Origin of the sequence: Microcoleus sp. D3_18_C2 (genome assembly GCF_036702395.1) — a bacterium.
GTDB lineage: Bacteria > Cyanobacteriota > Cyanobacteriia > Cyanobacteriales > Microcoleaceae > Microcoleus.
Map to the genome: position 1 here is coordinate 49,795 of NZ_JAUBTG010000021.1, position 40,439 is coordinate 90,233.

The following is a 40,439-nucleotide window of genomic DNA, read 5'->3' on the forward strand; positions in this document are numbered from 1 at the left end:
TTCTTCCTCCCTCTGCGCCCTCTGTGTCCTCTGCGGTTCCATCATCTAAATCCCCCAAAAAAGCCCGCAGATATCCCAGTAAATTGTGCCGCAAAACAGACAGCGAGCGATCGAACTTATCGCGATCGCCCACCGCCGCCCAATCAATCAAACCCATAGCCAAATCAATCTCAGATTTCAGCATTTCCCCCTTGACAAACCTGGGGCGATTTGCTATTATTTCGGTGGGGAGGTATTGGGAATTTTTAATTTCTAAATTTCGACTAAGCGAATTTTGCAAAATCTCTAATTCGGCAGCCACAAAACCCGGATCGAAACAAGAAGAGTCAGCAGCTTCGTACAAACAAATCGATCGCACTAAAGCACCGCTATCGTGACCCGGACTTACCAACCGCAAAATTACTAAAAATTCATCTCCGGGATTGGCCGACGAACTCAACAAAACTCGATCGGCAAAATCAAATAAATCTCCCTGTCCGACCAACTCGCCGTTGACAAAAATTTGAGCATCTTCCGCCCACCAAGTCAAGCCCAGTAGCAACCGCAAACCAACCACAGGATAGCCGTGCAAATTGTCAGGAATTACAAATTGCTGACCCAAATACAAAACTTGCTTCCCCGACGGCCAAGTAATATGTCCTTTGCTGTTAAGTTCGACAACAGGACTGTTACAAATATTTACCGAAGAGACAGCAGAGTCAGAATCGCAGTACCTCCAACCAGACTGAACCTCCACTTGGCTGAGGCGGCGCAACTTTTCGACAGTGGCAGAAATATTGTTGCTAGCAGGTGACACAGAAGCGCTCATATTTCGCTAAAATAGGAATTGTGTATTAATCAAAAATCGGATTGAACTCACATCTTGCACTATTCTCAAGAACAGGCAAGATGCCTGTTCCACAAAGAGTGAATTTTCTTGTGGGGAGTAGGGGGTGGGCATCCTGCAGTCAGTAAAAGGCTTATTGACATTGGTGCAATATCTTATATCGAACCGCGAAGACGCGTTCGGCGAAGCCGTTCCCGAAGGGTAGGACGCGAAGAAATAAAGGTTTCAGAGGGTTTGAAGCTTCGATTAAGATATCGCTTTGATTTTACAGCAAATTCAGCAATTCCGGCGCGAATCAAAAATCTGAATTCAAGAATTAAACTTATGTCCAACGGTTACTACGGCCCATACCAAAGCCGATTATTAAATTTTATATCGAAACAGTCCCGCCAAGTCGCCGACAATTGCGATCGAACTTGGCGTCAAATTAAAGAAACAACTCTCACCGCCACCCAAATTCTGCTTTATCCAGCTTATTTGCTGGTGCAAAGTTCCCGAATGCTGGGCCGACAGTTGCGGGCATCAAGTCAAAAAATAGATTTACCGGAACTGCAAGAATTTGGCGGTGACGAAAATGCCGATTTGCCACAAAATTGGTATCAGGGGGAAGTTTCCGAAGAAAGTTCGATCGCCGAAATTTTGCACCTCGCCGAAAATTTACTAACCTCGTCGCAAACCGCGAAAACTTTAGCCAGCTTCCCGCTGTTAATAAATCAGGGAAATGCTGCTAGCGATTTACATCCGGCTATCAATTTTAGCGGACAAACCGCCAAGCATCAAACCACTTCCGTCTTAGAACACCCGCTGGCTAAAACTGAATTAAAACCCCAGCCGAAAGTTGAGGGAATTGCCAGTTTTATACCAGCCCGCACTTTAGTATTGGTGGGAAGAGAAAATCAGATATTAGATATTTTGACACCCGAACAGCAGGAAATGCTTGAAGGTTGCATAACTTGGGAAGTAGCCAACAGCGGGCCGGAACGACGGGAAATTACCCAAAAAGAATTAAAATTTAATCTCGGTTTGGAGTCAGCGGCGAAAAAAGCGCAGTTACCGCCGATGCGTCGTTTTTGGGAATTGATGGCCTGGCTTCAGACGAGTCCGGTTGCCCTCAAAAGAAATCAGTTTGGAGAATCAATCCTCGCAGTTAAAAAATCGATCGACCGCAATGCCATCCTAGTCCAAAAAGCCCGCGCGCAGATCGAAGCAAAAACCGCACAGCAGTCAATTGCGGCATCGAATTCGATCGACCACAATACCCCAAAACTAGAAACTAATTTTAACAGCAAGTTCGATCGACCCCCAACTCCTCTCTCCTTTGTTACATTACTCGATCGCGCCGCCGTCAACATCGAGGAATTAACCCTCCCGCCAGCGGCAAAAACAACCGCCGCACCCACGGAAGCCCCCGGAGTCAAAATTGACACATCCGGCACAGATGCCAATGTAGATTTTTCCGCCCGTGACATCCTCGAAAAATACGCTAGAAACATCGAACAAATGATTTGGTCGTCAGTAGACCACCTTTTGGGCAAAGAAACGGCAGCCAGTGATAATACGGAGAAATCAGTTGCAATTCAGTATTATTTGAAACAGCGACAAGAACAAGAAAACACCCAAAATAGCCCAGAGGTCGATCGACCGTGGCTCAACTGGCAAGACTTATTCGGGGAAGCAGCACCGCCGCATTTAATCGACGGCAGTTCCGAAACCGATGTAGCACAAACTAGCCCAAAAGTCAAGCAGGAAATAGCAGAAGTAGGAGAATTGCCCGAAGGTCGATCGATCGCAGTCTCAATATCCCCTTACCCCGAAGCACTTCACCGCCTGCTAGGGCAGCTAAAACAGAGCTTGCTCACAAAAAGCCCAAATACTCAACCCCAAACAGCATCTGATTTATCAGATTTAGCAGTTACTCAAAAAAATAGCTCTGCACTCGCAGCAGAATCAACCCCAGGGCGCGCGCCGGAAACCCAAGTGCCAAAAAACACCAACCCGAACACCGCACAAAACAACAAATCCCCAGCAGCAATCACCCCGCAAACCAGCAGATACACCGCCCCAACCCGCGCTGCTGCTGAACCAAAAAATCCCAGCGCAGGCGTCCCACCAGAGGGCGAATACTTAGAAACAAAAGCAGAATCGATGGGATACATTAAGCACCCCCTAGAACAAGTGCTCGAATGGCTCGATCGAGTTATGCTGCGGCTAGAAAACATCGCCGAGCAACTCTGGAATTGGGCAAAAATCAACTTGCCAAAAATCCTCAAAAGCAAAGATAAAATTGACTAATCTTTAGCTTATGATAAAAAAGTTGCGGCAACAGCAGCAAATCAGCTCAGTATTAGGCCATCTTTGGAGACTCCCACAGTGCTAACCCTCAAAATCGTAGTTAATGTAGTTGTTTTATTTTTTGTTTCCCTGTTCATATTTGGATTTTTGTCCAATGACCCAGCCCGGAACCCCAACCGCAGAGACATGGAATAAACAACTTATCTCGCCCGCAGAGTAGGGGCGCGTCACCGCAGCCCCTGCAACAGCCGACAAACCCGCAAAAATTAGTCGGACAAAACTTGACAATCCAAGCATCCAGGATACAAGCCCCCTGATTCATCAGTCCAGAAATAAAAAACCTGTATCCGATAAAGGAGCCCCCGAATTGATCCGTGGGGTAAATGCTTCAAATCTAAAATCTAAAATCTAAAATCTAAAATCGATTGACCTCGCACCGCCAGCGAGGTTATCTTGTGGCGGAAGCAAGTTCTGAAAGCAGCCCTATTCCGGCGCGCCAAAGCCACTGCAAATTTTAGATGTCAGATTAATCTCTAAACAGTTACCTTTTAGATGCAAAATTTTCAATAAATTGCACCCTATAAAATCTAAAATCTAAAATCTAAAATCTAAAATCGGATGACTTACCTGTAGTAACTATGCCCTATCCGGTACCGCCGCCAGAACCCCCTGGCATCATCTACATCGCAAAGCCAAAAAAAGTCGCCCTCACTGTCGCGGCCGGCGATGGAGACACCCTCCGCAACCCCGCAGAAATACCGGAACCAAGCCCAGACATCGTTCAGCCAGAACCCACACCAGCCCCAGCAGAACCCGCAGCCACACTCCTCGGCACCACTGCAGCCACCGATGGGCCTCCAGAAATCGCCGACCCCCTAGCGGAAGTCGAAAGCGGCCACGCAGTGGTGGGATTTCAGCGTCAGGCCCCTGTGGAAGAACCCGAAACTGCGGAAACTCCGAAAGATTCCTCGTTTACAGCTTACCAATTGGGTTCGGTAGAAAATGCCATTGCCATTCGGAATCGGGAACGAACCGCAGAGGCGCAGAGAAAACAGGAGAGAAATCTTGCCGGAAAGCAGGAAAGTTGGTATCAGGCCCAAGGCCGACAGTTAGAAGATAACTCTCCCCAACCTGCTGAAATTCCCGTTCCAGAACCCGCCCTAGAACCAGAACCCAGCGGGCAACAGCAGTTCGACATTCCCGCACCAGCAACCACCCCCGCACCCAGAACCCCCCCTGCGCCGACACCGAAACCTAAACCAGCCGCGCCGGGAGTCCGCACCGCCCCTTCTGGGCGGACGGTGCCTTTTCCCGTGACTCCAGCCGATACTATCGAAGTTAAGGCTGACAGCCAAGAATTCGACGACAAGCAGCAAATTGTGACGGCGGTTGGTAATGTCGTCGTGCGGTTCCGGCAAACTGTGATTGATGCCGATCGAGCGATTGTCAACTTAGTCACCCGCCAAGTGGTAGCATCCGGCAATGTCGCCTATACCCGCGGGCAACAAGTAGTGCGCGGCCAGCGGATGGAGTTCAATCTCGGCCTCAACAGCGGCGCAGTCGAACAAGCAAGAGGCGAAATATTCCTGCCCGCAGCAGGTAGCGAATTGACTCCCACACTGCCGACAGATATTAGTGCCGGGACGATTCTCGAACAGCCACTGAGCGATCGAATTACCAGCCAGCAGCCCCTGCGCGGAGTCAGATCCCCCGGCGCTGCTACAGTAACTCTCGGTGGGGGTGGACAGCTAGCAGCCCCCCAAGTGGTCGGCGCCGTCAACCGCATCCGCTTTGAAGCAGAACGCATCGAACTGCTGCCAGACGGCGCGAGGGTAGCAACCAACATTCGGCTTACTAACGACCCGTTTTCCCCCCCGGAATTTGAATACAGGGCCCGGACGGCGACGATTAGAAGGATTTCGCCCACGGCAGAGGAATTAGTCACAACGAAACCCCGCTTGGTGTTCGACAACCGAGTGAAAATACCCGTGTATCCCCGCAGGCAAGTGTTTGACAGCAGGCAGCAGAGCGGCCCGTGTTTGACCTTTGGCTACGACGGAGGCGAACGCGGCGGTTTGTATGCCGAGTGCGGTTTTGAGGTGTTGCAAAACGGGCCGGTGCGGCTGACTCTGACGCCCCAAATTTACCTGCAGCGTCTCGTGGCAGAGAACGGCGGCAATCCGTTTTCTCCCGACAGCTACGGGCTGAAAGCGAGGTTGGGCGCTAGTCTGGGCCCGCGTACCAGGCTGGACGGATCGGCAATATTTCTGAGTTTTGAAAATTTCCCGAACTTGCCGGAAGACAGCTTTCGGGGCAATTTGCGCCTGCGACAGTCGATCGGCACTCACACTCTGGCCGCAGAATACAGTTATCGCGATCGACTGTTTAACGGTTCTCTGGGCTTTCAAACCGTGCAGAGCAGCCTGGGGGCAGTCCTGACTTCCCCAGTCATCCCACTCGGAGGCACGGGCATCAATCTCAGCTACCAAGCTGGGTATCAATTTATCAATGCTGACACCGATCGACCAGACTTGCTCGAACCAGTGCGGGAAAACAACCGCATCGATCTGGGCCGTTCCCAAGTTAGCTTTGCCTTGAGTCGCGGCTTCAACTTGTGGGAGGGCGAACCGCTGCCCCGCACTCCCACCCAGGGTTTGAGGTATACGCGGACGCCGGTGGTTCCTTTCTTGCAACTAGCCTTGGGACTCCGGGGAGTTGGTACTTATTACAGCAGTGGCGATCGACAAAATTCCCTCGCCCCCAGCGTCGGCATTCAAGGGCAGTTCGGTCATTTCTCCCGCCCTTTCCTCGATTACACTGGGTTTAACGTGACTTATACCCAAGTGGGGCGCGACGGTGTATCGCCGTTTTTATTCGATCGCCTAGTAGATTTGAGAGTCCTGTCTTTTGGACTTGTCCAGCAAGTTTACGGAGGCTTTCGAGTTGGATTTCAAAGTGCTATTAATTTAGAAAGCGGGGAAACAATCAGTACGAATTACACTCTAGAATACAGCCGCCGCAGCTACGCAATCATTTTGCGTTTTAATCCTGAGCGTCAAGTCGGCAGCCTGACTTTTAGAATTAGCGACTTCAACTGGAATGGGACTCCCCAACCTTTTTCCGGGGACGCGCGAACTGTAGAAGGAGGAGTGCGTTTATCTGATTAATTCAATTGGTAATTGGTAATTAGTGATTGGGAATTGGTCATTGGGAATTGGTCATTGGGAATTTTGAACCAACCGTCAACAGAAAACAGTCCACAGAAAACAGTCAACAGTCAACAGTCAACAGACAACACATGACAGAAGTGACCGCAATATCTGCACAAGCAGCGGCTCTGCTGGTTCACTACGGTTTTGACCTAGGTGGCAAAAAAGCCGAGAAATTGGCGGGTGAATGGCTGACCAAGTATCCCGGCTATTGGCTGCGTTTAGCAGTGGTTGAAGCGCTTTATCAAGGGCGCTACAAGGCTGTTTCTGTGGGACAGCTATTGAGTATGTGGCATCGGATAGGTCAACCTCTCTATCATTTCAATCGCGAGTTTGAACGCTTGGTATGCAATAATTTTCCTCAAAATTTAACGGGGGAAAGTGCTGCTCAACTGTCACCGGAAGATATACTTTTATCGCACCAGGAACCGGAAGTAAGTGCCGCAGAGTTAGATTTGCGTGGGCCGTCAGAGGCGCAACTGGATGTGGCGCTTCAAGCAGAAGTCCCAAACACAGAGGCCCAGGAAACAGGAAAATTACCTGCTGCCGACGATCGCACAAAAGAAAATACAGAATTTGTAGTATATGAAGATGTGGCTGTTACTGCCCTCGCCGATCGAGCCGAAGTTGAGCACAAATTAGCGGACAAACCTGTGGCAAAATCATTCCCAGTTGTCAAACACACTGATTTTCATACCAAGTTAAAAGCGATTGCCAGAGAAGGCCGAAGAAAGAAGGGAGAAAGCAGAAATAGAGTGTAAACTTTGGGAACTATATAGTTATTTTTCACTTTTCACTTGGGGCACTTACTCCCATCCGAATTTCCGAACAAAAAGAAGCTTGTTCCGTACCGTTAGCTTGCTTAACAACGCTAGTCCGCAGCCGCAAATTGGGCATGAGATACCACAGCCTTTCTTCCGCATGGAGGGTGTCTGATTCTGTAATCAATGTCAGCACGTCGTCGCCCATCACGTAGCGACTATTACCCTTGTCTTGCAACACTTTGCCTTCGCTTGGATTGTCGGGATTTGGTACGATCGCTAGTATTGTAGAACCGATTTGTTTAGCTTGGTCGCGATCGGGAATACCGTCCCAACTAATCCGAACGCTAGTTAGCTTAGTTGAAGCCGGGTTAATCGAGTGTTGTTGGCAAAGTTTAACGACTGCTGCATCGCTAGCTGTCAGTATTTCTATTTTGAGGTCGGATTTACCTGCCTGCAATTCCCCAGAATGGAGATTGTGTACGGTACGCTGAGAAAACCATTTACCTGCACTTAACTCGAAAAACTCGATAACATCCATGAAATTTGTCTCTAAAGTCAATACTGCTTTATTTGCGATCGTGACTTGCGCGCTATGGAGTCAGAAACCCGGTTTCTTCCTACGTACCTAGCGGTCAAACCAATGATTTTGTCTAGAAACCCGGTTTAATAGTGCAAGTCCTTTTCTATATTTTAGAGGAAGGGGGCGCACCTGCAAAGCTTTCTGAGAGCTTTAGGTGAAACAGATTGCAGATGCCGCCCTGGTAGCAAACCCAACCAGGGGGACATCTGCCTCCCTGATGTGGCCGACTTGAGAGAAAATTAGAGCATCCGCCATCATGTTTCGTTATAAAAAGTCTTTTTCGCACTTTCAATAGGATTGCGATACCTGAAAATTTTTAGCTTGAGAGTGTTTATCGATCGACCATTGCCCAAAGAGCCGCTATGTTAAGAAAAACAAAGATATATGTCAGCTTTTGTCGCTCAATCGGTAAATTGGGCGTTGCTGAGTTGAATTATATTGGCCGCGATTTATTGTAATCGCACTGCTTGAAAATTCTCAAAGCAGACTTCGACTAAAAAACAAGCAATTCATCGAACCATCACCAAACCGAGGACAGCAAGCCTATAGCACATAGCATTCAAATATGTCATGCTAAGTCTAAGAGAAAAGATTCTCGATCGGCTTTTCGGTAGGGTGCAGCTAGCGATCGTATACATTTAAAGAACACATCCGTAAATTTATGACCGAGTTTAAACAAGGGCTGGATCAAATCCAGCCCGCAGAACAGACGAACTACCTGGGAATATTGCCCAGTCAGCTAGCAGCGACTTCAGACTCCGAAAAATTATACAGCTTACTAACAGATTACAATTTTATTAAAGCCAAGCTGTCAGCATCGGGAGTACAGGCGCTAATAGAAGATTACGATTTAGCAACAAGTCCCGATATTATTTCAGACCAAAAAGCCGAACGACTCAAATTAATCCAAGAAGCAATTCGGCTGTCAGCCCACATTCTAGCCGCAGATAAAAGCCAACTAGCCACCCAACTAATAGCCCGCTTGATGCGCTTTGAAAGTCCAGAAATTCAAGCCCTGCTAGCACAGGCAAAACATCAAACAACCCCCTGGCTGCGACCGCTAACGCCCAGCTTTACCCCTCCCGGCGGGAGATTGCTGCGTACCCTCACCGGACATACAGACTGGGTACAAGGTGTAGCAATCACCCCCGACGGCAAGCGGGCAATTTCTGCGTCCTCCGACCACACTCTTAAAATTTGGCACTTAGAAACAGGAGAAGAACTTGGCACCCTCAAAGGTCATCTTACCTACGTCAATGCTGTAGCTGTAACCCCCGACGGTACTAAAGTAATTTCCGGTTCTTGGGACAATACAATTAAAATTTGGGATTTAGAAACAGCGACAGAAATATTTACCTTTGCAGGCGATACTTTTGCCGTAGAAGCAGTAGCAGTAACTCCCGACGGCAAGCGAGTAATTTCAGGTTCTTGGGATGGCAGTATTAAAGTTTGGGATTTGACAAGCAGGGAAGTAATTTTTAACTTCAAAGGTCACAGCAGTTTTGTCCAGTCCGTAGCAGTAAGTCCTGATAGCAAACGGTTAATTTCCGGGTCGGGAGACAACAGCATGAAAGTCTGGAACATAGAAACCGGAAAAGAACTTTTTACTCTCACCGGTCATACAGACTGGGTAAAAAGTGTAGCCGTTACTCCCGACGGCGAAAAAATAATTTCCGGCAGCTACGACGAAACTGTTCAAGTCTGGAGTTTGTCAGAAAGAAAGCAACTTTTCACTTTAGGAAAACACAGCAGTTTCGTTCAAGCTGTGGCTGTTACCCCCGACGGCAAACGGGTAATTTCGGCTGCCGGCGACAAAACGCTGAAAGTTTGGAATCTCGAAACAAAAGAAGAACTTTTCACTTTTACCAATCACATAGCCCCAGTGAATGCTGTGGCCGTTACCCCGGACGGCAAGAGGATAGTTTCTGGTTCCTCTGACAAAACTCTCAAAGTTTGGCACTTAGAAACAGGCAAAGAAAATTTATCATTTGCAGGTCACGATGACTGGGTAAATGCCGTAGCAGTGACGGCGGACGGTACGAAAGCGATTTCCGGTTCAGGAGACAACAGCATTAAAGTCTGGAATCTCAAAAAGGGACAGGAAATTTTAACTATTTCGGGGCATCAAGATTGGGTAAAAGCGATCGCAATCACACCGGATAGCAAGCGAGTAGTTTCGGGTTCCGGCGACAAAACTGTGAAAGTTTGGGATATAGAAACCGGAAAAGAAATCTTTACTTTCACGGGTCACACAGACTGGGTAAATTCTGTGGCAGTGACGCCAGACGGAACGATGGCGATTTCCGGTTCTGGAGACAAAACTATTAAAGTTTGGAATCTAGAAACAGGAGAGGAAGTTTTTACTTTTTTAGGTCATGAGGACGGGATAAAAGCTGTGGCAGTTACTCCCGACAGCAAGCGGGTTATTTCGGCTTCCGGCGACCAAACTCTGAAAATTTGGAGTTTGGGTAAAGAAAAGAATATTTTGGCAAATTTCTGGAATTTAGCCGTCAAAAATCTACTTTTCACTCTCAAAGGTCATGAGAGTTTTGTGAATGCTGTGGCAGTTACGGCGGATGGCAAATGGGCGATTTCAGGAGGGCGGGAACAGAATTTGAAAGTTTGGGATTTGTCAAGTAGAAAAGAAGTTTTTACTTTGGCAGGTCATGCAGATGCGGTAACATCGGTGGCGACTATGGGAACAAAGGCAATTTCTGTTTCGGACGATAATACTCTCAAAGTTTGGGATTTGTTAAGTCGAGAAGTAATTGCTAGTTTCAGCGGAGATAGTGCTTTGAAAGCTTGCGCTATTGCACCGGATGGGGTGACAATCTTAGTGGCGGAAGCTTCGGGACAGGTGCATTTTTTGAGGTTAGAAGACGGGAAATAGTCATTAGTCATTAGTCATTATGCCGATCGCACTTTTGCTAAAATTTAAAAGTGCGATGGTCTTTTCCCCCATCTAGTTTACAATTGTTCCGGGTCAATTCCCATCGATCGCAGTCTTTCTGCTAGGACAGCAGCCCGCTGTTCAGCTTGTTCTGCCCGCAGTCGTTCTTGTTCCAAGCTGCGAGAAACATCCTCATAACTTGTAAACGGTTGGCCGTCAGGGCGATAAATTTGCAACTCTTCACCCGACAAATCAAAGCGAATTCCCAGTCGGGGACTGACCCAATTTTCGATCGCATCAATTACGTCCAAACGCCCCTGTGAACGCATCCAACCGCTGAAATCGTTGCGTTCCGGGTCGTACAGGTAATATTCCTCTACCCCGTGGCGATCGTAAAATACCTGTTTTTTATTCATTTCTGTTAGCCTGTTACCGGGAGAAAGAATTTCAAACACTACTTGTGGCGCGATATTTTCTTCTTCCCACTGCTTGTAAGAACCCCTATCTCCTTTCGGTCTGCCCAAGACTACCATCACATCCGGGCCGATAGAAGTTTTGTTATCTCCTTCAACAGGATACCACAGCAAATTTCCGGCGACAAATACATTCGGGTCATCCGCAAATAGCCACGCTAAATTTTGTTGAATGATGAGTATCCAGCGAAATTGTTTGGTATTGTCTGACATTGGTTCGCCGTCGCTGTCGGGGTAAATTACATCAGGTTTTTGAGGAGACTTAAGTTGAGTTACCATAACTGTTGTCCGGGGTTAGGGACTGTTTAATTTAATTTTAGCTTGTAGGAAGAGTGAAAAGTGCGATTAAGAGCGGGATAGCTAAGCCGCGCGTACTTTCTCAATACAATAACCTATTCATATTTCTCTCTCTTCTCTTCCTCTGCGCCCTCTGCGCCCTCTGCGGTTCATAAAAAAAATCTCACTCAGCAGCGAAAATAGGGCAGACACCGCCCGCCCTACAAAACTACTTCCTCAGCAACTTCACCCCGCGAATCGAATAATCCAAAAGCTCAATTGGGTGCATCAAAGTAACTGTTTTTCCCTGCAACTCCAAATGCTTCTTAATTTGCAAAGAACAACCCGGATTAGAAGAAGCAATCAACTCCGCCCCAGTATTCAGCAAATTCTCCACCTTTTGCACACCCAACTCATCAGCAACCTCCGGCTGAAGCATATTGTAAACCCCCGCACTCCCGCAGCACAAAGCCGCATCCACAGGTTCTTTTAACTTCACCCCAGGGATTTGTTGCAGCAACTGACGCGGCTGCAAACTAATCTTTTGCCCGTGCAACAAATGACAAGCATCCTGATATACAATTGTCAAATCTCCCTCAATCAAAGGATTGAGTTTCGCCGTAATTCCCGCACTTGCCAAAAACTCTTGCACGTCCTTAACATTAGCAGCAAATTTCTCAGCTTTCTCCCGATAATCAGGGTCATCCGTTAAAATGTGACCGTATTCTTTCAAAGTATGGCCGCACCCAGCAGCGTTGATAATCACAAAATCAACACCCGTATTTTCAAAGCTATCAATCATTTGTCTCGCCAAGGCTTTCGCCTGTTGGGCTTGGCCTTGGTGTTCCGGCAAAGCAGCACAGCATCCCTGACTTTTAGGAACCACAACCTCGCAACCGTTAGCCGTCAAAACACGCACAGTAGCCTCATTAACTGGCGAAAATAACAGCCGCTGCACGCAGCCTAAAATCACGCCGACTCGATAGCGTTTCTCCCCTTGTGCCGGAATTACCTCTGGTAAATTATCCCGGAAAGAATCGACAGTAACTTTCGGCAAAATTGATTCCATCGCCGCCAAGCGGGGAAAGACTTTTTTCAGCAAACCTGTTTTGCGGACAAGTTTTGGCAGTCCTAATTTTTGATAAATAAATAGCGGTACCAGCAAAGGCCGCAATCTGTGAGGATAAGGGAAGAGATTAAAAATCAGAGTGCGAATTACATTGTCGGAAAAAGTGCGTTCCTGATTTCTAGTAACTTGGTGGCGAGTAGCGGAAATTAACTTGTCGTATTGAACTCCAGACGGACAAGTTGTAACGCAGGCCAAACAGCCCAAACAAGTATCGAAATGCTGCGAGGTTGCTTCGTTTAAAGGTGCGTCGCCTTCGTTAATTGCATCCATTAAATAAATGCGGCCTCTGGGGGAATCCATTTCTTTGCCGAGTACGCGATAACTCGGACAAGTTGACAAACAAAAGCCACAGTGTACGCAAGTGTCGATTAATTTCGGATCGGGCGGATTGTTCGCGTCGAAACCTGGGATTTCGAGGGTTTGTAATTGGGGATTTTGTGCTAGAAAATTGCTTTCTTTTGCAGGTCTTAAATTGTCGCTGGGAAGTTGAGATTTTTCTGAAGTTTGCATATATGGGAGAAAGTTCGGCAACGAGCAATGTACGGGATGTAACGGATGTAACGGATGTCAGTCCGATGGAAGTCGGAAGAAGAAAGAAGGAATAAGAAAAAAAGTTTAGTTATCTAGGAGAGAAGTCAGAAGCAATCGATTGCTTATATTTCAGCAATTAAGAAAAGAACTTCCTAACAGTCAGGCGCGGTTGCTATGCTTAGCAAGCCTAAATCCATCAAGCAAACAAAACTTCTCTTCTTTTCTCTTTCTTCGCGGTCTTCGCGCCTTCGCGGTTCGTTAAAAAACAAATCTGGTTCACAAATGACATAGACCGGGATTCAAGAAATACCCAACTCCTGACTATAAACTTTAAACTAAATACCGCTGATAAAACGATCGGGACTCAAAAGATTTTCCGGGTCAAACTGCTGTTTGATCCGGCGCATTAAATCGATCGCACTTCCAGTATAGCCCCAAACATCTAACTGTTGCTTGATATCGGTCGGCGCTGCTAAAACAGTCAGAAAACCGCCTTTAGCTTCGCACCCTCTGCGTACCTGCAACAACGTATCCGCCGTCGCATTCTCAAACCGCAAAACCCCCAAACCGCTGCCTGCATGAATCCAAGCGTTCTGTATCGGCAATGTGTTAATTGCCGTTACAGCTTCCGACGGTCTGATTCCTATTTTGCAAATAATTGCCGACTTTGTGCCAGAATCCCACATTGTTTCTGGCAATCTTTGCCATAACTGATTCTCATCATTTTCGCCGTAGCTAGTGCCTTGCAAACCCAACTTTTCGCCAACTTCCAGCAAGCGGGCTGATTGTTGTTTAACACTTGGGGCGATACTTTGAAATCTGACGATTAATCCCGTGCCCTTTCCTAAGCCTAATTTTGCGACTAATTCAGGTGACAGCAAATCAACGGCACTTGGTGTCAAAGCAGAGGATAATAAGATTTGAGCCGTTTGGGACAAAGCATTAATTTCCCCTGTCAGCACTACGGTTCCCGATGATTCAGGCAGCGGATAAACTCGGAAAGTTACTTGACTTATGACGCCCAATGTGCCGTAAGCACCAGTAAACAGTTTCATCAAGTCGTAACCGGCGACATTTTTAACAACTCGACCCCCGGCTACGGCAATTTTACCGTCCGATCGCACAAAGGTAATTCCCAATAGCAAATCTCTCACCCCCCGATAGCGATGCCGCAAGGAACCCGCATCAGCAGTAGCGACAATGCCGCCCAAAGTTGCCTGTTGCGGATATGCTGGATCGATCGGCAAAAATTGACCTGCTGCAGCTAAAATTTGTTGCAAATCCGCAAACTTCATCCCCGCTTCCGCAGTCACCGTTAAATCGCCCACAGCGTGTTCTACAAGCCGATTGAGGCGCGAAGTGCTGACAGCCACAAGCCCCGCTGCATCAGGAGATACCCTTAAATCCCCCTTAAAAAGACCCACTTTGACAACATCTTGCTCCCCCCTTTGTAGGGGCGGTGCCCCCGTGCCCGCCCTGGGCCGGGGGGGATCGGAGTCTAATTTAACTAAACCGCCCCAATCAAGTTTGCTGCCACTGCCACAAGGCAAGACTGCACAGCGATGTTGCTGTGCCCAAGCAATGACGGCCGCCAGTTCTTCCTGAGTATTGGGGTAAACAGTACAATCCATTTTCGTGTCGGGGGCAACTGCTTTTTCTACCCGTTCTTGCCAAAATGGCTCTGTATCTTGCCAGCGACAGATGCCAGCAGCCCCGACAATACTTTCTAATTCTTGTATGCTTACGTAATTTTCGGTAGAAAAAGATTTCATGAAGGTTATCAGACGCCCGGTAAAAAAAATTATCAAAACACTGCCTAAAACCATTAAATATTAATACGGGCCCGATATTCAAAACATGAAGAAACAAATGTCTCAAAACCGAATTTCTGTGGGAATTACCGGTCTCAACGAAGTGATTGGCGGCGGCCTGATTCCTCAACGCTCTTATCTGGTGCGCGGCGGCCCGGGTACTGGCAAGACTACACTGGGCTTTCACTTTTTGGCAGCAGGTGTGGCTCTGGGAGAAACGCCCCTGTTTATTACTTTAGGAGAACCGGAAGCGCAATTGCGGGCCAATGCCACAAGTCTCGGTTTTGATATGGAAGCGATGGCGTTCCTCGATTTGAGTCCATCCTCAGAATTTTTTACAGAAGTTCAGACTTATGATATTTTCTCCCCCTCCGAGGTGGAGCGAGAACCGACTACACAAAAGATTATCGAGCGAGTCCAAGCTGTCAAGCCACAACGGGTGTTTTTGGACGCAATCACTCAATTTCGCTACTTAGCTGCGGATGAGTTTCAGTTTCGCAAGCAAGTTTTGTCTTTTCTGCGGTTTTTAGTCGAAGGGGGGGCGACGGTGGTGTTTACCTCCGAAGGCACTTCAAGTGCTCCCGATGACGATTTGCAATTCATCAGCGACGGGGTAATTTATTTAGAACTGCGCCCTGAAGGACGCGCCCTGACTGTCACCAAGCTGCGAGGCTCTAACTTCCGCAGCGGCCGCCATTCGCTGCGCCTGACTCAGGCTGGTATGGAGGTATTTCCGCGACTGCTTCCAGACAACTTTCAACAGGATTTTGTTGCTGAAGCAATTTCTTCTGGGGTTCCAGAAATTGACGAACTGCTGCACGGGGGACTGGAACGGGGGACTGTGACGGTGATTAGCGGGCCTAGCGGCGTGGGTAAAACGACGGTGGGGATTCAGTTTATGAAGGAAGCCGCAGGAAGGGGGGAGCGATCGGTAGTTTACATTTTTGAGGAGTCAAGTTCTACTCTGCTGCGCCGCTGCGAATCAGTTAACATCCCGGTTGGGGCGATGATTGGACAAGGAAGCCTTTCGGTGATACCCGTGGAACCTTTGCTGTACTCGCCGGATCAGTTTGCCTGTATGGTACGGCAGGAGGTGGAGCAGGAAAAGACGCGGATTGTGATGATTGACAGTATTTCTGGCTATCAGCTTTCGATGCAGGGACAAGATTTGGTGAACAATTTGCACGCTTTGTGCAAGTATCTGAAGAATATGGGAGTCACCGTTATCTTGATTAATGAGGTAGAAGCCATTAGCGGAGATTTTCGGCTGACCGAGATCGGAATTAGCTATTTGGCGGATAATCTTCTGTTTATACGCTATCTGGAACGCCAATTGCATAATAGGACAGAAATCCGCAAGGCGATCGGAGTAATTAAAAAACGAGTCAGCAATTTCGAGAGAACTCTGCGAGAACTCGAGATTACTCGCTACGGAATCAAAGTCAGCAAACCGATAGCGGGGCTGCGCGGCATTTTGAGTTCGGCGCCGGTGTGGATTGAGGGGGGAGCGGATGAAGATTGAATCGGGGTTTGTCCTGCTGTTTCTGGGCAAGTGCAGCTAATTTCGCAGTCGTGAATCTACTAATGAGTAGGGGGCGCACCGCGCACCTCACCACTAGCCTAAGTCCTGGAAAACTTAAATATATTGGTAAATTTGTGTATTTTTCGACTTTTATCGTAGTGTAGTTTTTAATTCTATGAAATACAGTAGGGGTACAGGGTACGCGGCAGTGTCCTGTACCCCAGCATCTGTACTTCACTCAACTGAAAACCTATGTAATAGTTCGCCGACAAGTAAGCTAATTCCAGATAGAAAAAGAATCCAACTTTATGCCACATCCCAACCCATATATAATCACTCACTCTCCAATCTAAAATCTAAAATCTAAAATCTAAAATGGTATAACCCGTATTCACAGGAACCTGATAAATGACTGGCAAATCAATAATTTTAGCCGTAGATCGCAATCATCGAAACTTGGAACTATTAGCACAATTTCTTAACAAAGAAGGATACCAGATGATCGCGGCTTATAACTTTGAAGATGTTGCACAAGCTATCAGTCAGCCTGCTAGGATCGGGATGGCTTTAGTAGATATTTCTGGTTTCGATCGCCGGATTTGGGACTGCTGCGAACAACTGCGAAATCACCAAATCCCTTTTCTGATACTCTCGCCCAAACAAAGCGCTGCTATTGGGCACGAAAGCCTCTGCCACGGGGCTCGGAATATGTTGGTAAAACCTTTGATCGTTAGAGATTTGCTATCCATTGTGCACAGCTTGCTAGGAGAATCTGCGTGAGTCAAATTTTATTGCTTGTCGAACAGAAAGAAAATCGCCGCCTGTTATTAGAATGGCTAGCTGTTTACTATGAGGTATTGCTGCCAAACTCCACAGATAATAGTGAGGATTTTTTACCATTTAATCAATCTTTTGACCTGGGGATAATTGACGGTATTTCCCTGAAACGCCACTGGCAATGGGTGGCAGCCCAAAAACAGGCAGAACACCCGGTATGCTTGCCTTTTCTTTTGATTACATCCCGCTCGGATGTAGGGATGGCAACGCAATTTATTTGGCAAAGTATTGATGATTTGATTATCGCTCCGATCGAGAAGATTGAATTGCAAGCGCGGGTGGAGATTTTGCTGCGATCGCGCCAGTTGTCTTTAACTCTCAAATTGTCTCACGACCAACTCGATCGCACTCTGCAAACAGCCCAAGAACTCAATGAGATGAAAACATCTTTGCTGTACATGATTGCCCACGACGTTCGCAATCCTTTGAATTTCATCATCGGCACTACACAACTTCTTAGCAAGTACAAGTTGACATTAACAGATGAGAAAACACAAGAACTTCTAGACAAAACTCAAGCAGCCGCCAAAGGTATAGATTTGTTATTAGATGATGTTCTGCTGCTGGGGCGTGTTGAGTCAGGACAAGCCGGGTTTTGCTTGCTACCGCTAGACTTAGCAAAGTTTTGTAATGAGTTGGTAGGCGAATTTCAGAGCAGCCTGAAGCTGAAACCTGAAAATGATCGGGTGACGCTGATTTTTGTGAATCACCATCAATCGGCTATGGCGTGTTTGGAGGTAAGCTTGCTCCGGCGAATTCTGGGCAATTTGCTGTCCAATGCTATTAAGTATTCTGCCCCCAATACCGAAGTAATTTTTGAATTAAAAGTTACTGAAACCGAGGCTATTTTTTCGGTACAGGATGCAGGAATTGGCATACCTTTAGCAGACCAAGGACGGCTTTTTGATTCATTTTACCGGGCTAAAAATGTCGGTCGAATTCCCGGTACTGGACTGGGGCTGAGCATTGTTAAAAAATGCGTGGACTTGCACGGTGGCGAAATTACGTTGAGCAGTGAAGAATGTGTGGGCAGTACATTTACAGTAACACTGCCGATCGCAAAACCAGGAAAAAAGCAAATCTCGCCTGCAACGCCTTAAACTAGATGCAGGCTTTTTCTTGGGATTTCAAGACGGGATTTTTCACAGGGATAATGTATGGCTGGTTTCTCATTTTTATTACGGACTCGATGGGACGCTTTTGATGGCTTTTTCGTGGGGAATTGCAGCGGAAATTAATCAGGAGCGATCGCACCGCTGGCGGAAAATTCACACTGGTTTAAACTGCATAGCGCTGCTGCTATTTCTCTGTCAAAGAGTAATATCATGTCCGATCGATTGACCATAATATCCCGGCCGGGGCGGGTTTTTGAGATTGTCAATTATTGGCAGATATTGTTGGTGAACCCGCCCCTACATGATTTTGGGCGAAGCGAAGCGGAGGGAATCGACCGGACATAATATAACGGGTTATCGCACTTTTTTGGAAATTCGTTTAAGCGGGCAAAAATAACTCATTTATCGCTGCGATTTCAAAAATTAAACTTGTCCGAAACCAGCGCCAAAATACAGTAAAATACTTTTTTTTATGCTACTTGTTACTTTTTTATACGGACTAATTCAAAGTTCTAAAGGAGCAATAGCGTTCAACAAATTTTCTAGGATAAATCGCAGCAAAGATTGAGTTGCTAATATTAAACCTAATCGAGCTTGGGCGAGTTGTGGCTGTTCTATTTTAACTTCTCCCCAAATTCGGCACTGGCTGTAAAAAATCTGAAATGCTTCGCTCAAACTATTGGCTAATTTGAAATAATTGACAGGTTGTTCGCGTTTTTTTACCTCAAAATTAGGATATAAATTGTCTAGCACTGTTAACAGTTGGGATATTAAACGGCGTTCTGCTGGATGCACTAACCGCAGTCGATCGCCCTCGTCAATCCAAGGGATAGGATTTGGACTCGCCAGCGACCAAATTTGCGGCGCTGTAGCGACATCGGGCTGCGCGATCGCAATTATCCGATCGCGGTGGGCCATTCGCAGCAGGGAACAGCAGCGCGCGTGGCTGTACTGAATGGGAAACAGTCGATCGGCAGACACAACAGGGGATAATACTCTAGATTCTGGAACTGGGAGGTTCGTTTGAGCTAAACGCTGCAACCAGACGGCTAAACCTGCATCAGTCAACTCCAACTCAATAATTCCCGCCGGCGCTAGTTTAACGGCGAAATCTGGGTAGCACAGCGGTTCGAGAGTTTCGGCCAACTCGGTCGCGATTGTCTGCGGTGTCTGCTGCCAAGTTTTAGCCAATTTCAGGGCGATCGCAGACACGTACAGCACCCGCGCGCTATCTTTACTCCGATTTAACGGAAATATTGCACCATTCTCAATAAGCTTTTTATGGGCGGGCAGGATGCCCACCCCACAATCAAATTCACTCTTTGTGGAACAGGCATCTTGGGCGGGCAGGATGCCCACCCCACAACCAAATTCACTTGTTGTGGAACAGGCATCTTGCCTGTTCTTGAGAACAAATTCATCTCTTGTGGAATGGGCATCTTGCCCGTTCTTGAGAATGGTGCCACCTATGAGATTTAATGGAATTTTCCCTAGTGCCTCTTGCTGGCCGATCGCCCTTTGGAACCTGGAAAGCAAGAAACACTTCACTGTAACTTCCGGGCACTGCTCCATATTTGCTGTATCCATATCGGCTCATCCTACCGTAAGAGCAACGATCGACTGTTACCGCTTGCACTTTTCTTGTACGTTAAACTGCTGATCTCAGAGATAGTCGATCGGCTCCCCCGGACGAGGCTACATCGAATTAATCGGCTTTATAGCGATTTTTTTGCTAAATATACAATAATTTACGACAAATTTTTTGCTGAACTATACCATTTTGATGTATTTTTTGCTACATTAAATATTTCGGTAAAACTAAGAAAAGTCAGCACAGTTAAGAAGCGTGCAAGCTCGATCGGGGGTTGGTTGTCTCACTTGGTATCGCACTGCTGGCAGAAGCTGTTTTTCTCACTCTTAAATATATCCCAGAGCCTCACTTATGCAATCAACTTCCACATCTGTAGAGACTATCGATCGACCGTTTATCACTTGGCAGCGAATTATCGACTGGGCCCAGGAACACTACCGCTGCCGGACTTTTAGCAAAGACGAGCGGATTCCCGCAAGACCCGGACTGCTGTATTTAGTCCAGAAAGGTTCTGTGCGGCTCGTAGGCAGTGCTCAAGTTAGCGCTGCTGCGGGGAAGTCGAAATCCGCTGACAAAACTACAGAAGAAGCTTTTTTGGGCTTCGTTGGCGCCGGTCAGCCCTTTGAACTGGTTGCTCAGTCTCCGTTTACTCTCCAAGCTTACGCCCACGCCGATCAAACTCACGTAGTGTGGATGTATTGGCACGACTTGGATAATTGGCCTCACTTTCGTAGGGAAATTTTGGATGCGTTTCGCTACCAACACCAGCGGAAACTTCTCTGGCTGAGCACTTTGGGACAGCGCCGGACGATCGACCGACTGCTGGGATTTCTCACTTTGTTGATCGAAGAGTTCGGCGAACCTTACATAGGTGACGGCGAACCGGATGTGGTTCGGGGCTACCGACTGCCTTGGACATTGACTCACGCTCAAATTGGCAGCGCAATTGGCTCAACGCGGGTGACGGTGACGCGCTTGATGGGTAAGTTGCGATCGAAAGGTTTGATTAATACTGAGGATGATAATTTAATCTGTTTGCCTGCTAAGTCTAACCCCCAAAAGACAAAAAACCAAAAGCAGGAGGTAGAAGATTCCTTGGATGATTCCCTGGATGATGAAGATTCCCTGGATGATGAAGATTCCCTGGATGATGAAGATTCTCTCGAAGAATCTGCATAAAATCCTGCGGGAAATTGCCAACAAACAGCACGTCACTATTAGTTTTGGGCAGTCGCGCTCGATGGCTCGACAGTGTAGGATAAATTGTGTAAACTTTTCCTGTTCTCGAAAGGTGCGACTGACAATGACCGATGACAAGCCAAAATCTTCAATCCCGAACAATCAGCAACGGGTGGTATTCTGCGACTTTGACGGCACGATAACTGTTGAAGAAACTTTTGTGGCAATGCTCAAGCATTTCGCACCGGAACTGTCGTCTCAACTGATGCCAGAAATATACGCTAGAAGGCTGAGTTTGCGATCGGGAGTGCGGCAGTTACTAGAGTCTATTCCCTCGGAACGTTACGGGGAAATTGTGGAATTTTCTAGGGGAAAGCTGATGCGGCCGGGATTGGTGGAATTGCTGGATTTTTTGGACAAAAAAAAGGTAGATTTTGCGATCGTTTCCGGCGGTCTTCGGATTATGGTAGAGACGGTAATGGGCGATTTGGTACACCGGGCGAGGGTTATTTACGCTGTGGATGTGGACGCTAGTGGCCCTCGCTTGCAAGTCAATTCTGAGTTTGAAGGAGATGAGGAATTGGTGTCTAAGGTGCGGGTGATGGGCCAGCACCCGGCCGAGGAACAGGTGGCGATCGGAGATTCGCTAACGGATTTTAATATGGCTTTGCAGGCTTCGTCGGTGTTTGCGCGCGATCGGCTTGCCCAGTATCTAGACGAACAGCAAAAGCCTTATACTAAATGGGATAATTTTTTTGATGTGTTGGAAAATTTGTCCCAAAAATGGAATTGAAACTATCGCCTTTCTCAGGTAATATAAATTCCGTTTGCATCGGTATTGTATGATGTTAAATTTTGTAGGGGCGGGTTCACAAACAATAATTGCCCATAATAGACAATATAATAAACCCGCCCCCGTGCATATAAGTCCGATGCTACCGGATTTGATATAAGGTACGCAGTGCACTACGTTTAGATAAACCAGCGCAATTCCTATTAACGTAAAAAGTAGATTAAAAACTGAGGATTTGTCAAGAATGAGTGGTGATTTGAGATCGGATTTAATTGCAGCAGCCAAACATTTTTACGATCGCGGTTGGATGGTTGGGACTGCTGGGAATCTTTCAGCCCGCTTACCAGATGGCACTTTCTGGATTACTGCTAGTGGCCGCGCGAAAGGGCAGTTAACTGAACAAGATTTTATCAGAATGAACTTAGACGGCGCAATTGTCGAGCAACCTGTTGCTGACAGCCGCCCTTCCGCCGAAACCAGCATTCATTTAGCCGTTTACAATTGTTTTCCAGACGCGAAAGCTTGCTATCACGTCCACTCCATCGAGGCAAATTTAGTTTCTCGGCTAACCGCAGGAGATGCAGTGCCTTTACCGGCGATCGAAATGCTGAAAGGTTTGGGAATGTGGGAGGAAAACCCGCAAGTGTCGATACCCCTCTTTACAAATTATTTAGAAGTCCCTAAGATAGCCAAGGAAATTTGCGAATTTTTTGCCATTTCTGCGCCCTCTGTACCCGCTTTGTTAATTCGCGATCACGGCATTACAGTCTGGGCAGAGTCGCCAGCCGCCGCCTACAATTACGTAGAAATTGTAGAATACATTTTTCGCTATACGATCGCAGCCCGCCAATTAAATTTAGATTTGAAATTTTAGATTTTAGATTAAGCGGTGCATGGATTCGGAGGCTTGGGGATTTGAGATTAGCAAACGAGAAAATATTCAGAATAGGCAACAATTATGGCGAAATATACCAGAATTTTATCCATAGATGGAGGCGGAATTAGAGGAATTATTCCAGCGCAAATTTTAGTTAGCGTTGAGTCAAAGCTGCAACAAAAAAGTGGCAACCCTGATGCGAGAATAGCTGACTATTTTGATTTAATCGCCGGCACGAGTGCAGGAGGAATTTTAACTTGCATCTATTTGTGTCCCGATGCCGAAAATCCCACCAGACCTCGGTGGGCAGCCCAAGACGCTGTTAATTTTTCGATTGAGAGTGGCCGCGACGTTTTTCAGACTTCATTGTGGCAAAAAGTCAGATCTCTAAATGGTGTGAGAGATGAGAAATATCCCAGCGAGCCCTTAGAAAAATTATTTTGGGAAAATTTTAGAGATTGCAAACTCAGCGAACTGCTAAAACCTTGTTTAATTTCCAGTTACGACATCGAAAGGAGAAAAGCTCACTTTTTCGATCAAATAGATGCTAAAGAATATCCAGCCGAAGACTATTTTATTAGAGATATCGCCAGAGCCACATCGGCAGCTCCCTCTTATTTTGAGGCTTCTAAAATCTATTCTTTTAGCAATGAATGCTACGCTTTAATTGACGGGGGAGTCTTCGCCAACAATCCCGCACTTTGTGCTTATGCAGAAGTTAGAAATAAATTCAGAATTCCTGACAATGACTCCTACCGAGGCCCGAAAGCAAAAGATATGGTAATTTTATCCTTGGGAACCGGAGAAGCTCAGAAAAAATACCCCTACGAAAAAGTAAAAAATTGGGGTCAAATTGAGTGGGTAGAGCCTTTGATTAATATCATGATGACGGGAGTTGCTGAAACTGTAAATTATCAACTAATTCAAATTTATGATGCGGTTGAAAGACCGAATCAATATTTGAGAATTACTCCCGATTTGAGCCACGAACAACCGCTGCCGATTGATGATGCCTCGGAAGAGAAGATATCGGCACTGCTGAGAATTGGCAAGGATCAAGCCGAAAAGAATAATGAACAGTTAGATAAGTTTATCGACTTGTTACTTGCTCCCGTAGTCCTAGGATTTTAGATTTTAGTCATATTGTAGGGTGGGTTGGGCGCGGCGATTAAGTTAAGTCACCAATAAATAAATCTTAAACCGCGCCTAACCCACCAACCGCAGGGCCCAGAGACAAAAAATATATGTTGACAAATCGTGCAATAATTGCTGTAGGATTGCCGAAAATCTCTATTTAGCAGTGCTTCGCCCTGTTTGCAATTAATCGCGAGCCCTCCGTCAGTGGTTAAGAAATACCAAGAAAAGCGCGATCGACATTTAGATGAAACCTTCAATAACAGGTGGTTTCAGCGGTTTTTTTTGACGTTGTTCCTGGGGGGCCAAGTGCTGCTACGCATACTCCAAGGCAAAATTGACCGTCGCAAAATCATGGAACATTTAGTAACAGTAGGCCTGGATTCTTTCCGATCCGTGCTGCTAATAGCCTTTTTTGGCGGCATGATTTTTACATTTCAATCCGCCAGAGAATTGGTTCGCTTTGGGGCGGTTGGGGCGATGGGAGGTGCGTTTGCTGTGGCATTTTGTGGCGAATTAGCACCACTTTTAACGGCGGGCGTGGTGGCGGGACAAGTAGGTTCGGCCTTTGCGGCGGAGATAGGAGAAATGCAGGTGACGGAACAAATAGACGCCCTGTATATGTTAAGAACAAATCCGGTTGATTATTTAGTAGTGCCGAGGGTGATAGCTTGCTGCATCATGCTGCCGATTTTAACAATTTTTGCGGTAGCGGTGGGAATTTTGGGCGGGCTATTTGTAGCGGTTCATTTTTATAATTTGGAACCGTCGGTATTTTTGGAATCGGTGCGGACTTTTTTGGGGCCTGGGGATTTAGTAACTGTGGTGATTAAAAGTTTTATTTTTGGGTTGATAATTGCCCTTGTCGGTTGCGGTTGGGGATTGACGACGGTGGGCGGAGGGAAAGGAGTAGGCCAAGCTGCAACGGCGGCGGTGGTAACTTCTTGGGTGTTGATTTTTGTAGCAGATTTCTTTTTATCGTTGTTGATATTTCACGAGTTGAGGATGCTCAAAGGTTGATAATCTTGGCGATTATAGCAGGATTCAGGAGTCAAGACGCTTAAATATTAAGGGTTTGAACAATCATCAACCCGAATGCCACCAGGATTTCTATAAAATAACATGAATATTTTTTTAACCGCAGATGAACGCAAATAAACGCCGATAAAATTGCATCAGCGTTCATCCGTGTTCATCCGCTGATATCTGCGGTTTAAAACTCTCAACTTCAGATGGTAGATTGGAGAAGGAGAAAGGAGGGCGATACACTCGAATTGCCTGGATTGGAACTTTCCCATCTGTTTCGGGGACGATTTCGAGGGTGTGTTTGGAGTTGCTCAAATTCTGAGCCAATGTTGTAGAATACTCGCGGCTTGAATCTGTAATTTGTGGAGGAACGTATGAATCAACAAACATTGGTCGCACTTGCCAGGAAATTTCAAAGCCTTTAGGCGTCGGTTTTTTAGACTCTTCATAAGAATTTTTCAGCCACCAGTTTCTCGGTTCAATCACGACGCGGCCAGAGTTTGAGACAAACATTTCGTCGTTTGTACCGCTGCCGTCGTAACCTGTTTTAGAACCTACAACGTCAAATTTAAACTTGCTGGCGTCGCTGTTAATCTCAGTAATCACGGCTTTCCAATCTTCGACGATTAGCGGTTTTTGACTGGATATTTGGATGATTGCTGGCAAACCGACGCCAAGAGTAACGCTAGGTCTGGTGATGCTGTAAAGTTCAGGAAATTCTGAGGGTTTTTTGCCGTCGATCGCAATTCTAGCAGAAATTGCTTTGCCGTTGAAGGTTTTATCGGCGATCGCATCTATTCTATTTCCTTCAAATTCTAAAACCAACTTGCCATCTTGCCATTTAACATCGGTGCCAACTGTATAGGTTTTCACTAAATCCTGCGGCGGTTGAGGAGAATTTGGCTTGTATCGCAGATGCGGTTTTATCAGGGCCGCTAGGAGAAAGTTTCCCCAATCGTTGAGGTGAATGCTGTCGCTCAATAGCTGTTGTGGCTGCAAGCGATTGTCTTTCAAATACCTGCGCCAAGGTTCACGAATTTCGGCTATTTCGCAGCCGTATTTATCGGCCAACTCCGGCAGCCATTTAGTAGAATGAGTGTTGTGCCATTCGTATCTTTTGACTGAATTTGGATCGTCGCTGTTGCCTGTAGGCATCCAGTCAAGATGGTCTGAATGCAAGAGTATTTCGCTAGCAGTGCGGCTGCGGACATTGGCAATTATGGCTTCGTAATCTTCACCGCCTCCGTAGACGTGAAAAATTAGCAAGTCTGGATAAAAAGGATACAAATCGTGTTCGCTGGGACGGATTAAAATCGGGGCGGCAAATCCTCCGATCGCCCGATTTTCCACAATCAAATCTGCATTGGGAAATCGCTGTCTTAAATCCTTCACTACATCTTTCCACCAATCTTGTTCTGTGATGGATTGACCGTAGAATAGAATACGCACTTGGCGGCGGTCTGTTGGAGTGCTAGCAGCAAGTAGCCCCATCGTCCTTTGAATCCTTGCTCCAAAACTAGCATTATTTTCAATAGGAGCGGGTGGGGGAAATGGCGTAGAGGCAACTATTTTTTTGATGAGCGGAACTAACAGAAAGCTCAGACACAAAAAAAGCAGCCACAAGTAGCGATAAATCTTGGATTTTCTGCTATTTCTTTGGTGTTTTGCCATTGTTTTATTTTTCCCTGTCCGTTTCACTTTGCTCCAGGCGACTGTGGGATGAATGCTACGTGTCTAATCAGTAGCTGTAGCGTGCTTATGGGCGCACCTCACCAGTAGCTGTAGTGTAGCCTGTATGGAAATATATTACCAAATTGAGCGAGCCAAAAAGTGATATAATGCCTGCTAATTAATTGCACTCCGATCGATCGCACGTCAAATGGATTACAAAACCGCCCGCAGTTTTCTGATCGACCAAGGAACCGCCCTGGAAACCAAGAAAAATCCCGACGCCTTCCTGATGCGTCTCAAACAAGGTCAACCGCCCGTACCCGGACAGGTGACATCGATTTTATTAGCTTTAAAAATATTGTTTGAAGGGCTGCAAGAATCTCCAATGCTCGATCGACAATTGATATCGGCACTGCATTTACTGTCAGTAGAAGGTTTGCAGCAATTTGAAGCTGGACTCCGCAGAGGAGTTTCTTGGCCACCGCTGCTGAAGGAAGACTTAAATCGAATTGCGATCGCCGTCAAGAATATCTTTTCCGGCGTCTGGCAATAATTAGCTCAGCAACCACCGATCCCGATACCCACCGCCAGCCAACTCAATTTTTTTTATACAATTATTTGTAAAATTTTATGTTAATCTTGCTACATTTACCCTCGAATTGTGGCATCTTAATATAAGAATCACTTCAAACAAACAATTGGAGATACTACTCATGAACGCTGAAGAAAAAGCTAGACAACTAATTGCACGAGAAAGGCAGCATAGCGAACACTTGCACGAAGCTATGCTCAATCGTTCCTCCCACGAGCTAGAAACACATGGGGAGGGAATTGCTGAAGAAAAAGCCAGAGAATTAATGGCTCAAGAAAGGCAGCACAGCGAACACCTGCACGACTCTATGTTAAGCCGTTCCTCCCAAGAGGTAGAGGCATCGATCGCACCCGATGACACTGACAAATAAATTTTGTAAACACAAGACTTACGGACACATACCAATAAACCTGGTTTTTATACCATTTTTCATACCATAACAAAGGGCTGTAAAAATGTTTTTGTATAAACAACCAGGTTTCTGAGTCTTGCAATAGTTCAGCACAGCAAAACTCTACTCAAATCGAGGAGGATTTTAGGTGCAATCAAAACAGCCCCTGCTCGGTTGGCCGCCGCTATCACAAGCATCCACGCGCCATATATAGCAATAGAAAATGCCAGGTTCTACTCCTCGCGAAAGCTTTCCAGGGATGCCAAAAGAGCTGGCAGTCCCGCTAGTGTGGCCGACACCAAAGCCTCATCTTTGTAAATTCGAGATAGCCGAATACGGGTACTTTTAGACGCAGAGGTGAAAGAGCCTCGCCGTTGGGAATTTCCGGTTTCAACCCGCCCTAAATTTTGTGTTTCTCGCGTCACGCCAAACATAGCAGTATCCTCGCAGTATCGTCAATTAATCCCTAAATATGCGCCCGTAAATTTTCTCACGGCTTGCTGTATGTTTCTATTATTACTCAGATAGGTAACAGAGATGAAAGCATGAAATAATTATTCACGATAGATAGGGATCAACTTAAACTGCTTAAGGGCTTTTATTAATTTGTTACACGGCGGGTTTGTTTCAGCCGCCCACGACGACTCAGACACCAGCAACCAAAATCACCGATTTCACAGGAGGAATGCGGATCAATGATGCTAACTCTTAGTGCAGCAACAGTGATAAGTCAAATCAGGCCGACTGTCGAAAGCTTGGGCGACGGAGACTACCGCTACCGAGACTCCTTTGCGCTCGATCGACCTTTTCGAGAAATTCAATTTCGCAAACAAGACAGATACATCACCGGCAGCGATTCCGACAAACGCACGGGCAAAAGTTACTGCTTCCGGGGCATCCCCCAGCACAACAACATTATTAACATCACGGTAGCGATCGAAATTTCCCCAAAAACAGCACAGAAAACCGAGTGGAAATTAGCACCGGGAAACCCCATTAATTTCGACAGGCTTTATCCCCTGCAAGCATGGCCGGGATTAGAATTGTACAAATGTTTGACAGCATTTTTACCAAAATTGAAGTAATTAGACCTCTTGCAAAAATAATTAGGACGGGCTCTGGGGCCCATCCCACAAGAGTTATTTTTTCTTGTGGGATGAGCCCCAGAGCCCGTCCCATCAATTGATGAAAAGCATTTTTGCAAGAGGTCTATTATATCAAATATGGTGGATTGCACCGGATATCTCTAGGACACGGCTTGGCCCATAGGTGTCAACTTAAGCTTTTAGTCCATCAATATTCCCGCCTACCCGTCAGTCCGCCAGGGGTTGAAACCCCTGTCTAATACCTAAAGTCCTCGCTATGAGGACTAATGAGTTTAAAAAATTTTATTCTCAGTCCTCATAGCGAGGACTTTAGCTTTGAGGCAGGGAATTCATTCCCTGTCGGACTGTCGGACAGTCGGACTGTTTAACGTTAAGTTGACACCAATGGAGACTGCCGTGTCCCTACCCTTCTTTGTGTTAATTTAACCTAAGAACCAGCATTTTCCAATTCTTCCCGCAGCATTTCCCGGTAGACTTTCGGCAAACGAGAACTCATAGAATTGGTTTCAATTCCATATCCCAAACTCGTCCAAGTTCCCGAAAGCATCCGCAACACGTCAGTTAATCTTTCCTGTCGCAACATCTCAGAAATATCAGCTTTCCAAAACTTGCGATCGCTCAACCAAGCATAAACCACAGCATCCTGATCTTCTGGTTCAAAACTGTAATCTTCCCAGAATAAAAAATTAGCACGACGCGCCTGATAGCGCTTAGCCTTCTCCTTCCAAGTCGTAGTCAGAAATTGATACCTGCCCGCAGCGGTAGTACACCTGCCTCGATTCGGGCCATTAACAATCTTCACGCACCAGTCAGGATGGCGGCTCAAATCTAATATGTATTTGCCACCGTAAACAACGTGATAAGGGCGAGCAACATTCGACTCGCTAGCAGAAATAGTACGCATCAGCGCCCGAATATAAGGATCGCCCGTTTTAATAGCCAGCGGCGGGAATTTTCCCCGCCCGCTTACCGACTGCGACAACTGCTGATTTCCCCGCAAACTGTCAACCAAAAAAACACCGCCGCCAATCACAGCGCCGATTAAAAGTATAAATCCGAGGATTTGAATCTCTGCTCGCCTCAGCAAACCTCTTTTGCGACGGCTCAATTTCTCAGCTTCTAGCCAACTCATTTCCATTTCCGAAATTTCCGCCAATTTTCGAGCCGCCCGCATCCGGCGCACCCGAAAATCGTATTGATATAGCGGCGCGGCTACCAGCGTTAGACTCGATAAAACCCCCGCCAATTTAATCATCCAGAAATCTAATTCACCGGCTATGGCAACATTTGTCAGAGTAGATATTCCTGTTAGTAATTGAGCCGGATCGATCGATCGCGCGGGCCAATAAAAAATCGCAAGTTGCACCAACAGCGACAGATTAAAGGCAAAAAAAATCACTACAACAGCATTCAAGCCTTCTCGCAAGTGCGATCGAATACCCGTATGCCGACGCTTGAACTTGCGCGCAACGCGAAAGCGCCCCGGCAGCATAATTAGTAAGGGATTTAAGATTTTGACTGCTAAAAAGTGACAAACAAAGAACACAGGCAACTGAATCAGCCAAGCCGCCAGCAGTAGACTCAGAAAGCCGATATTGTCGCTGACAAAAGGAATGCCCCTGCGAAGGACAAAACTAAAACTCTGAGCGAGAGCAAATGCCCTTAACCACGAAATCGGATAGGGGAACCAAGCTGGCCACTTGAGAGTTTTCATGCTGGGAGAACGAAAGTTTAAGGGCGAATGGTAAAACTATTAAGATTTTGCCAGATTTGGCGATCGGAAAACTGGCAATTCCCCTGCGGTTTGTACTGATGGGACTTGCGCGCTGATGCCCAGAAACCGGGTTTTTTAAGCAAAAACTTGCCTAAAACCCTCAATCTCGGTAAAAAAACCCGGTTTCTTTGTTCGCTACCTGGGCCTAAAGAAACCGGGTTTTTTACCTTTGCTGCTGGCTGCAACGGGTATTTTCGTGAAAAAACCCGGTTTCTGGGCACCCGTGCGTCCTAATTCAATCAAATCACACTGGCAAACAACTCCTCAAAACTCTTTTGCGGAGCCTCCGACTTCGCCACAATTTCCACAACCTTGTTGCGAGAAGTCGGCTGAAACAGCGCCTCCACGCACACTTGGGCTACCTTGGTGCGGGGAATGCTGCTCTCAAACATTTTGTCCGCACCAGTCATGACGATCGCATCTGAATTATCCTCATTTTTGAGGCCGCCCGGACGGACGATCGTATAAGTTAGGCCGCTTTTTTGCAAATACTCCTCGGCTTGTTTTTTCCAAACCAAAATCAGCCAGAACAAATTCAGCGGGTGAAAAAACTGAGAGACGCACAGAGAAGTCACCAGCACAAAATGCTCAATTCCCTTAGCCTTAGCTGCATCCACCAAATTTTTAGTACCTTCAAAATCCACCTTGTAAGGCGCTGTCGGGTCAAAACCAGGGGCCGCCCCTGTCGCACACAGCAATACCGTACTATCGCCGATGGCATCGCCTAGGGAAGTTGCATTTAATACATCCCCAGTCACTAACTCAGCCTCCGGTGGTAAAATTTGCCTCGCTGTGTCTAGATTTCGGACTAAGGCGCGCACGGGAATACCTCGCTTGACCAATTCTGCGACGATGCGGCGGCCAGTCTGACCTGTGGCTCCTGCTACAAATGCTTTCATATGTCGAGTTATGCTGAACTAGGGTAAGTTTTGTTGCTATCAATTTCTCAATTGTAGGGAGGAAACTCCCTTAACACATCCCCAACCCGACCGGTGCGTATTACAGGAGAGTATAGAATGAAGCAAGATTCCGCTGAATATCAAACTTTTGAAGCTTCTGACGAAAATTACTACCCAGATGCGAGTTTCCGACAGCCCGAAAGTGGAAGCGCGGATGCACCAGAGGAAGTTGAGCCGATTTGGTTTCACACGCATTTTGAAGACAGCATGGAGATGTACGCCGATGCGGAGACGGTGGCGAAGCATTTGAACAACCACAAGAGTTGGTTTTGCCAGTGCGCTTCGCCGATGAAGGCCCAGCCGATCGGCGAAAACGGCTATGATTTATTAATCGGGCGTTTTGGGGCTTTCGGCTACCGTGTTGAAGCGAGAATTGGTTTAGAGTTGCTGCCGCCGGATGCTGAAGGCTGCTATTTGATTAAGACTATTCCGGTTCCGAATTATACCTCGCCTGGGTATGAAGTGGATTTTCGATCGGCAATGAAGCTAGGGGAGATACCGTCTCAGGAGTTTGCCGCCGATTGGCCGAGCTCGGAACGTGCTAAGCTGCCGCCTGTGATTACCATTACTAGCTGGAAGCTGGATTTGGCTGTGGGAGTTTGCTTTCCCAAGTTTATTCGATCGATGTCTCAACCTTTAATAGAAAAAACCGGCGATGCGCTTTTGGAAAAAATCATCAAACAAGTTAACCGGCGCTTGACTTATAAAACTCAGGTTGTTTTTCACGAAAGTTTGGGCATTCCTTTTCCGAAAAATCCTAAGAAATATTAAGCATACTTACGCTTTAACCTGTACAGCATTTAAATTGTATGTTAAGTGTGGGATCTCCTGCCCAACCCCTACTCCCCACAAGAGTAAAGATTTATTTGACTCTGCAATTTAAATGCGGATTAGCTTAACTCGCATTTGTAGGGTGTGCACTGCACACCTTACTCATAAGTGCGATCGTCATAACTCATACCCTCGTAGATTTTCGACTTCGGCGTGAGCGCTCAGTCGCACAATTTTAGATTAAATTATGGGGAATAACTGATTGTGTATGGGTTGGGATCGCGAGCCTAAAGTTGCTTTTTTGAAACTGATATCACTTTCTCCGGGTGCTTAGAGCGAGCCTTATGCCTAGGTTTTTGAATCCAACACTTGCTTTACCAGTTAATCCAAATCATCAAGTTATTGCTAATAAAATTTAAGGGTAAAGTCATGATTGCATTTTGACATATAGCAATTCTTGCAAAAGTCGTATTTTTTTTACCCCACGCCAACCCTCCCCGAACGCGCTGGGAGTCCGTAAGAAATTCACAAATGATGCGAGGATTGCTAGATGCTGATTTCTTATCAGTGGAATTAGTTTTTATTATTATGGGTCAATTTAGCACAGGGTTGGACACAATAGTTTCAAGTCAGATGCCCTCAATTTCGACAGTATTGTTATTAAAAGATTCTGCTTCTGTCATTATGCTTTCCCTCCTTATTGCCTCATGATTAAGCAATGTAGGCGACGCAGTTCAAAGCGGGATCCGATCGCCCTCGTAAACTAGCAAGTGTCTCAGATCACAAGGCAGATCGATCGCCCTCACTGCCAAAAAACGTAAAGTTATGTCAGATTAAGTAAGGGGTTATACAATAACTCTTGCCATATCCCTAGAAAGTTATGACAACGAAACTAAGAGCTACACACACAGAGAAAATGGAGAGAGACTTGCACCAGTTGAGGGCAGACCAAGAACTGATTCTCAATCAAGTAGACAATGCGATCGCTCTGTTCGACTCGTCTGATTGCTTAGTTTTGTTTAACAAAAAATTGGCGGGAATCTGGGAACTGTCCCCAGAATGGCTGGAAACAAAGCCGAAGTGCCACTTGCTGTTTGCGGAAATTGTCGATCGGGGTTACTTGTCCCTTCAGCAGTGGCAAGAGTTTCAGCAAGCACTCGAAAAATCTCAGGATGAAAGTTTATCATTTTATTTCGAGCAATCCAATGCGGTTTGTTTGGAGGTGTGCGCCACGATTACCAACAGCGGCGGACGGCTATTTACCTTTCGAGACGTTACGGTATACCGAAACTCCCAAGCTAGCTTGAACGCAGAAGTCAGGCGGCTTAGCTTTCTTTTAGGTTTAACTGAACGCCTGCAAAAGTCTGACAGTTTGCAAGAAATAGGTCAGTTTGCCCTCACCTATTTAGTAGAGGCAATGAATGCAGCTTTCGGAGATGTCAAGGTGATTAACGGCAAGGGAAACGATCGGCAAGCGTCGGGGATTTGCAACCAAGTTTCTAGTCAATTTTTGGCTACTTACGGGGAACCAGTAGTCGCAGGAATGCAAGAATTGCTCGACCAAGGCATTCCCTACGGCATCGGTTTACTGTGGGAAGTGGTGAAAACTGGTAAACCTGTGTTTGTCGAGGATTATGCCCAACATCCCAATGCCGTGCCGGAATTTCGGCATCCGGGAATCGGACAACTGGGTATTTTTCCGATCGCAGCTACCAACGGCACAATCATCGGAGTGCTGACGCTGGAGTCCCGCAACATCAAAAAACTGCAAGCCGCCGTCCACCAAGACGTACTCGAAGCTGCTTGCCGGACTCTGGGGGCGGCGATCGAGCGGGCTCAGACACAAGAGAACTTGCGCCAAGTTAATGAAGAATTAGAGTATTCTTCTCAGTTGAAATCCGAGTTTTTAGCCTCAATGTCCCACGAATTGCGGACGCCTCTCAACAGCATTCTCGGCTTTTCTGACTTGCTGCTGCGGCAAACGGCCGGACAGTTGAGCGATCGACAAATCAACTATGTAGAACTGATCGAAAAAAGCGGTCAGCACTTGTTGCAGCTAATCAACGATATTCTCGATCTTTCTAAAATTGAAGCCGGGAAAGTAGAACTCAACTTACAGCCTGTTCGCGTTCAAGAACTGGCGACAGACTGTATGAAAATGATGCAGCCACGGGCAGACAAAAAGCGGATCGGTTTGTCTTTAGAACTCGACAACCGTATTACTAAAGTTTGGCTCGACGAACGGCGAGTGCGACAAATTGTGATTAATTTACTTTCCAATGCCATCAAATTTACCCCCGAACAGGGACAAGTTAAACTCAGCGGGCGTCTGGCCTACGGCAGTGAAATAGACGGCGACTACCGACCGGATTGTTCTCCTATAAATGCCAGCACTCCTTATTTTTGTTTTGAGGTAAAAGACTCCGGCATCGGCATTCCTCAAGACCGCTGGCACTTGCTATTTCGACCTTTTCAACAGGTGGATTCTTCCCTGACTCGGAGGCACGAAGGTACAGGTTTGGGTTTGGCTTTGACTAAGCGTTTGGCAGAATTGCACGGGGGAACTGTTTCTTTTCAATCTGTTTGCGATCGGGGAAGTCTTTTCCGCGTTTGGCTGCCGTTGACGGAGATGCGTCAACAGTTGGGAAACTTTGCTTCTTGTGCTTTGGATACCAAGTTAGTTCCTGCTTCTGCGATCGCTTTACCAATTGCCAGCAAGCGAATTTTGGTTGTTGAAGACCAGCTTTTTAACCAAATGTTAATTTCTGAGGTGATGGAATTGGAGGGGTACGGGGTAGAGATACTCGCGGATGGGAAGGCGATGGCCGATCGTATTCTCGCAGCCTCTGCAGCCCCGGAGTTGCTGCCGGATTTGATTTTGATGGACATTCAGTTGCCGGATGTTGACGGCTTTGAGTTGATGCGCCGAGTTAAAGCAGATCCTGTCTGGGATTCGGTACCGATGATTGCGGTGACGGCGATGGCTATGCCCGGTGACAGTGAGCGATGTTTGGAAGCAGGCGCTTCTGGTTATTTGAGCAAGCCGCTGGATTTGAATTTGACGATCGCTACTATCCGTTCTTTTCTCACTTAAACAGCATTTATACAAAGCTTGTCAAAGTAACTGTTAGCTTGCACGGGATGAGAAAAGCTTGTCCATCAAAGTGCCAATAAAAATTTGCTTGAAATGATTTAGACGCGCTATATAATAGATGATGACGGGATTCAGACATCTAGAAAATATCATAATGATAGCTAATGCACGTTATCAGTCGGAAAAAATTAAGAGACTACTGCCAAAGTCACGCTGATTCCTGCGAAGCGCTCGATGACTGGTATAAAATTGCCAGTAAAGCAGCCTGGACTAATCTTGTTGAAGTTCAAGCTGTTTATCTCAAAGCTGAAGCAGTTGGAAATTTTACAGTTTTTAATATCAAAGGAAATAAATATCGCTTAATCGCGAGTATTAACTATGAGAAGCAAATTATTTATATAAAATACGTTTTCACTCACGCCGAGTATGACAAGGAAACCTGGAAAAATGACTATTACTTTTGATCTAAAAATTTACAGTAGCTTGCTCTCTCAATATCAGCCTCGAATTATCAAAACTGAAGAGGAAAACGAGATATTTTTGAAAATTGTTGAAGAATTACTCTCACGTCCAAATCAGACTCCAGAAGAAGATGCGCTGTTGGAATTGCTGGTAAAACTGATTGAGGATTTTGAAGATCGGCACTATCAACTTAATACATCAACGCCCAAGTCAAGGTTGCTGCATTTAATGGATGCTCGGAGTCTAGAAGCAGAGGATTTAGTAGAAATTATGGGTTCAAGTGAGGCGGTAGTTGAGGTAATTAACGATCGGCTAGAAATCAGCAAGAAACAAGCTGAGGCTTTGGGGAGGTTTTTTCACGTCGATCCGGGGTTGTTTTTGTTCAATTAAGCGATCGCACTCTGTAATGTCTCGGAGGGCGATCGCATCCAAGTGGATTGATTTGATGAGGGTGGGGGCGATCGCACCCCTCCTATAAAAATGAACAAGCGATCGCACTCACTCATCAAAAGAATCATCCCCAAGCAATTCCAACAACTCATCCCAAGAACAACCAAAAGTTTCCTTAATGCGACTAACTGGGTCTATTTCTATTTTTGCCATTGGCTGCATAGCATAACGGCGAACGGTATTGTATGGGACGCCTGAACGCCTGCTTAGTTCGCTCAGGCTCCAGTTCCGCTCCTCGCTAAGCTCTTTTACTTTGATTTTTACTCTGTACATACTCATTAGCTTATGAGTATTTCAGTGTCAGAACTATAACTTTCGCATATACATATTAATAATTACATATTGACATATACACGCTAGCGTCATAATATGAGTAATAAATCAAAAGCCAGCGCCTCTACCTACCAAGTGTCCGCGCTGGCTCTGGCTCCCTTATGCAATGGAGACAAAACCATTATGACTTACAAAGAGTGCCTCAAGCCTTGGGCGGTTGCCCGTTTACTTCCCAATTTGCAGTGGGCGATTATCGGGCGATACCGCAGTCGATCGGACGCTGACGGACATCTTCAGTTGTGTCGCCAGCGAGTCCCCAATATCCGATTAAAAGTTGTGTTTGCTTTGCCCGATCGCACTGATTTGACACCTCATGGCCGATAACCGATCGTAGGAATCGGTTTTTTAGACAGAACTTACGCCAGGGCCGACAAAGAAACCGGGTTTTTTACCTAATCTGCGGACTACAGCAGAGGATTTTCGTAAAAAAACCCGGTTTCTGGCCACCCGTGCGTCCAAGACTATTAGGGAAAAAGAAAACAGCCCCACGTGAGGCTGTCTTCGATCGCACTATTGTATTTGCCACTGCTGGGCCTCCGACTTTTCCAACTGCCACTAATCCTGGGTTCACTGCCACAGAGGTGTAATTTATTACATTTCATGATGCGAAACGCTAAACTCAATAGTAGATAAATTTTAGATTGAATGTAAAATCAACTTATATTAACCTAACTCAACTATTTCGGCGATCGATCGGGGACATCTCTTTTCAGAAACGAGGGGAAAGACTAAAGAACACAACACAATCAGTTCTGGACGCTATTAGACTAAAGAAACCGGGTTTTTTACCCCGATTAAAAGTCTGTATGCAGTATTTTCGGAAAAAATCCGATTTCTAGGCGATCGTGCGTCAATCCTAGCTAAATACCTAAATCCTTTGTCCTTGCCGATCGGTGGCCAAACTTTACCTATCATATTCCATGTCAAACAAGTCGCCCTGCATCATGTTGGTTGATGACGAGCCAGCTAATCTGACTTTACTCGAAGAGTTATTGCACCTGAAAGGATACGCTACAGTATCAGCGCTATCTGGCCATGAAGCGCTCTCGCTTGCCCGCGCCTCTCGACCCGATTTAATTTTACTAGATATTATGATGCCGGAGATGGACGGTTTTGATGTGTGCGATATCCTACGGAAGGATACGGAATTGCAAACTGTACCGGTGATTTTTTTAACTGCCCTCGATGACGATATATCTCGCATCAAAGGGTTAGAAATGATGGCAGATGATTATTTGACAAAGCCTTTTAACAGTCGCTTGTTGCTGGCGAAAGTGGAAAATATTTTGCAGTTGAGTCAAATGCGATCGCAAGCAGTATCTTCCCAATTCCACCAGCAGGTAAAAGAGCAAAGCAAACGCCAAATCGCCGCAGCTTGGGAAGCCAACGAATATCTGTCAGAAAAATTTCAGCTATTTGTGCCAGAGCAACTTCTCGAACGAATTGCGCCGCAAGGAATAGAATCTATTCAGTTGGGCAATGCCACAGAAGAAGAGCTGACTGTTTTATTTTGCGACATTCGCGGGTTTACTGCGATCGCCGAATCTCAACAAGCTCGAAAGACTTTTGAATGGTTGAACGCTTTTTTTACTAAAATGAACGAGTGCATCACGTCTCACGGCGGGTTTATTGACAAATACCTAGGCGATGCAATCATGGCAGTATTTGACCAGCCAAATTCTCACGCCATGAATGCGATCGAAGCCGCAGTAGCAATGCAAGAAACCTTGCAAGAATTTAATGCCAGTCGCCACCAATACAATTTAGAATCTCCCGTCAATATTGGTACGGGAATTAACACAGGTATCGGCATGATCGGCACTTTAGGTTCCGATCGCCGCATGGACTCTACAGTCATCGGCGATGTGGTAAATACAGCTTCTCGGTTAGAAAATTTAACTAAAATATACGGCTGCCAAATTATTGTTAGCGAAAATGCCATTGTTCATGCGAGAGAATTTCTAAATGGCATAAGTTCCAACTCCCACTCAAAAGAAAGTCTATTATTAAAGTGCGACTTAGAAATGGAAACACAGGAGAGTATTATTTCTACTTCTGGGGCGACTGCTGCTGACAGCCATTTGCCCAGCAACAATTATTACTATCGCTGGATCGATCGAGTAACGCCGCGCGGCAAACAGCAAGCTATTGAAATCTACGAAATCTGGGCAGCCTCTTGTCCCGACTCTGAGGCAAAGCAGCTTACCCAGGGTTTATTTGACAAAGGAATTCAAGGATGGCAATCCGAAAGATTTGTCGCAGCCTTGGGATATTTTCAGCAACTAATCGAACAAAACCCTGCTGATACAGTCGTCAGTTTTTATATCAATCGCTGCCAGGAAAAACTAGGTTTTATACCTGTAAGTAAGCGCTCAGAAATCAACTAAATAGAACCAGTTCGTACTGAGGATTTCAGTCCTATTTCTTACGGCAAATACTAGCTCATAAAGATTTAACTTTTAGGGCGGGCGAGAAGCCAAAACCCTACTTCCCACAAGAGTTTAGAACTCTGGAAAAAGTCGCTAACTATCGTGAATTAAATAACTTACAAATTTAATTGTTATTGTGGGATGGGCTCTTATAGCCCATCCAAAAAGGACGGGCTATAAGAGCCCATCCCACTTTCAAGAGTGGAAGTTATTTAATTCTCATTCCTAACTATCGTGAATTGTATCTGCGTTGCGTCTGTGCTTTCCCTATTACTGAAAGATTTATGCCATAAGTCTACTCTAATTTTAGACCATCAAACAGCGGTCAAAACTTGCTCTCTCAACTTCCCGATCAACTCATTCACCCCCCCCGCATTCAAACGGTAACTCAGAGGATGACCGATTAAATAAGCCGAACTTTCAAACAAAACATCAATTTCCACCAAACCATTTTCTCGCAAAGTTTTGCCAGTCGAAACCAAATCCACAATTGCCTCCGACATACCCGTAATAGGCCCCAATTCCACAGAACCGTAAAGCGGCACAATTTCCACCGGCAAATTCAAATTGTGAAAATATTCCCTTGCACAGTGTACGAACTTAGAAGCAACTCTCCCGTGAGGAGGCAAATCCACCGTTCGTCGATAAGAACTAGATTCCTTCACCGCCACAGACAGCCGACACTTGCCAAAATTTAAATCAATTAAATTGGCAACTTTCGGCTTTTTTTCCCGCAAAACATCATAGCCAGCAATCCCCAAATCCGCTTGACCGTATTCCACATAAACAGGTACGTCGTGCGTCCTTACTAGCAAAGCTTTGGCAGTGCCCGTCGGGTCATAAATTTGAAGTTGTCGGTTCGAGGAATCGAGAAAAGCACTGAAGTCTAATCCAACCGATTTAAACAGCCGAATGCTATCTCCTAACAGTCCGCCTTTGGGAAGTGCAACAGTAATCATGTCAATTTTTAGAGGGTAAATTTCTTAATTTGGGAAGGGGGCGATCGCGGTCTAAGCAGAAACAGCTTTTACCAAACTCAGAATAACACATAGAGTTCATAGCAAAAAATAAATTTCGGGTATTGCTCGATCCTTGATTTGAGGATATATTATATTTAGTAATTTTTTATTTAGTCACTTTTTTCAATGGCGGTCGGTATGGAAAATAATCAAGAATTTGAAGAAAATTTTCACAGTGTAGACCAGGATTCCCTGAAAAAGATTACAGTAGATGAAATCCTCTCAGGCGGTGGTGTAGAGAGGGAGGAAATGGACTATACAGTAGCTGTACCTAGCGCTAACCAGGCAAGGGTTCCCAGGGACAGAGGCTTCTCCTCTCATGTGAAATCAAGCGTTTTCGATCGCGCCCCCCGATCGAAGTTTGCAGAAAAACGCGGAACGCTGGGAGGCTGTTAATTTGACAACTCTGGGCCCTAGAAGGGCAGAGATTCTTGTATCATTCAGTCCACTTAGGATCGCGAATTAAATAACTTACAATTTTAATTGTTATTGTGGGATGGGCGTCCCGCCCGTCCGTTTTGGACGGGCGGGAC

Annotated in this window: 35 protein-coding genes and 1 pseudogene; 24 read left to right on the plus strand and 12 right to left on the minus strand. The window is 46.1% G+C overall.

Going from position 1 to position 40,439, the window contains the following annotated elements:
• Positions 1-808, minus strand: a pseudogene (locus tag QUA88_RS15015) (alpha-mannosidase); the annotation flags it as partial.
• A 342-nt stretch (positions 809-1,150) separates the two neighbouring features.
• Here QUA88_RS15015 and QUA88_RS15020 point away from each other — a divergent pair.
• The 4 genes from QUA88_RS15020 (at position 1,151) to QUA88_RS15035 (ending at position 7,088) form a co-directional block, all read left to right on the plus strand.
• The gene (locus tag QUA88_RS15020; RefSeq protein ID WP_333272408.1) at positions 1,151-3,118 is read left to right on the plus strand and encodes a hypothetical protein; all 1,968 of its coding nucleotides are present in this window, start codon (positions 1,151-1,153) and stop codon (positions 3,116-3,118) included.
• A gap of 78 nt (positions 3,119-3,196) precedes the next feature.
• Complete coding sequence (locus QUA88_RS15025; protein WP_039887172.1) at positions 3,197-3,313, plus strand: photosystem II reaction center protein I; 117 nt, start codon at positions 3,197-3,199, stop codon at positions 3,311-3,313.
• A 443-nt stretch (positions 3,314-3,756) separates the two neighbouring features.
• On the plus strand, positions 3,757-6,285 hold the full coding sequence (locus tag QUA88_RS15030; protein ID WP_333272411.1) for a DUF3769 domain-containing protein: 2,529 nt from the start codon (positions 3,757-3,759) through the stop codon (positions 6,283-6,285).
• Between the two features lie 131 nt (positions 6,286-6,416).
• Positions 6,417-7,088 (plus strand): hypothetical protein, encoded by a 672-nt coding sequence (locus QUA88_RS15035; protein WP_333053080.1) that lies wholly within the window; start codon positions 6,417-6,419, stop codon positions 7,086-7,088.
• A 25-nt stretch (positions 7,089-7,113) separates the two neighbouring features.
• On the opposite strand, the gene QUA88_RS15040 is transcribed toward QUA88_RS15035, so the two are convergent.
• Complete coding sequence (locus tag QUA88_RS15040) at positions 7,114-7,629, minus strand: phycobiliprotein lyase (RefSeq protein ID WP_333053082.1); 516 nt, start codon at positions 7,627-7,629, stop codon at positions 7,114-7,116.
• A gap of 703 nt (positions 7,630-8,332) precedes the next feature.
• On the opposite strand from QUA88_RS15040, the gene QUA88_RS15045 reads away from it, so the two are divergent.
• Positions 8,333-10,561, plus strand: coding sequence for a hypothetical protein (locus tag QUA88_RS15045; protein ID WP_333053084.1), 2,229 nt, complete (start codon positions 8,333-8,335; stop codon positions 10,559-10,561).
• Positions 10,562-10,638: 77 nt separating this feature from the next.
• On the opposite strand, the gene QUA88_RS15050 is transcribed toward QUA88_RS15045, so the two are convergent.
• From QUA88_RS15050 to QUA88_RS15060, 3 genes are all read right to left on the minus strand, one after another.
• On the minus strand, positions 10,639-11,313 hold the full coding sequence (locus tag QUA88_RS15050) for a Uma2 family endonuclease (protein ID WP_333053086.1): 675 nt from the start codon (positions 11,311-11,313) through the stop codon (positions 10,639-10,641).
• Positions 11,314-11,539: 226 nt separating this feature from the next.
• Complete coding sequence (locus QUA88_RS15055; RefSeq protein WP_333272415.1) at positions 11,540-12,949, minus strand: heterodisulfide reductase-related iron-sulfur binding cluster; 1,410 nt, start codon at positions 12,947-12,949, stop codon at positions 11,540-11,542.
• A 356-nt stretch (positions 12,950-13,305) separates the two neighbouring features.
• Positions 13,306-14,742, minus strand: coding sequence for an FAD-binding oxidoreductase (locus tag QUA88_RS15060; protein WP_333053089.1), 1,437 nt, complete (start codon positions 14,740-14,742; stop codon positions 13,306-13,308).
• A 97-nt stretch (positions 14,743-14,839) separates the two neighbouring features.
• Between QUA88_RS15060 and QUA88_RS15065 the strand changes: the two genes are divergently transcribed.
• From QUA88_RS15065 to QUA88_RS15080, 4 genes are all read left to right on the plus strand, one after another.
• Positions 14,840-16,303, plus strand: coding sequence for an ATPase domain-containing protein (locus QUA88_RS15065; RefSeq protein ID WP_333053090.1), 1,464 nt, complete (start codon positions 14,840-14,842; stop codon positions 16,301-16,303).
• A 408-nt stretch (positions 16,304-16,711) separates the two neighbouring features.
• On the plus strand, positions 16,712-17,083 hold the full coding sequence (locus QUA88_RS15070; protein WP_333053092.1) for a response regulator: 372 nt from the start codon (positions 16,712-16,714) through the stop codon (positions 17,081-17,083).
• The gene (locus QUA88_RS15075; protein WP_333053094.1) at positions 17,080-18,240 is read left to right on the plus strand and encodes an ATP-binding protein; all 1,161 of its coding nucleotides are present in this window, start codon (positions 17,080-17,082) and stop codon (positions 18,238-18,240) included. Before QUA88_RS15070 ends, QUA88_RS15075 begins: the two co-directional genes overlap by 4 nt.
• A 19-nt stretch (positions 18,241-18,259) precedes the next feature.
• Positions 18,260-18,481: a DUF4079 domain-containing protein gene (locus tag QUA88_RS15080; RefSeq protein WP_333053095.1), complete on the plus strand. Its 222-nt coding sequence runs from the start codon at positions 18,260-18,262 to the stop codon at positions 18,479-18,481.
• A gap of 278 nt (positions 18,482-18,759) precedes the next feature.
• Here the strand turns inward: QUA88_RS15080 and QUA88_RS15085 are convergent, their stop codons facing one another.
• Positions 18,760-19,842 (minus strand): DALR anticodon-binding domain-containing protein, encoded by a 1,083-nt coding sequence (locus tag QUA88_RS15085; protein WP_333272420.1) that lies wholly within the window; start codon positions 19,840-19,842, stop codon positions 18,760-18,762.
• 355 nt (positions 19,843-20,197) lie between these two features.
• Here QUA88_RS15085 and QUA88_RS15090 point away from each other — a divergent pair, with 355 nt between their 5' ends.
• The 5 genes from QUA88_RS15090 to QUA88_RS15110 all read left to right on the plus strand — a co-directional run bounded on the left by QUA88_RS15090 (position 20,198) and on the right by QUA88_RS15110 (position 24,849).
• Positions 20,198-21,025, plus strand: coding sequence for a Crp/Fnr family transcriptional regulator (locus tag QUA88_RS15090; protein ID WP_333232006.1), 828 nt, complete (start codon positions 20,198-20,200; stop codon positions 21,023-21,025).
• Positions 20,976-21,818 carry an HAD-IB family phosphatase gene (locus tag QUA88_RS15095; protein WP_333240624.1) on the plus strand — a complete coding sequence of 281 codons (843 nt, stop codon included), beginning with the start codon at positions 20,976-20,978 and terminating at the stop codon, positions 21,816-21,818. The genes QUA88_RS15090 and QUA88_RS15095 overlap by 50 nt, the downstream gene beginning before the upstream one ends.
• Before the next feature lie 244 nt (positions 21,819-22,062).
• Positions 22,063-22,692, plus strand: a complete 630-nt coding sequence (gene mtnB, locus QUA88_RS15100; protein ID WP_333209678.1) for a methylthioribulose 1-phosphate dehydratase — start codon at positions 22,063-22,065, stop codon at positions 22,690-22,692.
• Positions 22,693-22,776: 84 nt separating this feature from the next.
• Positions 22,777-23,826, plus strand: coding sequence for a patatin-like phospholipase family protein (locus QUA88_RS15105; RefSeq protein ID WP_333053100.1), 1,050 nt, complete (start codon positions 22,777-22,779; stop codon positions 23,824-23,826).
• 210 nt (positions 23,827-24,036) lie between these two features.
• Positions 24,037-24,849 (plus strand): MlaE family lipid ABC transporter permease subunit, encoded by an 813-nt coding sequence (locus QUA88_RS15110; RefSeq protein WP_333053101.1) that lies wholly within the window; start codon positions 24,037-24,039, stop codon positions 24,847-24,849.
• Between the two features lie 162 nt (positions 24,850-25,011).
• On the opposite strand, the gene QUA88_RS15115 is transcribed toward QUA88_RS15110, so the two are convergent.
• Positions 25,012-26,526: an SGNH/GDSL hydrolase family protein gene (locus QUA88_RS15115; RefSeq protein WP_333053103.1), complete on the minus strand. Its 1,515-nt coding sequence runs from the start codon at positions 26,524-26,526 to the stop codon at positions 25,012-25,014.
• Between the two features lie 208 nt (positions 26,527-26,734).
• On the opposite strand from QUA88_RS15115, the gene QUA88_RS15120 reads away from it, so the two are divergent.
• The gene (locus tag QUA88_RS15120) at positions 26,735-27,079 is read left to right on the plus strand and encodes a hypothetical protein (protein WP_015174589.1); all 345 of its coding nucleotides are present in this window, start codon (positions 26,735-26,737) and stop codon (positions 27,077-27,079) included.
• Between the two features lie 160 nt (positions 27,080-27,239).
• Positions 27,240-27,488: a hypothetical protein gene (locus QUA88_RS15125; RefSeq protein ID WP_333053105.1), complete on the plus strand. Its 249-nt coding sequence runs from the start codon at positions 27,240-27,242 to the stop codon at positions 27,486-27,488.
• Positions 27,489-27,742: 254 nt separating this feature from the next.
• Here QUA88_RS15125 and QUA88_RS15130 read toward each other — a convergent pair whose 3' ends face one another.
• Entirely contained in the window at positions 27,743-27,943 is a 201-nt protein-coding gene (locus tag QUA88_RS15130) for a hypothetical protein (RefSeq protein ID WP_333272426.1), read from the minus strand.
• A 261-nt stretch (positions 27,944-28,204) separates the two neighbouring features.
• On the opposite strand from QUA88_RS15130, the gene QUA88_RS15135 reads away from it, so the two are divergent.
• Positions 28,205-28,594 (plus strand): hypothetical protein, encoded by a 390-nt coding sequence (locus tag QUA88_RS15135; protein WP_333053107.1) that lies wholly within the window; start codon positions 28,205-28,207, stop codon positions 28,592-28,594.
• 448 nt (positions 28,595-29,042) lie between these two features.
• Here QUA88_RS15135 and QUA88_RS15140 read toward each other — a convergent pair whose 3' ends face one another.
• Both QUA88_RS15140 and QUA88_RS15145 read right to left on the minus strand, forming a co-directional pair.
• Positions 29,043-30,329, minus strand: a complete 1,287-nt coding sequence (locus QUA88_RS15140; RefSeq protein WP_333053109.1) for a glycoside hydrolase family protein — start codon at positions 30,327-30,329, stop codon at positions 29,043-29,045.
• 299 nt (positions 30,330-30,628) lie between these two features.
• A complete protein-coding gene (locus QUA88_RS15145; RefSeq protein ID WP_333053110.1) occupies positions 30,629-31,288 on the minus strand; it encodes an NAD(P)H-binding protein in 660 nt (219 codons plus the stop codon).
• Between the two features lie 117 nt (positions 31,289-31,405).
• Here QUA88_RS15145 and QUA88_RS15150 point away from each other — a divergent pair, with 117 nt between their 5' ends.
• The 4 genes from QUA88_RS15150 to QUA88_RS15165 all read left to right on the plus strand — a co-directional run bounded on the left by QUA88_RS15150 (position 31,406) and on the right by QUA88_RS15165 (position 36,065).
• Positions 31,406-32,119, plus strand: a complete 714-nt coding sequence (locus tag QUA88_RS15150; protein WP_333053111.1) for a DUF1997 domain-containing protein — start codon at positions 31,406-31,408, stop codon at positions 32,117-32,119.
• An 880-nt stretch (positions 32,120-32,999) separates the two neighbouring features.
• The gene (locus QUA88_RS15155; protein ID WP_333053112.1) at positions 33,000-35,213 is read left to right on the plus strand and encodes an ATP-binding protein; all 2,214 of its coding nucleotides are present in this window, start codon (positions 33,000-33,002) and stop codon (positions 35,211-35,213) included.
• Positions 35,214-35,377: 164 nt separating this feature from the next.
• Positions 35,378-35,677 carry a type II toxin-antitoxin system HigB family toxin gene (locus tag QUA88_RS15160; protein WP_333053113.1) on the plus strand — a complete coding sequence of 100 codons (300 nt, stop codon included), beginning with the start codon at positions 35,378-35,380 and terminating at the stop codon, positions 35,675-35,677.
• On the plus strand, positions 35,661-36,065 hold the full coding sequence (locus QUA88_RS15165; RefSeq protein WP_333053114.1) for a transcriptional regulator: 405 nt from the start codon (positions 35,661-35,663) through the stop codon (positions 36,063-36,065). The genes QUA88_RS15160 and QUA88_RS15165 overlap by 17 nt, the downstream gene beginning before the upstream one ends.
• Before the next feature lie 108 nt (positions 36,066-36,173).
• On the opposite strand, the gene QUA88_RS15170 is transcribed toward QUA88_RS15165, so the two are convergent.
• Positions 36,174-36,404 carry a helix-turn-helix transcriptional regulator gene (locus QUA88_RS15170; RefSeq protein WP_333209670.1) on the minus strand — a complete coding sequence of 77 codons (231 nt, stop codon included), beginning with the start codon at positions 36,402-36,404 and terminating at the stop codon, positions 36,174-36,176.
• A 90-nt stretch (positions 36,405-36,494) separates the two neighbouring features.
• Here QUA88_RS15170 and QUA88_RS15175 point away from each other — a divergent pair, with 90 nt between their 5' ends.
• The gene (locus QUA88_RS15175; protein ID WP_333053117.1) at positions 36,495-36,782 is read left to right on the plus strand and encodes a hypothetical protein; all 288 of its coding nucleotides are present in this window, start codon (positions 36,495-36,497) and stop codon (positions 36,780-36,782) included.
• Positions 36,783-37,378: 596 nt separating this feature from the next.
• On the plus strand, positions 37,379-38,845 hold the full coding sequence (locus QUA88_RS15180; RefSeq protein ID WP_333272430.1) for a response regulator: 1,467 nt from the start codon (positions 37,379-37,381) through the stop codon (positions 38,843-38,845).
• A gap of 356 nt (positions 38,846-39,201) precedes the next feature.
• Here QUA88_RS15180 and hisG read toward each other — a convergent pair whose 3' ends face one another.
• Positions 39,202-39,846 carry an ATP phosphoribosyltransferase gene (gene hisG, locus QUA88_RS15185; protein WP_333053122.1) on the minus strand — a complete coding sequence of 215 codons (645 nt, stop codon included), beginning with the start codon at positions 39,844-39,846 and terminating at the stop codon, positions 39,202-39,204.
• 198 nt (positions 39,847-40,044) lie between these two features.
• Between hisG and QUA88_RS15190 the strand changes: the two genes are divergently transcribed.
• Complete coding sequence (locus QUA88_RS15190) at positions 40,045-40,302, plus strand: hypothetical protein (protein WP_333053123.1); 258 nt, start codon at positions 40,045-40,047, stop codon at positions 40,300-40,302.
• Positions 40,303-40,439 lie beyond the last annotated feature (137 nt).

Excerpts from the sequence above, each read along its gene's own strand:
- QUA88_RS15020 (WP_333272408.1), top strand. The coding sequence starts at position 1,151 with ATGTCCAACGGTTACTACGGCCCATACCAAAGCCGATTATTAAATTTT.
- QUA88_RS15030 (WP_333272411.1), top strand. The coding sequence starts at position 3,757 with ATGCCCTATCCGGTACCGCCGCCAGAACCCCCTGGCATCATCTACATC.
- QUA88_RS15035 (WP_333053080.1), top strand. The coding sequence starts at position 6,417 with ATGACAGAAGTGACCGCAATATCTGCACAAGCAGCGGCTCTGCTGGTT.
- QUA88_RS15040 (WP_333053082.1), bottom strand. The coding sequence starts at position 7,629 with ATGGATGTTATCGAGTTTTTCGAGTTAAGTGCAGGTAAATGGTTTTCT.
- QUA88_RS15045 (WP_333053084.1), top strand. The coding sequence starts at position 8,333 with ATGACCGAGTTTAAACAAGGGCTGGATCAAATCCAGCCCGCAGAACAG.
- QUA88_RS15050 (WP_333053086.1), bottom strand. The coding sequence starts at position 11,313 with ATGGTAACTCAACTTAAGTCTCCTCAAAAACCTGATGTAATTTACCCC.
- QUA88_RS15055 (WP_333272415.1), bottom strand. The coding sequence starts at position 12,949 with ATGCAAACTTCAGAAAAATCTCAACTTCCCAGCGACAATTTAAGACCT.
- QUA88_RS15060 (WP_333053089.1), bottom strand. The coding sequence starts at position 14,742 with ATGAAATCTTTTTCTACCGAAAATTACGTAAGCATACAAGAATTAGAA.
- QUA88_RS15065 (WP_333053090.1), top strand. The coding sequence starts at position 14,840 with ATGTCTCAAAACCGAATTTCTGTGGGAATTACCGGTCTCAACGAAGTG.
- QUA88_RS15070 (WP_333053092.1), top strand. The coding sequence starts at position 16,712 with ATGACTGGCAAATCAATAATTTTAGCCGTAGATCGCAATCATCGAAAC.
- QUA88_RS15085 (WP_333272420.1), bottom strand. The coding sequence starts at position 19,842 with ATGGATACAGCAAATATGGAGCAGTGCCCGGAAGTTACAGTGAAGTGT.
- QUA88_RS15090 (WP_333232006.1), top strand. The coding sequence starts at position 20,198 with ATGCAATCAACTTCCACATCTGTAGAGACTATCGATCGACCGTTTATC.
- QUA88_RS15095 (WP_333240624.1), top strand. The coding sequence starts at position 20,976 with ATGATGAAGATTCCCTGGATGATGAAGATTCTCTCGAAGAATCTGCAT.
- mtnB (WP_333209678.1), top strand. The coding sequence starts at position 22,063 with ATGAGTGGTGATTTGAGATCGGATTTAATTGCAGCAGCCAAACATTTT.
- QUA88_RS15105 (WP_333053100.1), top strand. The coding sequence starts at position 22,777 with ATGGCGAAATATACCAGAATTTTATCCATAGATGGAGGCGGAATTAGA.
- QUA88_RS15115 (WP_333053103.1), bottom strand. The coding sequence starts at position 26,526 with ATGGCAAAACACCAAAGAAATAGCAGAAAATCCAAGATTTATCGCTAC.
- QUA88_RS15120 (WP_015174589.1), top strand. The coding sequence starts at position 26,735 with ATGGATTACAAAACCGCCCGCAGTTTTCTGATCGACCAAGGAACCGCC.
- QUA88_RS15125 (WP_333053105.1), top strand. The coding sequence starts at position 27,240 with ATGAACGCTGAAGAAAAAGCTAGACAACTAATTGCACGAGAAAGGCAG.
- QUA88_RS15130 (WP_333272426.1), bottom strand. The coding sequence starts at position 27,943 with ATGTTTGGCGTGACGCGAGAAACACAAAATTTAGGGCGGGTTGAAACC.
- QUA88_RS15135 (WP_333053107.1), top strand. The coding sequence starts at position 28,205 with ATGATGCTAACTCTTAGTGCAGCAACAGTGATAAGTCAAATCAGGCCG.
- QUA88_RS15140 (WP_333053109.1), bottom strand. The coding sequence starts at position 30,329 with ATGAAAACTCTCAAGTGGCCAGCTTGGTTCCCCTATCCGATTTCGTGG.
- QUA88_RS15145 (WP_333053110.1), bottom strand. The coding sequence starts at position 31,288 with ATGAAAGCATTTGTAGCAGGAGCCACAGGTCAGACTGGCCGCCGCATC.
- QUA88_RS15150 (WP_333053111.1), top strand. The coding sequence starts at position 31,406 with ATGAAGCAAGATTCCGCTGAATATCAAACTTTTGAAGCTTCTGACGAA.
- QUA88_RS15155 (WP_333053112.1), top strand. The coding sequence starts at position 33,000 with ATGACAACGAAACTAAGAGCTACACACACAGAGAAAATGGAGAGAGAC.
- QUA88_RS15160 (WP_333053113.1), top strand. The coding sequence starts at position 35,378 with ATGCACGTTATCAGTCGGAAAAAATTAAGAGACTACTGCCAAAGTCAC.
- QUA88_RS15165 (WP_333053114.1), top strand. The coding sequence starts at position 35,661 with ATGACTATTACTTTTGATCTAAAAATTTACAGTAGCTTGCTCTCTCAA.
- QUA88_RS15170 (WP_333209670.1), bottom strand. The coding sequence starts at position 36,404 with ATGAGTATGTACAGAGTAAAAATCAAAGTAAAAGAGCTTAGCGAGGAG.
- QUA88_RS15175 (WP_333053117.1), top strand. The coding sequence starts at position 36,495 with ATGAGTAATAAATCAAAAGCCAGCGCCTCTACCTACCAAGTGTCCGCG.
- QUA88_RS15180 (WP_333272430.1), top strand. The coding sequence starts at position 37,379 with ATGTCAAACAAGTCGCCCTGCATCATGTTGGTTGATGACGAGCCAGCT.
- hisG (WP_333053122.1), bottom strand. The coding sequence starts at position 39,846 with ATGATTACTGTTGCACTTCCCAAAGGCGGACTGTTAGGAGATAGCATT.
- QUA88_RS15190 (WP_333053123.1), top strand. The coding sequence starts at position 40,045 with ATGGAAAATAATCAAGAATTTGAAGAAAATTTTCACAGTGTAGACCAG.